Source organism: Phycisphaerae bacterium (assembly GCA_018003015.1).
Taxonomy (GTDB): Bacteria; Planctomycetota; Phycisphaerae; order UBA1845; family PWPN01; genus JAGNEZ01.
The window spans coordinates 57,672-115,342 of the sequence record JAGNEZ010000011.1 but is presented as its reverse complement, the minus strand read 5'-3'; the positions used below and the strand labels follow the sequence as shown (position 1 = coordinate 115,342).

The 57,671-nt window shown below is 64.0% G+C and carries 42 protein-coding genes and 1 tRNA gene (2 of these 43 cut by a window edge); 29 read left to right on the top strand and 14 right to left on the bottom strand.

The window, feature by feature from the left end:
• Positions 1-29, bottom strand: partial view of a response regulator gene (locus KA354_07380; GenBank protein MBP7934456.1) — the 5' portion only. Its footprint begins 1,057 nt before the window's first position; only the first 29 of its 1,086 coding nucleotides appear in the window; the start codon lies at positions 27-29; its stop codon lies beyond the left edge, outside the window.
• Between the two features lie 244 nt (positions 30-273).
• Between KA354_07380 and KA354_07375 the strand changes: the two genes are divergently transcribed.
• Positions 274-471 carry a hypothetical protein gene (locus tag KA354_07375; GenBank protein MBP7934455.1) on the top strand — a complete coding sequence of 66 codons (198 nt, stop codon included), beginning with the start codon at positions 274-276 and terminating at the stop codon, positions 469-471.
• A 336-nt stretch (positions 472-807) separates the two neighbouring features.
• Here the strand turns inward: KA354_07375 and KA354_07370 are convergent.
• Positions 808-881, bottom strand: a tRNA-Val gene (locus tag KA354_07370).
• 267 nt (positions 882-1,148) lie between these two features.
• On the opposite strand from KA354_07370, the gene KA354_07365 reads away from it, so the two are divergent.
• Positions 1,149-1,313, top strand: coding sequence for a hypothetical protein (locus KA354_07365; GenBank protein ID MBP7934454.1), 165 nt, complete (start codon positions 1,149-1,151; stop codon positions 1,311-1,313).
• A gap of 126 nt (positions 1,314-1,439) precedes the next feature.
• Here the strand turns inward: KA354_07365 and coaD are convergent, their stop codons facing one another.
• Positions 1,440-1,943: a pantetheine-phosphate adenylyltransferase gene (coaD, locus tag KA354_07360; GenBank protein MBP7934453.1), complete on the bottom strand. Its 504-nt coding sequence runs from the start codon at positions 1,941-1,943 to the stop codon at positions 1,440-1,442.
• A 177-nt stretch (positions 1,944-2,120) separates the two neighbouring features.
• Between coaD and cimA the strand changes: the two genes are divergently transcribed.
• Entirely contained in the window at positions 2,121-3,740 is a 1,620-nt protein-coding gene (gene cimA / locus KA354_07355; protein MBP7934452.1) for a citramalate synthase, read from the top strand.
• Positions 3,741-4,032: 292 nt separating this feature from the next.
• Positions 4,033-5,064 (top strand): inorganic phosphate transporter, encoded by a 1,032-nt coding sequence (locus KA354_07350; protein ID MBP7934451.1) that lies wholly within the window; start codon positions 4,033-4,035, stop codon positions 5,062-5,064.
• A 473-nt stretch (positions 5,065-5,537) separates the two neighbouring features.
• Here the strand turns inward: KA354_07350 and purD are convergent, their stop codons facing one another.
• Positions 5,538-6,809, bottom strand: a complete 1,272-nt coding sequence (purD, locus tag KA354_07345) for a phosphoribosylamine--glycine ligase (GenBank protein MBP7934450.1) — start codon at positions 6,807-6,809, stop codon at positions 5,538-5,540.
• Positions 6,810-7,230: 421 nt separating this feature from the next.
• Here purD and KA354_07340 point away from each other — a divergent pair, with 421 nt between their 5' ends.
• Positions 7,231-8,415, top strand: coding sequence for an aminotransferase class V-fold PLP-dependent enzyme (locus KA354_07340; GenBank protein MBP7934449.1), 1,185 nt, complete (start codon positions 7,231-7,233; stop codon positions 8,413-8,415).
• A gap of 174 nt (positions 8,416-8,589) precedes the next feature.
• Here the strand turns inward: KA354_07340 and KA354_07335 are convergent, their stop codons facing one another.
• Positions 8,590-10,701, bottom strand: coding sequence for a response regulator (locus tag KA354_07335; GenBank protein ID MBP7934448.1), 2,112 nt, complete (start codon positions 10,699-10,701; stop codon positions 8,590-8,592).
• Positions 10,702-11,036: 335 nt separating this feature from the next.
• Between KA354_07335 and KA354_07330 the strand changes: the two genes are divergently transcribed.
• Positions 11,037-12,083, top strand: a complete 1,047-nt coding sequence (locus KA354_07330; GenBank protein ID MBP7934447.1) for a hypothetical protein — start codon at positions 11,037-11,039, stop codon at positions 12,081-12,083.
• Between the two features lie 94 nt (positions 12,084-12,177).
• Positions 12,178-14,196 carry a TonB-dependent receptor gene (locus KA354_07325; protein MBP7934446.1) on the top strand — a complete coding sequence of 673 codons (2,019 nt, stop codon included), beginning with the start codon at positions 12,178-12,180 and terminating at the stop codon, positions 14,194-14,196.
• 217 nt (positions 14,197-14,413) lie between these two features.
• On the opposite strand, the gene KA354_07320 is transcribed toward KA354_07325, so the two are convergent.
• Entirely contained in the window at positions 14,414-16,105 is a 1,692-nt protein-coding gene (locus KA354_07320) for a DUF4091 domain-containing protein (protein ID MBP7934445.1), read from the bottom strand.
• 293 nt (positions 16,106-16,398) lie between these two features.
• Here KA354_07320 and KA354_07315 point away from each other — a divergent pair, with 293 nt between their 5' ends.
• The 7 genes from KA354_07315 to KA354_07285 all read left to right on the top strand — a co-directional run bounded on the left by KA354_07315 (position 16,399) and on the right by KA354_07285 (position 25,407).
• On the top strand, positions 16,399-17,364 hold the full coding sequence (locus KA354_07315; GenBank protein MBP7934444.1) for an ABC transporter permease: 966 nt from the start codon (positions 16,399-16,401) through the stop codon (positions 17,362-17,364).
• 112 nt (positions 17,365-17,476) lie between these two features.
• Positions 17,477-18,454 carry a substrate-binding domain-containing protein gene (locus KA354_07310; protein ID MBP7934443.1) on the top strand — a complete coding sequence of 326 codons (978 nt, stop codon included), beginning with the start codon at positions 17,477-17,479 and terminating at the stop codon, positions 18,452-18,454.
• Positions 18,455-18,726: 272 nt separating this feature from the next.
• Complete coding sequence (locus tag KA354_07305) at positions 18,727-20,844, top strand: hypothetical protein (protein MBP7934442.1); 2,118 nt, start codon at positions 18,727-18,729, stop codon at positions 20,842-20,844.
• 84 nt (positions 20,845-20,928) lie between these two features.
• A complete protein-coding gene (locus KA354_07300; GenBank protein MBP7934441.1) occupies positions 20,929-21,924 on the top strand; it encodes a substrate-binding domain-containing protein in 996 nt (331 codons plus the stop codon).
• 128 nt (positions 21,925-22,052) lie between these two features.
• Positions 22,053-23,396 (top strand): ABC transporter permease, encoded by a 1,344-nt coding sequence (locus KA354_07295; protein MBP7934440.1) that lies wholly within the window; start codon positions 22,053-22,055, stop codon positions 23,394-23,396.
• Positions 23,397-23,524: 128 nt separating this feature from the next.
• Positions 23,525-24,046, top strand: a complete 522-nt coding sequence (locus KA354_07290) for a MarR family transcriptional regulator (protein MBP7934439.1) — start codon at positions 23,525-23,527, stop codon at positions 24,044-24,046.
• On the top strand, positions 24,043-25,407 hold the full coding sequence (locus tag KA354_07285) for an esterase (GenBank protein MBP7934438.1): 1,365 nt from the start codon (positions 24,043-24,045) through the stop codon (positions 25,405-25,407). Before KA354_07290 ends, KA354_07285 begins: the two co-directional genes overlap by 4 nt.
• On the opposite strand, the gene KA354_07280 is transcribed toward KA354_07285, so the two are convergent.
• A complete protein-coding gene (locus KA354_07280) occupies positions 25,304-27,721 on the bottom strand; it encodes a CotH kinase family protein (GenBank protein ID MBP7934437.1) in 2,418 nt (805 codons plus the stop codon). The two genes, KA354_07285 and KA354_07280, sit on opposite strands and share 104 nt — an antisense overlap.
• Before the next feature lie 589 nt (positions 27,722-28,310).
• On the opposite strand from KA354_07280, the gene KA354_07275 reads away from it, so the two are divergent.
• Positions 28,311-31,265 (top strand): hypothetical protein, encoded by a 2,955-nt coding sequence (locus KA354_07275; GenBank protein ID MBP7934436.1) that lies wholly within the window; start codon positions 28,311-28,313, stop codon positions 31,263-31,265.
• Positions 31,266-31,458: 193 nt separating this feature from the next.
• Here the strand turns inward: KA354_07275 and KA354_07270 are convergent, their stop codons facing one another.
• Together KA354_07270 and KA354_07265 are read right to left on the bottom strand one after the other, a co-directional pair.
• Complete coding sequence (locus KA354_07270; GenBank protein ID MBP7934435.1) at positions 31,459-32,706, bottom strand: insulinase family protein; 1,248 nt, start codon at positions 32,704-32,706, stop codon at positions 31,459-31,461.
• Positions 32,706-34,373 carry a phosphomannomutase/phosphoglucomutase gene (locus KA354_07265; GenBank protein MBP7934434.1) on the bottom strand — a complete coding sequence of 556 codons (1,668 nt, stop codon included), beginning with the start codon at positions 34,371-34,373 and terminating at the stop codon, positions 32,706-32,708. The genes KA354_07270 and KA354_07265 overlap by 1 nt, the downstream gene beginning before the upstream one ends.
• Before the next feature lie 117 nt (positions 34,374-34,490).
• Between KA354_07265 and KA354_07260 the strand changes: the two genes are divergently transcribed.
• From KA354_07260 to KA354_07220, 9 genes are all read left to right on the top strand, one after another.
• Positions 34,491-36,398 (top strand): TolC family protein, encoded by a 1,908-nt coding sequence (locus KA354_07260; protein ID MBP7934433.1) that lies wholly within the window; start codon positions 34,491-34,493, stop codon positions 36,396-36,398.
• Positions 36,399-36,511: 113 nt separating this feature from the next.
• Positions 36,512-37,363, top strand: coding sequence for a radical SAM protein (locus KA354_07255; protein ID MBP7934432.1), 852 nt, complete (start codon positions 36,512-36,514; stop codon positions 37,361-37,363).
• A gap of 96 nt (positions 37,364-37,459) precedes the next feature.
• Positions 37,460-38,149, top strand: a complete 690-nt coding sequence (locus KA354_07250; GenBank protein MBP7934431.1) for an exopolysaccharide biosynthesis protein — start codon at positions 37,460-37,462, stop codon at positions 38,147-38,149.
• Between the two features lie 485 nt (positions 38,150-38,634).
• On the top strand, positions 38,635-38,817 hold the full coding sequence (locus KA354_07245; GenBank protein ID MBP7934430.1) for a hypothetical protein: 183 nt from the start codon (positions 38,635-38,637) through the stop codon (positions 38,815-38,817).
• A 257-nt stretch (positions 38,818-39,074) separates the two neighbouring features.
• Positions 39,075-39,620: an adenine phosphoribosyltransferase gene (locus KA354_07240; protein ID MBP7934429.1), complete on the top strand. Its 546-nt coding sequence runs from the start codon at positions 39,075-39,077 to the stop codon at positions 39,618-39,620.
• Positions 39,621-39,764: 144 nt separating this feature from the next.
• Positions 39,765-41,378, top strand: a complete 1,614-nt coding sequence (locus KA354_07235; protein ID MBP7934428.1) for an A24 family peptidase — start codon at positions 39,765-39,767, stop codon at positions 41,376-41,378.
• Between the two features lie 16 nt (positions 41,379-41,394).
• The gene (locus KA354_07230) at positions 41,395-41,778 is read left to right on the top strand and encodes a hypothetical protein (protein MBP7934427.1); all 384 of its coding nucleotides are present in this window, start codon (positions 41,395-41,397) and stop codon (positions 41,776-41,778) included.
• A gap of 20 nt (positions 41,779-41,798) precedes the next feature.
• Entirely contained in the window at positions 41,799-42,485 is a 687-nt protein-coding gene (locus KA354_07225) for an OmpA family protein (GenBank protein ID MBP7934426.1), read from the top strand.
• A gap of 135 nt (positions 42,486-42,620) precedes the next feature.
• Positions 42,621-43,424 (top strand): polyphosphate kinase 2 family protein, encoded by an 804-nt coding sequence (locus KA354_07220; GenBank protein MBP7934425.1) that lies wholly within the window; start codon positions 42,621-42,623, stop codon positions 43,422-43,424.
• A 3-nt stretch (positions 43,425-43,427) separates the two neighbouring features.
• On the opposite strand, the gene lpxA is transcribed toward KA354_07220, so the two are convergent.
• The 4 genes from lpxA to KA354_07200 form a co-directional block, all read right to left on the bottom strand.
• Positions 43,428-44,243 (bottom strand): acyl-ACP--UDP-N-acetylglucosamine O-acyltransferase, encoded by an 816-nt coding sequence (lpxA, locus tag KA354_07215; protein MBP7934424.1) that lies wholly within the window; start codon positions 44,241-44,243, stop codon positions 43,428-43,430.
• 384 nt (positions 44,244-44,627) lie between these two features.
• The gene (locus tag KA354_07210; protein ID MBP7934423.1) at positions 44,628-47,651 is read right to left on the bottom strand and encodes a hypothetical protein; all 3,024 of its coding nucleotides are present in this window, start codon (positions 47,649-47,651) and stop codon (positions 44,628-44,630) included.
• Positions 47,652-48,191: 540 nt separating this feature from the next.
• Positions 48,192-49,385, bottom strand: a complete 1,194-nt coding sequence (locus tag KA354_07205) for a glycoside hydrolase family 57 protein (protein ID MBP7934422.1) — start codon at positions 49,383-49,385, stop codon at positions 48,192-48,194.
• A gap of 151 nt (positions 49,386-49,536) precedes the next feature.
• Positions 49,537-50,685: an alpha/beta fold hydrolase gene (locus tag KA354_07200; protein ID MBP7934421.1), complete on the bottom strand. Its 1,149-nt coding sequence runs from the start codon at positions 50,683-50,685 to the stop codon at positions 49,537-49,539.
• A gap of 209 nt (positions 50,686-50,894) precedes the next feature.
• Between KA354_07200 and KA354_07195 the strand changes: the two genes are divergently transcribed.
• The 5 genes from KA354_07195 to KA354_07175 all read left to right on the top strand — a co-directional run bounded on the left by KA354_07195 (position 50,895) and on the right by KA354_07175 (position 56,774).
• Positions 50,895-51,740, top strand: coding sequence for a sugar phosphate isomerase/epimerase (locus KA354_07195; GenBank protein ID MBP7934420.1), 846 nt, complete (start codon positions 50,895-50,897; stop codon positions 51,738-51,740).
• Between the two features lie 86 nt (positions 51,741-51,826).
• Positions 51,827-53,110: a PmoA family protein gene (locus tag KA354_07190; GenBank protein ID MBP7934419.1), complete on the top strand. Its 1,284-nt coding sequence runs from the start codon at positions 51,827-51,829 to the stop codon at positions 53,108-53,110.
• Positions 53,111-53,120: 10 nt separating this feature from the next.
• A complete protein-coding gene (locus tag KA354_07185) occupies positions 53,121-53,729 on the top strand; it encodes a uracil-DNA glycosylase (protein ID MBP7934418.1) in 609 nt (202 codons plus the stop codon).
• Between the two features lie 494 nt (positions 53,730-54,223).
• Positions 54,224-56,272, top strand: a complete 2,049-nt coding sequence (locus KA354_07180; GenBank protein MBP7934417.1) for an alpha-galactosidase — start codon at positions 54,224-54,226, stop codon at positions 56,270-56,272.
• A gap of 154 nt (positions 56,273-56,426) precedes the next feature.
• Entirely contained in the window at positions 56,427-56,774 is a 348-nt protein-coding gene (locus tag KA354_07175; protein MBP7934416.1) for an STAS domain-containing protein, read from the top strand.
• A gap of 103 nt (positions 56,775-56,877) precedes the next feature.
• On the opposite strand, the gene KA354_07170 is transcribed toward KA354_07175, so the two are convergent.
• Positions 56,878-57,671, bottom strand: partial view of a sodium:solute symporter gene (locus tag KA354_07170; protein MBP7934415.1) — the 3' portion only. Its footprint extends 961 nt past the window's final position; 794 of the gene's 1,755 nt are visible here — the last part of the coding sequence; the start codon falls outside the window, past its right edge; it ends in the stop codon at positions 56,878-56,880.

Genomic DNA, 57,671 nt, shown 5'->3' with positions numbered 1-57,671 from the left:
TCGTCGTCAACCACGAGTATTCCGGCCATGGCCCTCCTCCTCTCGACCCGACAGAGGTAGCGGACAGACCCATCGATAACGCGGCCACACCGCGTGCACGCCGTCACCCGACACGGCGAAAATCCTGCGGCCGGGAAGGAACGCTCCAGCCCGCCCACCCCAGCAATCGGCCGGAGAATACACAACTTGACATCCCCATTCTATGCAAAGGGAAACCCCCGAACAAGAGGCTCAACCCGCGACCAGCGGTATCTGAATTGGGCGACACACGCCATGGACGTCATCTTGTCCTACACCGTTCTGTGGGACATCGACCTCCCCGCAGGGCGACTGCGCGATCACGGCCTGAAGACGCGCGGTTGGACGATCGTGTCCGCCCAAAACCAGCACCTCGATGTATTCGGAGTGGTACCCAAACCCGACCTCTGGCGGATAACCGCTCTTGACGTGGTAGGTTTCGATATGACGTAGGAACAAGAGCATCAGTTCAACGACCGTCACAGGTGAATTGGGAGGCGCTTCGAACCGGGGGCCGAGCGCGTTGGCTCGTCATTCCCGAACAAGCCTCTCATACTCATGCCAGCTCTTGTCGGTCCCGTACCGGCCTAGCTAGTGCGTCCGCCCGTTGAGGATCACGTGGGCTTGCCCCGTCGCCTTATGTAGCCCGTATCGAGGGGGAGACAGGTGCCGTCTGGGCATTGTGCGGCCTTCAGGCTCGGCAGTACTACCAAGTCTCTTGGAGTCCTGAACCGCACTGCCCACGCAGGCAGGTACGCTAAGTCAAGCGTTCGTCGTGTGTTAGATCACTGGGCGATACAGGACTCGAACCTGTGACCTCACGGGTGTGATCCGTGCGCTCTAACCAACTGAGCTAATCGCCCGATCCCGTCGAACGCGTGCATATTACCTCTCCAACTCGCCCCTGGCAAGTCCTCAGACCGTCGGCCGGTCGAGAGCAGCCCCACCCCACCATGGCCACCGCCCCACCCCAGCCCGGGCGACAACTCGCCAACCACACCCGGGCAGCGACAGCCGGGACCGGCTCGAGCCAAAACCAACTCCTTGTCTCCAGCCTGGGCTCCGATATACTATGGCATGACGCCGCAAGGACTAACGTCGCCTCGAACGCTCAGCGAAAGGAATCCAGGATGAGCAGAACGCGTCTCCTTATGGCCGGGCTGGTCGCCTTCCTCGTCGGCATGCCCTTGACAGAGAAAGTCGTCGCCTACGACTATGGCAGCACCGTCGACATTATCGGCGCGTCGGCCACCCTGGCCCTGTCTCTGGTCAACGCAAGCGCCGGCGGGAGCTGACCTCGCCCCGGCCCCACAGGCCGTACCCCCGCTCTCACGAGCCTCATCTCTCGGTAGGGGTATCGGTGTGCGCTCCCCTCCCGCCATCACACCGGTGACCCCCACCAATCTGCCGGCCAGACTCGTTCACTTGCCAAACTTGGCAATCAGTCGTTCAGCCACCGGGTGGGGCACCAGCCGGCTCAGACGGTCAATGTCGACCATGCCCAGCTCCACGATCTGCTTGATGTAGGTACTGCTGGTCATGGCAAACTGGTCGCGGGCCAACAGGAAGATGGTCTCAATACCCCCAATGGCCAGATTGATGTTGGCCTGTTGAAGCTCGTAGTGCAGATCCACGTTGTCGCGAATGCCGCGAATGATCACGTCGGACTTCACACTCCGTACAAACTCGGCGGTCAGACCTTGATAGGACTGGATTCGCACCCGCTCAAGGTCCTTGGTCAGCTCGCGGAGCATCTCCATGCGCTCGTCGGGCGTGAACAGGGCCTGCTTCTCCGGATTGTGCCCCACCGCGACGATCAGGTCGTCCACAAGGTTCAGACCTCGCTTGATGACGTCCAGGTGCCCGTTGGTGAGCGGATCAAACGTACCCGGAAAAACGCCTCTCTTACTCTTGTGTGCTGACATGATGAGCTCGCCAGAGGGATCATGGCCCGGCCGCCGGCCTGGGCACGGATAGGGCGGATTGTAGCCCGCCCCGACCATGGCCACAACCGCTTGTCAGCTAAGCCCCAAAATGCTAAAAGACCTGAATGACGGCACACCCCGGGCAGGCTTGCCCGGGGTTTTTTGAGAGCAGAACCCATGTCCCCCACAAACCGGCCACGCATCGAGCTGTACGACACCACCCTCCGCGACGGTACCCAGGCCCAGAGCGTCAATCTCAGCCTCCAAGATAAGCTCCTCATTGCAGCTAAGCTCGACGAAATCGGCATCGACTACATCGAGGGCGGCTACCCGCTGAGCAACGCCAAGGACGAGGCCTTCTTCAAGGAAATCCGGGCGGCCAAGCTCAAACACGCCAAGATCGTCGCCTTCGGCATGACTCGGCGAAAAGACTCCAAATCACCGCAGGATGAGGGCATGAAGGCCCTCCTGTCGGCCGAGACCCCCGTGGTCACCATCGTCGGCAAAACCTGGGATCTGCACGTGCGCGAGGTCCTCCAGGTCAGCGACAAGGAAAACCTGGCCATGATCGCCGACTCCATCCGCTACTGCGCCAAGATGGGGCGGAAGATTATCTACGACGCGGAACACTTCTTCGACGGCTACGCGGCCAACCCGGAGTACGCCCTCCAGACCCTCCTGGCCGCCCAGGATGCCGGCGCTGCCTGCATCTGCCTGTGTGACACCAACGGCGGTTCGCTCCCCGAGGGAATCGGCGGGGCCATCGACGCCATCAAACCCTATCTCTCAATTCAGATCGCCATCCATACCCACAACGACGGCGGCTTGGCAGTGGCCAACACCCTGGCGGCCATCCAGCATGGCGCAACCCAGGCCCAGGGTACGATCAACGGGATCGGCGAGCGATGCGGCAACGTCGACCTCACCACCGTGGCCGCCAACCTCGCCATCAAGCTCAACAAGGACGTCCTCGCCCCAGGGGGACTCCAGCGCCTCACCGAGGTGAGCCGCTACGTCTACGAGATCGCCAACCTGATCCCCGAGGACCGGCAACCCTACGTCGGCCACGCCGCCTTCGCCCACAAGGGCGGCATGCACGTCCATGCCATCCGCAGAGTAACCCAAAGCTATGAGCACACCGATCCCGAGCGGGTCGGCAACTCGCGCCGCGTCCTCATCAGCGAACTCAGCGGTTCCAGCGGCGTGGCCGAGAAGATCGGCCGCAAGCTGAACGTCGCTCAAGACAAGCCTTTGCAGCGCAAACTGCTCAAGCGATTGCAGGAATGCGAAGACCAAGGGTACGTCTACGAATCAGCCGAGGCGAGCTTCGAGCTGCTCTGCCGGCGCGAGTTGGGACTCTATCACCCATTCTGGGAACTGAACTACTGGCGAAGCGTAGCCCAGGATTCCGGCCAAGGCCCAACACCCAAAACCGAGGCCATCGTCCGGCTGGCCGTGGGGCAACACGACGAGCACCGCGTGGCCGATGGCAACGGCCCCGTCGACGCCATGGCTCATGCCCTGATCCGGGCACTCAAGCCACATTTCCCGAACGTCGAACACGTCCGGCTCATCGACTACAAGGTCCGGGTCATCAACCCCCGAGCGGCTACCGCGGCTAGGGTCCGCGTCACCATCGAGTTCATGGACGACCAGAGCCACGAAATCTTCGGCACCGTCGGCGTGAGCGAAAACGTCATCGCCGCCTCCTGGATCGCCCTCGCGGACGGCATCGAGTACAAGCTCATCTCCGACGAGGAGCGGCAGAAACCCAGAAAAAAGACCGCCAAGGCCTAGCCGGCCGAATAGACCCAACACCCGCATCCTCCACCCCCCCCGGATTGCCGTCCCCATCGGGCCAGGGTAGAATCCACCCTACGCTCCGTGACTCGCTGGAGCACATGTGGGAATTGGGATGGCAACACCGGGATAGCATCGGCTCTCGTTCTCGGAACAAGGCGTTGGGGTTCCGTGAATTCGGCTTGGACCATGTGACCGCCGGTATGTCGCGCCCCCAGCAATCGACCCGGCTGAGGCGTCGGTCGATCCAAAGTGTTCGTAAGTGGGGACCCGTAACCGGCTGACACCCATGTTGACGTTCATCATTGTCGTGATCGGTCTCGCCCTCTTCTTCAATTTCCTGAACGGCTTCCATGACGCGGCCAACTCCGTCGCCACCATCGTCTCCACCCGCGTGCTGTCTCCTCTCCAGGCCGTCGTCTGGGCCGCGTTCTTCAACTTCTTCGCCGTGTTCGTGTTCGGTACCCCCGTCGCTCACACCGTGGGAAAAGGCTTGGTCGACGTCAACACCATCGACCAATACGTCGTCTGCGCGGGCTTGATTGGCGCAATATTCTGGAACCTCCTGACCTGGTGGCTGGCCCTGCCAACCAGCTCATCCCACGCCCTGATCAGCGGGTATGCAGGAGCCGCTATCGCCAAGGCCGGTTTCGATACGCTCATCCTCAGCGGCTGGTGGCCGGTGCTCCTCTTCCTCATCCTGTCTCCGGTGATCGGCTTCATCCTCGGCATGTTCAACATGGTGGTCACCGCCCACCTGGTCAGACATGCCAAGCCGCGAAAAGTCGATCATCTCTTCCGTCGTCTGCAGCTCGTCTCCGCAGGATTGTACAGCCTCGGGCACGGAGCCAACGACGCTCAGAAAACCATGGGCATCATCGTCGCCCTCTTGGTCACCGCCGGTCAGGAAGCGTGGGCCACGGGCAAGTACCAACTCTTCGGGATTCACCACGAAATCGCCTGGTGGATCGTCTTCTCGTGCAATATCACCATCGCCCTGGGCACGCTTTTCGGCGGCTGGAGGATCATCAAAACCATGGGCGACAAAATCACCCGCCTGCAGCCCATCGGAGGATTCTGCGCGGAGACGTCCGGAGCCAGCACCCTGATCGGCACCGCCCTCTGGGGCATCCCGGTGTCCACAACCCACGCCATCACCGGCGCCATCCTCGGGGTCGGCAGCGCCCGGAACATCCGCTCGGTACGCTGGATCTGGGGACAGCGAATCGTGACCGCCTGGATCCTCACACTCCCTTGCTCAGCAGCTGTCGGCGCCTTGGCCTACTGGTTGGTTTGCCTCATCGTCAAACCCCTGCTCTGAGTCCCGGCGCCTGCAGACCAGAATGTGGGGCAGACGGTTCTGCAGTACTCCGCAGGTCCACCCGCCGGCTATCGCCCCACCACTCGGCGCCGCCCCCCGTCCCGTCCAACCATCACCCACCGGAACACCCAACACGATATCGATAGGGGAAACGCCCAGCCCCGCCCTCCCAGCTCTTTGACAACCGAAAAGACACCCCCCGCCTGCGACGCCCCACCCCAACTTTGGCTTCGTTTGGCGCCGGACATTTCACCCATGCACACCCCGAAACCGCCCCGGCGAGGTCACCAAGGCGGTTCACCCAGCCCGGCAATGGCTTCGTTTCGCCGCCGCAACCGCTGCCCAGCCAGGTCGGACAAGCGGCTCCGGCCCACTCGCCACGGGAAACATATCGCCCTGGCCGTGAGACACACCCGACGGCCGGCATAGACAACGTCCCCCGCAGCCGGACCGCTCGTGACACCCCCAGCCTGCTACTTGGCCAACGCCTTGTGGCCAATGTCACGACGATGGTAGGCCCCGTCAAATCGAATCATGTCTATGGCTCGATGGCAGCGGTCGCGTGCCTCTTGAAGCGTATCCCCCAGCGCGGTCACGCCCAGGACACGGCCCCCCGAAGTGACAATCTTGTCCCCACTCTTGCGCGTGCCGGCGTGGAAAACTACCGTATCGGGGAGCCGGCCGGCCTCCTCCAAGCCCAAGATCTCCTTGCCGGATTCGTAAGCCCCGGGATAACCGGCGGACGACATCACCACGCACACCGCCGGGCGAGGATCCCACTCCAACGATACCCCATCAAGCTTGTTGTCGATCACCGCCTCAAAGACACTGATGAGGTCGGTCTTGAGCCGCATCATCAGCGGCTGGGTCTCCGGATCGCCAAATCGGCAGTTGAACTCCAGCACCTTCGGTCCCCCGGGAGTCAACATCAGACCAGCATAGAGCAGCCCCCGGTAGGTGACACCTTCTCGCTTCAGCGCGTCGATCACCGGAACGAGGATCTCCGCTTCGATCTGTCGTAGAGTCTTGTCGTCCGGCAGCGGCGTCGGGCTGTAAGCCCCCATCCCTCCCGTGTTCGGACCGGTGTCCCCCTCTCCAACAGCTTTGTGGTCCTGCGTGTTCTCCATCAGGTAGATCGTGTGCTCGTCAACAAAGGCCAGAACGCTGATCTCCGTGCCAACCAGCTTCTCCTCGACCACGACGATGTCACCCGCCGCCCCGAACTCACGCCGGACCATGATCCGCTCGAGGGCTAGAATCGCGTCCGCCGGGTCATCGCAGACGATCACACCCTTGCCCTGTGCCAGGCCGGCCGCCTTGACCACGATTCCGGCATCCCGGGTCGCAACGTACGTCCGCGCGTCGCGGAACTGGGTGAAGACCCGGGCATCGGCCGTCGGCACCGAGGACTGCTGCATGATCTGCTTGCAGAACGCCTTGTCCGCCTCGATCTTGGCCGCCGCCTTCGTGGGACCAAACGCCCGGATGCCCGCCTCGCTCAGGGCATCGACCAGCCCCAGACAGAGCGGATCCTCCGGCCCAACCACCACCAGGTTGACCTTCTCCTTCCTGGCAAAGCTGACGATCGCCGGAACATCGTTGGCTTTGAGGTCCACGTTCTCGGCCAGGGCCAGCGTGCCCGCATTCCCCGGCGCACAGAACAGACGCTTCGCCCGCTTGGATTGCGCGACCTTCCAGACCAGGGCGTGCTCACGCCCGCCGCTCCCTACCACCAGAACCTTCATCACCAATTCCTTAGCGAGTCGCCGGAGGTGGCCACCCATCCGTCCAGCACCCTGCCGAATTGTGGCCCAACCCGGCCGGCAAGTAAAGAACCGGACGCGCCGGACGCGAAGACACCCCGAGGGAAACTCAACACCTCCATCCAGGTGATGCCAGATTGCCACTTCCACCAGCCCGGGTAGAATAGCTCCCACGCGAAACCCGAACGCCTCGCTGATGACCTGCCAGCCGCAGGTGTCCCGCAAAGCCTCGGGCCGCGTGCTTGATGGTCTTCCGTCGCACCGAGTACCCGCGATGTGAATGGTGAATACCGAGCCGTGACACGGGTCGCCCGGGTACTCGCGGGGCGGTAACGCGGATTCCTGCCAAAACGAGGACACCGCCGACCCCCCACGACCCGTTTTCCACCGCACCCCAACATCCATGACCAAGCCTACCTGGTTACTCGATCCGTCTATCGTCATGCTCAACCACGGCGCTTTCGGGGCTTGCCCCAGGCCAGTGCTGGAGTTGCAGGCCCGGCTGCGCAAACGCATGGAGGAGCGGCCGGTCCCCTTCCTGGTACGCGATATGTTCCCGCTCCTGGACGAGTCCCGGCGATGCCTGGCAAGCCTCGTGGGCGGCCGACCGGAAAACCTGGTCTTCGTCCACAACGCCACCGCGGCCGTCAACGCGGTCGTGCGATCACTTCGCTTCCGACCAGGCGACCAGCTGCTGGTGACCGATCACGGCTATAACGCCTGCTCCAACGTGGTTCGATATGTCGCCCGGCGCCAGGACGCCGAAGCGGTCGTCGCCAAAGTGCCCGTCCCGATCCAATCGCCCCAGGAGGTTCTGGATGCCGTTCTCGGCTGCGTGACCGACCGAACGCGGCTGGCCGTGCTCGACCACGTCACCAGCCCGACCGCGGCTGTCTTCCCGATCCAGGAACTGGTCCGGCGGCTGGCCGAACGCGGCGTCGATGTCCTCGTGGACGGGGCTCACGCCCCCGGGATGCTGCCGCTGGATCTCGATCAGCTCGGGGCAGCCTACTACACCGGCAACTGCCATAAGTGGCTATGCGCACCAAAAGGATCTGCATTCCTCTATGTCCGGCCCGACCGGCAGGAGGGCATCCAGCCGCCGATCATCAGCCACGGCTACAACCAGCCCCGGCTCGGCTACACCAGCTTCCAGGACGCTTTCGACTGGCAAGGTACGGACGATCCCACCGCCTGGCTCTGCGTGGGCCAGGCCATCCGGTTCGTGTCAACCCTGGTGCCCAGCGGCCTCGACGGACTGATGCGGCACAACCGCGAGACCGTCCTGGCCGCGCGGCGGATGCTCTGCCATCGACTCGGCACCCAGCCGGCGTGCTCGGAAGAGATGATCGGCTCAATTGCCGCCGTCAGGCTGCCGGACGTGCCCGCCGCCACCGAGCCCGCCGACCCGGCCGCACCCGTGCCCCTGCCCCGCCTGGGCCGGATCTTGGCCGATCGCTTCTCGATCGAGGTCCCCGTGTTCTACTGGCCGGCACCACGCCAGGCCATGCTGCGCGTCGCCGCCCAGGTGTACAACAACGCAGGGCAGTACGATCGCCTCGCCGATGCCCTGACGGAGCTGCTCTAAGCCAGTATCCGCTCAGCCGGCATGCCCCCGACGGGACAGGATCGCCTCCTCATCCAGCTGTCCGGGAAGATGCGAATCACCGAATCCCCTGCTGCAAAAGAGAAGCTGCAAGAAGACCATGAACCGCGCCCGGAACCCGCCGCGCGGGCGAGCCCCAGATCCAATCAATGCCCGTCAAACCGATGGGGTGGCCTGGGCCGTGGAGGCTGCGTTCCCAAGACACCGCCGGATGACATCGAGGAGCACCCTGCGATCAATCGGCTTCGTCGCGTAGTCCGTGCAACCGGCGGATAGACACTTGTCCTTGTCACCGGCCATGGCATGGGCAGTGAGGGCAATGATCGGCGCCGAACAACCCATCCTGCGAAGTTGACCGGTCGCACCGTAACCATCGAGAACCGGCATCTGCATGTCCATCAGCACCAGATCGAACGGCCGACCTTCCCGCTGGGCCGCTCGCACCATCTCGACCGCTACCTTCCCGTTCTCCGCCACGACAACGGCGGCACCGGCTTTCTTCAGCACGAAGGAAATCAGACGCTGGTTATCCGGCCCATCCTCGGCCAGGAGGATTCGAGCGCCCAGGTCCTTGGGCTCCGCTGGTGGCTCGGTCGTACGTTCGACCACCGACTCGGTGATGATCACGTCGTCGGGCTTCGCGATCCGGCGTACCCCTTCCAGCGGACCGGTGGCAAGAAGCAACGTGAACGTGCTTCCCCTGCCCAGCTCGCTTCGAACCGTGACCGTACCCCCCAGCCGCTGGGCGAGACGACGACTGATGGCCAGGCCGAGACCGGTACCGCCAAACCGGCGGGTCATGGAGGTGTCCCCCTGAGAAAACGGCTGGAACAGACGACCGATCTGCTCGCTGTCCATGCCGATCCCCGTGTCAATGACTTGGATCTCAAGGCAAGGATCCCCCGGCCTGATTCGGACCTGGGCGCCGGCTTCGCCCTCGCTGTCCAGCGTGACCGACACCTGCTCAACAATGTCCGGCCCGGCGGCTTCGACAAACCGCACCTGAAGCCGGACGCCGCCCGCTTCCGTGAACTTGATCGCGTTGCCGACCAGGTTGATCAGAATCTGGCGAACGCGGGTCGGATCGCTCTCAATGGTCTCCGGAATCTCACCCGCGTACTCGATGCGGAAGCTCAGACCTTTCGCCTCCACGCGTATCTGCATCAGCGACTTGATCTCGGCAATCAGACCGACCAACGGCATCGCAACACGCTCGATCTCCATCTTGCCGCATTCAATCTTGGACAGGTCGAGGATGTCGTTGATGATCTGCAGCAGATGCTGCCCATTGCGCTTGACAATCCCCAGCGGTTCCTGGGCCGCCCGGCTGTAGCTCTCCTCAATCAGAATGTCAGTGTAGCCCATGATGGCCGTGAGTGGAGTGCGTATCTCGTGACTCATGTTGGCCAGGAATTCACTCTTGGCCAGGGTCGCCGCCTCGGCCCGCCGGAGGGCATCGGTCAACTCGATGGTCCGCTCGTGAACCTGCTCCTCCAGGCTCTCAGTGTACTGGCGGATGGTCTCGGCCATGTGATTGAAGGACTCGGCGAGCGTCCCGATCTCTCCGATCGCATCCTCGCTGGCCCGCTTGGACAGATCGCCGTCGGCAATAGCCGCCGCCGTACGGGCCAGGTCTTCGACCGGAGTCAACACGTGGCGAACCACGCCGAACGTCACCAGCAGGCCGATCAGGATGACCCCACCCGATATCACCGCGCTGAGCATGAGGTGCCGCCACATCTCGGCACGGAGCGGAGCCATCGAGTAACTCAGGCACACATAGCCGATCGGGACGCCGACGCCGGTCTTGGGGTCCTCGCTCTCCTCCGCAGGAAGCGGGCCGAGGTCCAGATCGTTGGCCCGCCAGCATACGGGCACCCACACGATGACCTCCTCATTCTCGGAGGTCACCAGGAACGCATCCGGCTGTCTCGGGCGGACGCTGACCGGGGGAAGCTCAGGCTCGCCCCCAGGCGGAGATTGCCCGGACCGAGCCAGGATTTTGCCCTCCGGATCCGTAATCTGGCCAAGTCGGAACTGGCCAGCCTCCCCAGTCGCCTGCAGAAGCCGCTGAAGACCCTTCGCATCGTTCAACAGGATGTCCGGCTCGGCAGTTCGTCCAATGGACTTCGCCTGGATCATCGCTTGTTGGTGGACATTCCGGACGGCCGTGCGGTGATGCAGGTAGCTGAGCGACGTGCTCAGCGTGCCGACGGTGCCGGCCAGCAACAAAACACAGAAGATTAACGCCCGTCCCTTGAGACCCAAGTGTGGACTACTCCTCATCCGACCCAGCACGTCGGTCGTTCTTGTCCCCAGACCCCAGCCTGTCATTACATCGGCCTTTGAGACACCCGACATGTGTAGGTGCTGCCTGGCGGATTTCCATCACACGACAAGCTCAGATTGCCTGTTGGAGGATCGTCCCAATGACCGGAAACGGGAAGACCGACCACGCTTTACCTTCAGTAAGGGGCCAGGATGCCGATAATAAGCCTGCTTGCGGCCATCCGTGCTCTACGGTGGTCCAGGGATCAAGGGGTTTCGTGATCCGAAGCTGGATCCGCACCTCTGAGTCGGGGACATAAGTGCGGAATGCCCTGATGGCGACGAGCGGTCCACAAGTCCACATCCTGTCCCCGAGACAGTCTCGCCTCACCTGCGGGATCCTCTCCCTTGCGATGACCCTTGGGACGATCGCACTCGCCCAGGCCAAGGTCGAGGCGGCTTCCATCGCGATTCTGCTGGCCCCGCACGACGCCTACAAGTCTGCGGCCATCGCTGCGGAGAAGACCCTCGGGGACAAGGGGCATGAAGTCAAACTGTACGAATTGCCTCGTCAGGGCCCATCCGTCACCACCGGAACCGCGTCTCAACCCGGGGCTCCCCCGGCGGCCAGTTCCGACCTCTTCGATGTCCTCAAGCGGGTGGAAGGAGTCAGGCCGAGCGTGATTATCACGATTGGCGAGCAGGCTACCTCGGCGGCCCTGGAGAACATCAAGGCTGTTCCTGTGGTCTACGGCATGATCACCAACGCCTCTGATTTCCCCATGACCGAGAGGAGCAACACACACTACTCCCGGGTTGCGGGTGTGACCACGGACGTCCTGCCCAGAACCCAGCTCCAGTGGATCGGCAAGGTTCAGCCCCAAGTCCGGAGCGTGGGGGTCCTGTACAGTCTCCGGTCCAAGCGAACGGCGGAGGCCATCCATCGGGCCGGCACCGAGACCAGTCTCAGCATCGCCCTCATCGAGACCTCCAGAGACGAGTTCGCCAAGGGCATCGAGGAGCTCACTCGCAGGAACTGCGATGCACTGCTGATGATCGCGGACGCCCAGGTTTATACCAAGGATACCGTCAGACCCGCCTTGTTGTGGGGTTTGAGGCAGAAGAAGGCGGTCTGGGCGTTCTCCGAGAACTTCGTCAAGAGCGGCGCACTGGGCGGCTGCTACACCAGTTACGAGTCAATTGGTCAGCAGACGGCCCGTGTCGCGATGCGCGTCCTTGCTGGTGAGGCGCCGTCCAAGATCGGTCTGCAGTATCCCGACCAGATCCAGAAAGCCGTCAACGAGCGTACGGCCAGCATGATCGGCCTCACGATTCCTGGCCCGGTCCTGAACGAGACGACGATTCGCTATGGCAACGAGTAACCGCCATCCGAGCTGTTCAGGCAGCACACCGCCACGACGACCGCGCAAGCGGGTCCGGGTCGAGACGTTGACGGTGAGCCGTGGAGCATTCCCGATGCTGATGACACGCACAGCCTTCTTTCTTACCCTGATCTGCGGATCTGCCAGCCAAACGAGCGGAAACGAGACCTTGACGCACGGTTCCGCTGCCCCGGCGGCCAGTCAGCCGGCCAGCGCCCCCGGGAATGAGTTCACCACCGACGACATCGACCTGCTCACCCTGGAAGTCCCTATCGTCGTGACCGCATCGAGGCATGAACAGAAGATCAACACCCTCCCGTTTGCCGCGACGATCATTACCGCCGAGGACATCCGAGCCTCGGGGGCCCGAAACGTCCCGGACGCGCTGCGGCTGGCCGCCGGTGTCGATGTGGCCGACATCACCTACAACATCGCGGCCGTGTCACCCCGCGGAGGGCAAGGCGCTCTCGCCCGAAAGACGCTGGTACTGGTGGACGGTCGCCAGGTGTTTGACACGCTCTTCGGAGGAACGCTGTGGGGCAACTGGCCGTTCCAGCTTGAGGACATCGCTCGAATCGAGATCATCCGCGGCCCAGGCGGCGTGACCTGGGGAGCCAACGCGGTCTACGGGGTGATCAACATCATCACCAAGGATCCTGCCGAGCAGCAAGGGCTGACGGTGACCGGAGGCGGCGGTTCGCGCGGTGCTCAGAAGGAACACCTCGGGTACGGTTTCTCCGACCACAAGCTTCGGCTGCGCGTTTCCGGCGAATATGAAGGCAGCGATGGTTTCCGTCGCGGCGGCTCGCTCCTGGCCGGCCTGGAGGACGACCTCAAGATCGGACGTTCCGGGGTGCACGCGATCTACGACGCCGGGCCGGCCGACAAGATCACCCTTTCCGGCGGACACGGGCTGACGGACGGCGGCGTTTCGGTGGCGCCGCTGGCCAAGCTCTTCAGCTCCAAGAATCCCACGGCTCAGGCTTCCTTCATTCTCGGCAAGTGGGAACACCAGGTTGCCCCGGACAACCAATTCGCCCTGAACGCCTACGTCAACGACTACTACGCGTGCCACGGCACCCGCTCGGTGGACTACCGCTATCAGCAGATTGCCCTTCAATTCACTGACACGATCAAGAACCGGGACGGCCACACGCTCACCTGGGGGCTCGACACCCGAACGGACCTACTTGATGCCTCCAACTCGGACCCCTATCTGATGAGCAAGGATTTCGCCTCCACGGCGATCATCGGCTTGTACGTCAACGACGAATGGCAGTTTGCCCCCCGGTGGAGGCTCGATCTGGGCGCCAGGATCGACTACGAATTCTATGGCGGGTTCGAGCCCAGCGGGCGCGTGGCCCTGTCCCGCGAGCTCTCGGATACCTCCTTCGTCTACGCGGCGGTGGCCCGGGCCTTCCAGATGCCGCCGTTGGGCATCCGGTTCATGCAAATACCGATGCTCGGCGGGCTAGCTCACATGACGTCCGACCAGGACGTCGACGCCGAACAGGTCATCGCCTATGAACTGGGCTATCGAGGCGAGTTCTTCAAGCGGCTCCAGACCAACGCCAACCTGTTCTGCAATCAGACCGACAACATGTACATTGGTCATCTGCGCCCCGGCCCGCCCGGCCTGCTGCAGGAGTACTTCGAGAACGGTGTCCGAGGCTGGACCTATGGGGCCGAGCTGGATGCCCGGTACCCCGTCAACCCGCAGCTGACGCTGCTGGGCAACTACACCTTCGAGCGGTTCGACACCAACGGTTCATACCGCGGGGCTTACATCGACGAGATCAGTCAGCCCCGCCATAAGTTCATGGTCGGCACGCGATACAGCCCGCTCGATCGAGTGCACCTCTCCGCCCATCTCTACTACGTCGATTCGGTCTCAGCGGTAAGCCCGCTGTTTCCCCAGTTCCGCCAGAGTTTTGACTCCTACTTCCGGCTCGACTTGCGCGGGGAATACGAGTTCTGGAAAGACCGAGGCTCGGTGGCCGTGGGCGTGCGCAACCTGCTCGACCCCGACCACCCAGAGGGAAGCACGGCGTTCTCGAATCACGGGGAGGCCCCGCGCATGGTGTACGCGGAGGTACGGCTGGTCTTCAAGTAGAAGGGATGCCCCACGACCGAGCCTTGTGCCGAGAGAGAGTGCCAGACGATCGGCGGCAGCGAGTGTGAATTCTGAAAGAAGCAGGCCTCGATTGCGGTGGGCGTCCGCAATCTGCTCGACTCCCACCACTTCGAGGGAGGCTCGGCGTTCCTGAACGACGTCGAGGTTCCACGGATGGTTGACGCGGAAGTGTGATTCGTGTTCAAGTAGGGCCTTGTCAGCGGGCCTGGTCGAGCTGCTCGAGCAACGCGTGCCTCGTGGCCCGGAAGGTGGCCGCGTCACAATCGTAGCGATCGAAGGCCAGGACGTGCGTACCGACCAGCTTCTCCGCCGCTCCGGCGTCGCGCTCACCCAGCATGCTGAGCAACTCGTGGTCGGCGATGCCGTCGCGCATGGCCTCGAAGCGGAGGGAGTCCAGCGGGCCGTCGGCTCCCGGATAGACGATCCAGGCGTCGCCCGCCGGCAAGTACTCCGGTCCGCCGTGGGGACGAGTCGTCATCTTGAACGGATCCTGATCCGTCCACCAGTTGTAGCCCCAGTGCAGGTATCCCGTCGCGCCATAGCGGTAGTTGATCCAGTGCAGCAGTCGGGTCTTGATCAGCGGCTGCTCGATGAACCGGTTGGCGTATTCGCCTTGCGGGAAGACGCAGGTGTAGAACCAGACCTCATCGCCGGCCTTCTGCCGCTGGGTGTAGTGCTTGTAGTCCTGGTGATAGAAGTTGAGCTGGGGAACCCAGATGTCGATCGCTCCCACGAGGTCCTTGGTGTGGCAGGCTTCGATGGTCTTGAGCCTGGGGGCATGCTTGCGAACGAGGGCGGCCATGGCGCGGTAGCTCTCGATGTTGCCGGGAATGGGCTCGTCGGCCAGATGCTGAACGTACCGGTCCAGCCAGCCCTTCTCCTCCAGGTGCTTGAGCAAGGTCGGGAAGTACCATGCGTAGAACGTCTCGGCCTCCGGACTCTTGGGATCGACCGAGGCGGACGTCACCTTGCCGTCCTTCACCTGCCGGATCTGGACGACGAACTGTGAATCCCATCCGCCGACCCGACCGCCGATGTGCCCGCCCTCGATCCGGCCGATCACGCCCTCCTGGATGAAGATCTCCACCCAACGATCGAATGGGGTGAAGTCGGCCTCGAGCTTCCCATCCGCGCCGACCTTGTAGGCCGCCGATGACAACGGGGCGATCAGGGCCGCGTTCTGACGATGAGCGGCCATGTTGCGGGCATAGCGGCGCAGCAATTCCCAATAGGCCGGCGTATCGGTCCCGGGCTTGCTCTTCATGTGCGCCGAGGTCATCTGGAACCAGTTCGTCACCCACAACCGCGAACGCCCGACCGTCGCCTTGTGCACCATCACCGCCACCGGCGCGCTCGCGGACGCGCTCTGCCCGTCTGCGGATGCCGTGATTCTGAGCGTACCCCGATAGAGCCCCGGCTCCGTATCCATCTTGACCGGGATCGTCAACCAGATGGGTTGGGCCTGGCCTGCCTCGACGTCGATTTCCGCCCGCTCGAGAAGCGGATCCGGGTAGTCGGCCGGCGGCTTGCGCAGCTGGTCTTTGGAGGGTGTCTGCATCGGCCGGTCCACGGGCACGTAGCCGACGAAACGAATCGAGCCGATTGCCAATGAGCCGCCCTTGCCACCCTCCGGGGTGAGCGGATCGAGCATCGCACGCAAGCCTTGGAGGGCCTTCTCGCAGCGGGCCACGACCTGGAGGCTGGCGTATTCGCCCCGGGCGACCTCCGTCGTGGCTTCGCCGGGCTGAAGCGGACGCCCGTCGCGAAACACCTTCACCAGCGGGTCCACCGGCCAGACCTCCAGCTTGGGTGGCTCGGCCAGAGCGGCACCGGAAACGAAACCCATGACCACAAGGGCGACTCGGGTAAGGTACAACCGGCCTGGCATGACGTCACCTCTCGATAGGGCATTTGAACAGCACATAGAACGTGTCCCCATAAGTGTGGCACGGGCGTCTCGCCAGCAAGGACCGATGCGGGACACCTGGGTGTCGGGCCGAGGGGGATAGGCTCCTTGCCGCCGACATGCTACGCGGCCGCAAGCCGCCAGGCAAACCCCGACATTGCGGTATGCACCTCGGGAGTTATGCTATCCGCCAAGGAGGAGCGCGACAGATGATGACCAGCGGTCTCCGCCATTACCGCCACCTGCTTGTTGCCCTGTTGGGCGTTTATGCAGCCATGATCCTGCTGTCCGCCCTGGACACGCAGGGCCAGCCGCTGGACCCCACGAAGTGGCGGCTGGGCATACCCCAGTTCCTCGTGATCGAGCGTGACAACGCCTGGGTCTTCAATGACACCAACCAGATCAATATCCTCAAGCAGGCAGCCATCAACCTGACCCTCGGGGTGGGTATGACCTTCGTCATTCTGACTGGCGGGATCGACCTCTCCGTCGGCTCGGCGGTGGCCCTGTGCAACGTCGTCTTCGTGGCCGTGGTTCAATCATGCAGGCCTTCCGGGCCACCGACCTGGGGCATGGTGGCGATCGGACTGGCTGCTTCACTGGCGGTGGGACTGGCTTGCGGGGCGGGCAACGGGTGGCTTTCCGTGAGATTGCGAATTCCCTCCTTCATCGTGACCCTGGCCACGCTGCTGGTCATTCGCGGTCTGGCCTACTGGGTCAGCGGGGGAGAAACCGAGCTCCTGGCTTGCACACCGACCATGGCTTCGGTGATTCCGATCCTGGTGGCGATTGTGGCCGTCGCGGCCGGGGGCCTGTTCCTGGCGACCACCGTCGCCGGCCGGAGGGTGTACGCCGTAGGCGGCAACCTGCTGGCTTGCGAATACTCAGGCGTGCGGACCGGCCGGGTGCGGATCATGTGCTTTGCCTTCAGCGGACTCTGCGCCGGGCTGGCGGGCATGATCTACTGGTCGCGGGTGGCGACCGGCAGCTACACGGCAGGGGAGGGCTTTGAGCTGTACGCTATCGCCGCCGTCGTACTCGGCGGTACGCGGCTCGCCGGCGGAGAGGGATCGGTGGTCGGAACGCTCATCGGGGCGCTGATCATGGCCGTCCTGGCCAACGGGCTGAACACCGCGAACGTGCACGAGTCGACGCAGAAGATCATCGTCGGTTGCGTTCTGGTCGTGGCGGCGTACATTGACAGCCGGCGTAGCCAGGGAACGACTGCAGTGGCGATGTAAGCCCGACTGCTGCGGCCTGCTGTTTTCGGGAACTGGGAAGCGAGCGGTGAGAGTGAGACCGATTCATCACGTGGGTAGCCGCCGTCCGTGGCGGTTCGAGGAGTGACTTGACATGATGCGCAAGGCCATCATCGTGACGTCGTTCTGGGCAGTGACTTCCCTGTTCCTGGTCGGCTGCAAGCAGGAAGGGCAGTCATCGAGCACCACCAAGCCGTCGGGATCGGTCCTGCGGGTGACACTGCTGATGAAGGCCCGCACCAACCCGTTCTTCGAGAAGATGGCCGCCGGCGCGGAGCAGGCGGCCAAGGAACACGGCGTCCAGCTCGACGTCATGGCTGTGGACAAGGAAACCGACACCGCCGGGCAGGCCGCTCATGTCGAGACCGCGATCGGCAAGGGCTCGAAGGTGATCCTGGTCGCACCGGCCGACTCCAAGGCGATCATCGCCCCACTGCTGAACGCCCAGGCTCACGGCATCAAGATCATCAATCTCGACAACCGGATTGACGCGGCTGCGGCCAAGGACGCGGGCCTGAAGATCGAGACCTTCATCGGGCCGGACAACGCCGAGGGGGCCCGCAAGAGCACCGAAGCCCTGATCGCCAAGATCGGCGGCGAGGGCAAGCTGGCGATGCTCGAGGGCATTCGCGGCGTAGACAATGCCGAGAACCGCAAACGCGGCTTCGAGCAGGCGGTCAAGGCGACCGATGGCAAGGTCACGATCGCGGCCATGGACACCGCCGAGTGGGCAACCGAGCCGGCCCTGAAGAAGATGGAGAGCATCCTCAATACGAACCCGGGGCTCAAGGGCGTGTTTTGCGCCAACGACATGATGGCCCTGGGCGCGATCCAGGCCATCGCCTCGGCCGGCAAGACGGGCCAAGTCTACGTGGCCGGCTACGACAACCTCGCCGCCGCCCGTGAAGCGATCCGAGCGGGCACACTCCACGCCACCATCGAGCAGCATCCCGACAAGATGGGCAAGCTGGGCGTCGAAGCAGCCGTGGCCGTCGCCAAGGGTGCCACCCTGCCACCGGAGACACCGGTGCCCACCGATCTGGTGACTGCCAAGGATGTGCAGGGTCAGTGAGAGTCCGTCGCGTTCGGCACACCGAGCGCCCGGACTGCGATCGGCGACTCTGGGGAGATACTCCAGCTTCCGGCGTCCACTCGTGGTTCGAGGGAGCACCTGGTTGTCGGCGTCGGCCATCTGAGCCCCTCCACCGCGCGGCCGCTGAATCGAGGAGCGATCGTGCCGCGATATTGACCTCGTGATTGCCACCCGATACCCTCGCCGGGCAGCGAATCCGCACCTGTGTTTCGCCCGATGGCAAGCACTCTCCAGACCGGAGCCATCGACCCGTGAGTACAAACCACCATCCGAAGATCGTCTTTCTTCTCGCACTTGCCGCAGCAGCACAATCACTCCGGGCAGTCGGCCCGATGGATGATGCGGTCGCCATCTGGCATATGAACGACCTCAGCGACGCGTCCAGCCGAAACAGCGTTCTGACCATCGACGGGGATGTCGAGCTCGGGGTCCCCCTCGAGGGCGAGGACCGGGCGGCATCCCTGGCCCGCGGTGGCGATGGGAAAGCCGCTCTCTTCCGCGGCGGCTGGCTGAATGCAGGCCAGGGCGCCGACGGCGAGCTGCGGTTGAGCGGGAAGACCATGACCCTTCTGCTCCGCTATCGTGACCCTACGGGCGAGAACGACACCCCTCTTTTCTCGAAGCATGGTGGCCACAGCCGTCTCAGCTACAACCTCTTCGTCACCGACCTGGGAGCCGGCCCGGCCATGGGCTTCGAACTCGGCACCACCTGGAACGATCGCCCCCTGCAGCTCAGCGCGCCGCTGTCGCGAATCGGAGCTACGGCGTGGCATGATGTCATCGCCCGGTTCGACGATGCCCGTCTCGACCTGTCCATCGACGGCGTCCTGGTGGACGAGGAATGGCCCATCGGCTCACTGCGGACGGAGAATCCGGAACCGTGCCTCATCGGCGCGGAGTCCATCAACGGCCAGGTCAAATGCAGGTTTCGCGGCATGGTGGATCACGCCGCACTCTGGAACCGGGCCCTTGGCGATGCTGAGGTTGTCGCTCTCTCCGGAGGAAACGAAGCCGTCGCGGCGCGACAGACAGCGATCATCGGCCGGCCATCAATCAGCCCGGCTTACCAGCGTCCGCCCGGCTTGAATGTGCACGCGGGCGACTGCATGCCCTTCTTCCATGAGGGCACGTTCCACCTCTTCTATCTCTACGACCGGCGGCATCACCACAGCAAATGGGGCCTCGGTGCCCATCAGTGGGCTCACCTTTCCACCCGCGACCTGGTCCGCTGGCAACAGCAACCCATGGCCCTTCCCATCACCCGGCAGGAGGAAGGCTCCATCTGCACTGGGTCGGTCCTCTTTCACGACGGCACCTACCATGCCTTCTATGCCGTCCGGGCGCTCGACGACCGGCAGAGCATCTACCACGCGATCAGCACTGACGCCGTCCGTTTTGACAAGGGCGACGCCAAAGCCATCCTCCTCCCGCAACCCGGTTACGATCCGATGCACTATCGCGATCCGGAGGTCTTCCACGATCCAGGCACCCACCGCTTTCACATGCTGGTCACGGCCCGGTTCGTCGATGGACGCGACGGCTGCATCGCCCACCTCGAATCAACGGACCTCAAGGAATGGGCGCTGAAGGACCCCTTGCTCGTGCCTGGGCGGGTCACCGATTGCCCCAACTACTTTGCCTGGAATAACCGGCACTACCTCCTGGCGGAGCACGTGTATTGGATGTCCCGCAGCCCGTTCGGCCCCTGGACCGAACCGAAGCCAAACCGGCTGGATGTCCTCTACGTGCCCAAGACGGCACAGTTCACAGGTGGAAGAAGAATCTACGTCTCCTGGCTTTCGGACGTTGGATGGGGGGGCGACTTCATCTTCAGGGAACTCTTCCAGAACTCCGACGGGACACTGGGCACACGATTCGTGCCCGAACTGACCCCGGCGAGCGGCAAGCTCCTGAGGAACGTCTGGGAGGTTGAGAGTGGTGAGGTTGCCGCCGGCCGGGACTCGGTGAGCCTCGGGCCGTCCGGCCGCCCGACGGCGACGCTCCTCGCTCTGCCAGCGAACGCCCACGTCCGCTTCCGGGTTTCCGCCGGGGGCAGGCCCGGACAGACCGGCGGCTTCGGTGTCCGCCCCAGCGCCGGCGGGAAACCGGCCTGCGCGCTGAGAATCGAGCCGCAGGAACGAAAGGTCAGCCTGGGCAAGGAGGCGATCGCGCTTCAATCCCTGGAGGACCTGGATCGGCCGATCGCCGTCGACCTCATCCTCAAGAACGACATCGTGGATGCATGCCTCGATAACCGGAACACGCTCGTCGGGCGAAGCGTTTCCGGGGCACGAGACTGCCTGGTCTTCTTCACGGAAGGCATCCACGTCACCTTTAGTCAAATCGAGATCCGCCCGCTGGCAAAGTAGCTTGCGCACGTTTACCATCAGCTGCACCGGCGGAGGTGGCCGCGTTCGCCGGCCGCAGCAGGCCCGTGCTCACGGAGGATCGACATGACCACGCGAAAGAGCCTGGTTCTGGGAATGGCCCTGCTTCCATACGTTCTAACGGCGTGCAAGCAGAGCGGCGATCAGGGTTCGGCACAGCCGGAAACAGCCACCAGCAAGCCCGTCACGGCATCCAGGGGGACCATCGGCCTGTCGGTGCTCACCCTGACCAACCCGTTCTTCAAGGAGCTCGCCGACAGCTTCAGCGGCGAGGCTGCCGGCCACGGCTACGAGGCCATCGTTGTGAGCGGTGAACTCGATGCGGCCCGGCAAGGCAACCAGGTCAAGGATTTCATCGTGCGGAAGGTCGCCGCCATCGTCCTGACCCCATGCGATTCCAAGTCCATTGGGCCGATCATCCAGGAAGCCAACCAGGAGGGCATCCCGGTCTTCACCGCTGACATCGCCTGCCTCGACCCGGCGGCCAAGGTGGTCACCCACGTGGCCACCGACAATCACGGCGGCGGAATTGAAGCGGCCGTGGCCATGATCGAAGCCATCGGCGGCAAGGGCAAGGTGGCCATCGTGCATCATCCCGAAGTTGAGTCCGCCATGATGCGGGTCCAGGGCTTCGAGGAGAGAATTGCCCAGGAAAACGAGAAGGCCGGCGGCGGCATTCAGATCGTGGCCAGGCTGCCTGGCTACGGAGCCCGGGAACGGAGCTTCAGGGTCGCCCAAGACCTGCTGCAGGCCCACCCGGATCTGGCTGGCATCTTCGCGGTTAACGACCCCTCGGCACTGGGGGTGCGGGCGGCGCTCGAGAACGCCGGCAAGGCCGATCAGATCAAGATCATCGGCTTCGACGGCCAACCCGAAGGCAAGAAGGCGATCCGGGAAGGCAAGATCTACGCCGACCCGATCCAGTTTCCTGACCGGATTGGACGGGAGGTCGCTCAGACCATCGTGAAACACTTCGCCGGCGAGACCGTTCCACCCGAAATCCTGATCCCGACGGCCCTCTACCGCCAGAGAGATGCCCAGGCGGATCCGGCCATCCGGTAGGAGTGGAACCGGCATGGTGTGGGACCGGCATCTTGCCGGTCAGACGTGACCGGCTGGAAACCTGTCCGACAAGGCTCATTCAGATACCCTACAGGGCGCTTATGTTTACGACGGACCACAGCAGCGAGATGCGAACAGCGTTCTCGAGAGCCTTCTCCGATTACGGGATGGTCCTGGTACTCCTGTTGTTGTGCGGCTACTACAGCTGGGTCACGCTCGACGAGCAGCATCCCGTCGGCGAGGCAGGGGCCCGGGCCCTCACCCAGCAGATCCTCCAACGTTTCCAGAAGCCGGCCTCGGTACTGATCGTTGGCCGGGATATTCCCGAAGACGTCCTCTTCACCCATGCGCTCGAGGCGAGCCTTGGTAACGCGGGCTTCTCCGTAGAAGCCACGGTTCGCGGCCAGCCCGTGGACGCTCGGCGCGAACTCGAGCGGATCTCCAGGCAGGGCGTGAGGCTGGACATCATCGCCGGCAACCACGTCACGGCGAACTGGGCGGTCTTCGGCGACTTGAGGACCGCCTTTCCCATCCTCGCGGGCGCCGAGGTGATCATGCCCCAGAGCTACCGATGGCCCAATTTCCTCAAGGCGGACAACCTCCTCAACGTGGCCGACCAGATCGCAGTGATCGCCATCCTGGCCGTCGGCATGACCCTGGTCATCATCACCGGGGGCATTGATCTTTCCGTCGGCAGCCTGATCGCCCTCTCTGCAGTCGTGACTGCCCTGCTGATCCGCGACTTGGCCGGTGCCGAGCAAGCTTCGGTCGCGGGCATGATTCTCGGCTCGGCCGGCGGCATCCTGGTGTGCGGGCTGATGGGCCTGTTCTCCGGGCTCATGGTCACGGTCTTCGCCGTTCCTCCGTTCATTGCCACGCTGGGCATGATGCTCGTCGCCAGCGGCCTCGCGTACCTGCTCCCGCAGGGCCAGGCCGTTTATCAGATTCCGGCATCCTTCGTCTGGCTGGGGCGCGGGGCCAGTGTCCTCGGAATCCCCAACGCTGTCTTCCTCGCCCTCGTCCTTTACGTTCTGGCTCATTTGCTCATGAGCCGCACGACGCTGGGCCGGCGCATCTACGCCATCGGCGGCAACCGTGACGCGGCCAGGTTCTCCGGCGTGCCCGTGAAGCGTGTCCTGCTCATTGTCTACGCCGTCTGCGGAGCGATGGCCGGCCTGGGCGGCGTGGTCACGGCCTCCCAGCTCAGGTGCGGATCGCCTACCTACGGACGGCTCTACGAACTCTACGTCATCACCGCCGTCGTGGTCGGCGGAACCAGCCTCTCCGGCGGCGAAGGCCGCATCCTCGGCACCTTGGTCGGAGCCCTGATCATTGCGGTCATTCAGAACGGAATGAACCTCACCGGCGTGGAGAGCTATACCCAGAATGTCGTTCTCGGCCTGGTCATCCTCGGCGCGGTGCTGTTCGACAACCTGAAGCGCCGGGGTTTCCCCCTCTTGCGCCGCAAGTGACCTTCTCCATTCTCCTTTCGTCGTTCCGAGACGGTCTCCCTTCAGCGAGGTTGACACCGGTTCGCCGGTCGAATACGCTCCAGATCGCGTCTCATACGTATACGTCATATTTGCCCGGAACCTGCGGCATGCCCACCAGCCACAACATCGCGATGGCCTTACGGGCCGCATACTGGGCCATGCACCGGCAGGCGGACACCGTGTTGAGCCCGCACCAAGTGACCGCTAACCAGTTCGTGCTGCTCGCCCTTCTCGCGGAGCAGGACGGCATCACCCAGCAGGAACTCGTCCGCCGGGCCTCGTCCGACGCCAACACCATCCGAGCCATGCTCGTCCTGCTTGAGAACCAGGGTCTGGTCTCGCGGCGGTCGCATCCGACCGATGGCCGGGCCCGCAACGTCGCCCTGACCCCGAAGGGGCGGCGCCGGTACACCCATCTCTGGCACAAGAGCCAAGACTTCCGCCGGCGGCTCATCCATCTCTTCACCCCCGGCGAAACAGATCTCCTGGTCGAGTACCTGCAGCGGATTGCCGAGGGAACGCATCCGATGGTCGGCACCCGTCCGCGCAACAAGCGAACCATCACGACCGCCGGCCGCGGTCGCGGTCTAATCGTCCGGAAAACGTCTTTGAGGAGGACTGAACCATGACCCGCTGCCCGTCGTTCCGCATTGCCGCCGCAATTCTTGTCGGCTTGACCTGCATCTCGCTCCAGCAATCGCTCGGCCAAGCCTCACGGCCGGGGCGGGCCGCCGGTTTTCAGGGCCGCGGCCCCAATGTCCCTTCTCCTGAAATCCTGGCCGACCACAAGGTGACGTTCAGAATCCTCGCCCCAAAGGCGTCGGAAGTCAGCGTTGGGGGGGACTGGACCGGCGGCGGACCCGGCGAGAAGCTCACCAAGGATGACCAGGGCCTGTGGTCCGTCACCGTCGGGCCGCTCGTACCTGATCTGTACAGCTACGCCTTCACCGTGGATGGCGTCAAGACCATCGACCCCCGCAACCCTCTGGTCAAGCAAGGCATCATCGGGCTGGACAGCATGTTCTATCTGGCCGGCGACGAGACCGCCTTCCAGGACAACAAGCCCGTCCCCCATGGCCAGATCCGCCAGGTCTGGTACCACTCCAAGACGCTCGATACCCAGCGGAGAATGCACGTTTACACACCGCCCGGCTACGACGACAGCCAGGAGAAGTACCCCGTCCTCTACCTGCTCCACGGTGCCGGCGACGAGGACTCCGGCTGGAGTACGATCGGCCGGGCCGGATTCATCGCCGACAACCTGATCGCCGCGGGCAAGGCCAAGCGACTGATTATCGTCATGCCCAACGGCAGCCTGCCCCCACCGACGAACATCCCAGGCTTCTCCCCAGGCACGCCACCGTCACCTGAAGTGATGACTGCCCTTCAGGACCGCTTCACCAACGAACTGATGAAGGAAATCGTCCCCTGCGTGGAGAAGCAGTTCCGAGTCCTGGCCGACCGCGAGCACCGGGCCCTCGCCGGCCTCTCCATGGGCGGGGGCCAGACGCTGCGAGTCCTCATCGTCCACCCCGATCAGTTCGCCTACGTCGCGATCTTCAGTGCCGGTATCTGGCGCGACGCCGAGACCTGGGAGAACCAGAACGCCGACTTCCTGAAGAAGGCTGAGCAGGTCAATCGGTCAGTGAAGCTCCTTTGGATCCGCGTCGGCGAGAAGGACTTCGCCCTGAACGGCGCCAAGGCCCTGGCTGACACCCTTGCTCGCCACGGCTTCAAGCTCGACATGGCCACCTCCGGCGGCGGCCATACCTGGATCAACTGGCGGCAGTACCTGAACGGCCTGCTTCCTCAACTCTTCACGACGACTCTGCAGGTCACCCCCGGCGTCGGCGGGCGACCGGGGCAGTCCCAACGGGCGATATTCGTCAACGAGCCGAGGGGTCACTTGCCCCCGCCGCCGGTGCGGATGCGGTCCCTTCCCTCGGCAGACGCAACTCGTCTTGCTCCAGCAGGAACTGCCGGCGCTTGACCACGTGGGCGCGGAGCATCTGGACGTTCTGTGTCAGCCGCTGCTCGGCAGCCTCGGGAGCGTCGCCCGTGGCCGTCGCACGCAACCTGACATCCTGCTTGAGCTGATCGGCCATCGCGTCAATGAGTGGAAAGTACGTCTCCTGAGTGTAGATCGTGTCCAGGATATCGCGGATACGCGCCAGGAAGAGTTTGCGGAACCGAGGGTTGGCCAGCAACGGCCTGGAGAAGTAGCCGCCCGGTCTCCACCATTGCATGCCTCTTTGGGGAGGTCCGCCGCCGAATGGACCAAAGCCCGGCGGACCGCCGCCAAATGGCCCTCCGCCAAACGGGCCGAAACCGCCGGCGGGGCCGGACTGTTCGCGACTTTCCGGTGGTCGGGCACCCTCCATGCCGAAGGTCAGCGGCATGTCGAAGAACACCTGGTCCGGCGGGATTCCGTCGTAGTAACCCCAGGTCTTGTCCTGGTCCCAGGGATACATTTCCCACTTCTTAGTTCCTTCGGTGTCGTGGTAGACGAAATGATTATTGAAGAAGCCGTCCCAGTGGGAGAGGACCATGTTGACGGCAAAGTAGGTTGCGACCTGATCGACATTGAAATGCTGCTGAATTAACTGCCACTGCTCGTCGCCCTTTGTTTTCTCGAGCTGCTCGACGAGAGCGACAAGATCGTCGTGGCCGCTTCGGGTGTTCGTCTTTTTCTCGTGCTGCTCGACCACGCCTCGACCCAGCCAAGTCAACTTGTAGAGGTTGCCAGCGTCGTCGACCTTGTTCCGCCGCAGGAAAGAGCGGTTGGGCCGCTCGACCATCAGATGATAGCCGACCATGCGACCATCGACCCACAGGCGCACGAACTCGGTCAGGCAGGCCGCGTTGCCCGCCCTCCGGTACACGTCGTAGGCCAGAGCCTCGGCCAGAAGGAATCGCTCGCTACCCTCATAGACGACATTGACGGCACTCATGCCGTTGAGCGTGCGGTCTTTGTGAAAGAAAACCTTGTACCCGCGGTCATCTCCTCCTCGTGGACCGAATCCGCCTTCGCGCTGGATGACATTGATGTGGTCGAAGAGCGTCGTCTTGCCGGTCTGGTGGTCCACATAGACGAAGGCGGACGTTCCTCGCGGCGGCCGGGGCGTCTCGGCCTCCCTGCGGCCAAAGCCTGGCGGTCCACCGAAGAATCCGCCCGGGCCACCCGGCCCTCCGAATCCACCCGGCCCCCCAAATCCGGCCGGCCCGCCGGGACGACGTTCTCGTGATGCGGGAGCGGCCGGGACTCTGGCTTGCCCACCGCCCACGTGGAGGATGAAGCCGAAAGGAATCCTGGCTGATTCCCACTTCTCATGAACGTAGACGGACAGGGTCGGACGCAGGTCGCCTTCGGCCGGGCACACGCGTAGGGCCCCGCTTTCGGCCACGGCCTTGACCCGGTACCTGAGCAAGGTGCCCGGTTTCTGGCCAGGAATCGAACCCTGGTAGCGCCCGCCGGCCGCGTCCTTGACCATCGGAACCGCCGATTCCTGCCCTTCCACTCCTTCGGTCACAACCCGATACAGGAGGTTGACCTCGCGCAGTCGGTCGCCTCTGACCTCCGCTTCGACACGCAGAGGCTGGTCCGGCTGGAGATCGTCCGGCCGGTCACCGACGATGCGGATCACCGGAGGAAGCGTGGCCGAGAAGCTCGCGTTTTGCTTTCCGGGCGTACCGCTCGGCTTCGGGGTCTCTGCCGGCAGAGGTGACGCCGCCCAGTTCTCCGCATCTTCACCCGATGCTGTCGGGCAGATTCGCTCCAGCGACGAGGAGTAGGCATCCGGACTCACCGGCCACGGATCACGATCCTTGTACCGGACCTTGTCAATCCGCTTCTCTTTCGCGTCGGTGAGTTCGAGCTTCTCACTACCCCGCTTCAGTGGCCGCTTCAACGGGCCCAGCGCGGGCATGCCGTAGCTCTCCTGGAACGCGGTGGGATTCAGCGCAACCACAAGATATCCGTTCGCCTGGATCGTGGCCCCATCAGGGAAGACATAAACCTCGCCCTTGTCCAGCATCCACGAGCTCAGATCGATGGTCTGGCTTCCGGTGTTGTGGAGTTCGACCCATTGCACATCGTCCTGATCTTCCGGGGCGTTGTAGAAGATCTCATTGATCACCACGCTGGCTCTGAAATCCGACGGCGAGGTTGACGTCTTCACATCATCGTCACCTCCGCGGTCGCCATCTCCAGAACCCCAACCCATGCCCGGTCCGGCGAAGAAGGCCGCGATCCCGACAATCGCTGTGAGAGCCGCGATGGCGATGCTCTTGCGCATGAAAGACATGACGCCCGTCCTCTCTGTCTCGTTGCCTCCAAGCCGGCGACACCACCTCATCACCGGACGGTCGAGCCCTCGGTCGCGCGATCAGCCACGGAACGACGAGGGTCGTGCTCCCGTAGTGCTCGCGCAAGAAACGCTAATTATCCCTTTGTCAACCTTAAGGCAACATGAAGATGACGCCCCTGCCGGAGCGCACGCACAGCATCGTTGCGTCGGTGTAACTCCCGTGATCCGAGGACAGGCAAGGCGAACCGATCGTGCGACCCGCCACCCGAATCGAGCGAATCGGCACGCCGACGAAACCCGCCCCACGGCGGGGAGTGGGACGGGCGGCGTGAAGTCGTCTACGCGGGGCCACCGCTGGTGCGTTCCGCGACCCGAGCCCTCGACATCATAAAAGGCAAAGGACTCATAATCGCACCCATGGCATACCCGGTGGGGGGGCTTGAAACCGAAGGACCGAAAGGGATCGCAAACCGGGATTGGCGCGGCGGTGCAATCACGTTACAATGGGGGAACAACCCGGTAACGTAGCCGGGCAGGCCTGTCTGCGAAGCCTTGCTTTTTCATTGTTGCTCGGAGGACGAAGGAAATGTGCACCTTATCGAAGCGCCCATCCCCGGAACACCGTGGCAGTCAGACCCAGCCGACAGCCGGTTGGGGACGATTGATTCGCCACCCGCTTGGAGTCTCCAGCCGTGCGCCATCCGGCGCTCTGACCCTGCAGGCCATGGTTGTCAGCCTGGCCGTCGTGCTGATCTGCGTACCCGGCCTCCGCGCCGAGGACGCCCTTCTCACCCTGGGTGACTTCATCATCGCCATCGACACCGACCTCGTCTCCGAGAGCAGTTACCCGACGGGGGGCAACGACGAGCGCCCGGCGATGATCCTCGACGGGGCTGTTGACACGAAGTATCTGAACTTTGGCGAGGAATACTCGGGCTTCATCGTCATACCGGCACACGGTTCCTCGACCGTGCAGAGTATGATGCTCACCACGGCCAACGACGCCGAGGAACGCGATCCGGCGACGTACGAGATCTACGGCACGAATGAGCCGATCGTCAGTGCCAACAACAGCGACGGCAGGGGTGAGACTTGGACGCTCATCGCCTCGGGCTCGCTCGCGCTCCCCGTGGAGCGACAGACGGCCGCCCCGGTCGTGGGATTCACCAATACGACCGCCTATACCGCATACAAAGTGCTCTTCCCCACGGTCAAGAACGCCGCGGCCGCCAACTCGATGCAGGTCGCCGAAGTGGCTCTGTACGAGACGACTGACGGCACCAGCCCCAACATTCTCAGCGAAGGCGGCGTCGTCCTGGCCGTCGATGACAACTCGGCCAGTTCGTACCCGGTTCCCTCTGAGAACCCCGCCAACATCCTCGACGGCATGCCGAGTTCGAAGTACCTTAACTTTGGCCGAGACAAGTCGGGCTTCATCGTCACGCCGGCGCGCGGCGCCACCGCCGTGCAGAGCATGGCGATTTGCACCGCCAATGACGTCCTGGACTACGCGGAGCGCAACCCAGCCTCCTACGAGATCTACGGCACGAACGACCCTATCACCAGCACGGACAACAGCGCGGGCTCTGCAGAGAACTGGACGTTGATTGCGGCAGCCGAGCTCTCGCTGCCGTTAACCAACTTCACGTGGGGACCGGTGGTCAGCTTCACCAACGCGACTGCCTACACCTCGTACAAGGTGCTTTTCCCGACCGTCAGGGACATGGATGTCAACGGGGTTGCGGTCACGGCGAACTCGATGCAGATCTCGGAAGTCGCGATGTACGAGTCGACTGACGGAACCGGATCCAATGTCCTGGCCAGTGGCGGCGTCGTTCTGGCCGTCGATCCCGACTTGAGGTCCGAATCGGCCTACGCGGCCGCCGTCGCGCCGCCGCAAGCCATCGATGGCAGCACACTCACCCAGTACACGAATACCGGCGGCGTCAATTCGGGCTTTATCGCAACGCCCTCCGCCGGGCTGAGCATTGCGACCTCGTTCAAGATCACCACCGCCGACACCGCCCCGGAGAACGACCCCGCCGAATGGACGCTCTACGGAACGGTCGAACCGATCGTCAGTGCCGATAACAGCGCCGGCGACCAAGAGAGCTGGACGGCCATCGCTTCCGGAACTGTGGACCTTCCGGCCGAGCGCTTGACCGAAGGCCCGGTCGTCGCCTTCACCAACACGACGGCATACACGTCCTATCGCATGCTGTTCACGAATCTCCGCGATGCCTCGACCGCGATCTCCATGCAGATGGCCGAAGTCCAGCTCTTTGGCACCATCATCAGCCAGATGCCGGATCAGCTGCTGAGCCCGGGCGACTTCATCATCGCGCTTGACCTCGATCCTGACAGCAGTGGCAGCAACTATCCTGCCAATGAGGATCCTCCCAAGGCCTTTGACAACAATACCGGCACGAAGTACCTGAACTTCGCCATGAGCAACTCCGGCCTCATCGTCACACCCAGTGGCGGGCCGTCGGCAGTTCGGAGCCTGGTGCTCACCACGGCCAACGACTGGGCCCAGCGCGATCCCGCCTCGTTCGCGCTGTATGGAACGAACGACGCGATCGTCAGTACGAACAACAGCCTCGGTAACGCCGAGAACTGGACCCTGATCGCAGAGGGCCCGCTGGCTCTTCCAGACACCCGGTTCACCGCCGGAGCGCCCGTCAGCTTTGACAATGCGGCCAGCTACGCGTCGTACAAACTGCTCTTCCCAACGCTCAAGGACGCGGCGGCAACCAATTCCATGCAGATCGCCGAGGTGGCCCTGTTCACCCAGCCGGACGGAGCCGGCACCAACGTGCTCGTCGCCGGCAGCCCGGTCCTGGCCATCGACGCCGATGTCGTACCGTCCAGCTCCTACCCGGCGGCCGAAAGCCCCGCAAACGCCATCGATCGGACGACCCCGGCCAAGTACCTCAATTTCGGCGAGAACAACTCCGGGTTCATCGTCCAGCCGTCCGTCGGATCCACCGTCGTGACCTCGTTCAAGTTCATCACCGCCAATGACGCCCCGGAGCGGGACCCCGCCGGCTGGGCACTCTACGGCACCAACGACACGATCGTCTCCGCCGACAACGGCCACGGGGACCTCGAGAACTGGACGCTGATCTCCTCGGGCACCATGACGCTGCCGACCGCGCGGCAGTCCGCCGGGTCGATCGTCGAGTTCGAAAACACGGCGGATTACAAGGCTTACCGCATGGTGTTCACCAGCGTGAGAGATGCCGTGGCAGCCAACTCGATGCAGTTTGGCGAGGTCCAGTTCTATGGGACCATCGGCGTGGCCTGCAACAAACCGTTCGCCGACAACGACGGCGACGGCGACGTGGACCAGATTGACTTCGCCACGTTCCAGCTCTGTTTCACCGGCCAGGGTGGTGTGGCCACGAGCCACGAGTGCAGATGTGTGGACCGCGACAAGGATACCGACGTCGATACGCTGGATTTCGCGGCGTTCCTGTACTGTGTGACCGGACCCGCGATCCCATGGACTCAGGAGTCGAAGCCCAACTGCGTGCCCTGATCGGCACCCGTTGACGACGAGATCCGCGCCACGAGGCCCGACCCCCACAGGCCGCAGCCTCATGGTGCAGCGATGAGGAAGGCAGCCTCTCGGCCACCCCCCAAGGGGGCCATAGGCTGCCTTCTTCATTTCATGGCGGCTTCCTCACCTCATGACTGGGCTGCGTCGGGCTCGCCTTGATGTGACTCCGTTTCTACCCAGCCAGTTCCCTCGGCCCCAGCGTGACCACGCTCAGGCGATCACGCGGATGGCGAGCGAGAAAACCGCGAATATCCGATACGGTCACTGCCTGGATGCGGGCGAGCTTCTCGGTGATGGGGATGGGGCGACCATGGAAGAAGAGGTCGTCGGACAGGCGGCTGGCTCGTGAGCGGGTCACGTCCCCGCGGGTGCGCACCTGGGCCACCAGGCCGGTGATGGCTCGCTGGACCTCCTCTTCGGTCAGGTCCTCGCTGAGCCGATTGATCTCGCGAAGCAACGTGGCGTAAGTCTGGTCCAGACGTTCGGGCGTCGTGGAGGCGCCGACGTGGAGCATGCCGCCGGTCCGGGGGTGATCGGACCACGCACCGACCCAGTACACCAGGCCCTGCTTCTCCCGAACCTCGGTGAACAGCCGCCCGCTCATGCCTCCGGACAGTACGCCGACCAGCACCAGCTCCACCGGAAAATCGGCATCGGTGACCGCCGGGCCCGGGAAGCAGATGGCCACGTGCTCCTGCTCGAGTTCCTTGTGGTGGTGCGATCGGCCGGGATTGAACCGCAGCGAGGGCGACGCCGCCTCGCCCTCTCCCTCGACCGGGCTGAATCCCGTGAACTCGCGCTCGAAGAGGTCGGCCACGCGCTCGGAGTCAACCGCACCGGCCACCGCGACCTGCATCCGCCGGGAGGAGAACAGCCGGCGCCAGTGGGCGACGATCTGCTGGCGACCGATTCGCCCCAGGCTCTCCTCATCGCCCAGCGCATGACGCCCCAGCGGTTCGCCGTAGGCCTGCCGGCAGATCAACTTGCGGACCAGTTCGTCCGGGTCGTCCTTGAGGGCGGCCAGCGACTGGCGGGCGAGATTCACGGCCACCGTGCAAGCTTCCTCCGGAAACGTCGGCGTGCGCAGGATTTCGGCGTACAGGGTGATCACCTGCTCGACGAACTCCGGCAGGCAGAGACTGGCGAAGCCCACCGTCTCCCGGCCGGCATACGAATCGTGGCTTGCCCCGATGGCATCGAAGGCGTCGTTGACCCCGCGGGCGTCGCGCTTGGCCGTGCCCTTGGTAATAGCCTCGTTCAGCACATGGGCGACGCCGAGATACTCGGTCCGCTCGAAGGCGAAACCCGCAGGCAGGCGGATCTCCAAGGCCGCGACCGGGCGCCCGGGCAGCGGCTGCACGACCAGATCGATGCCGCACGTGAGGCGACGGTGACGGGTGATGTCGTCGAAGGTGGACATTAGCTCAATCTCGCGTTGCCCGCTTCCTCCATCTTCCGACAGACCTCTTCGATTCGCGCATCCAGGGCTTTCTGGCCGAAAGTCTCCACGCTCACGCGGACCACGGGTTCGTCCAGGGTAATGGTCTGGCGCACGTTGAACCACCAGTCCTCATACTGAACGGTGATGCCGTCGAGGTAGTCGATCTCGGCGTCGGCATATTCGCGCGCCAGGTGCTTGAAGGTGGCTTTTGGATCCTGACAGCGGAAGGTGATCTGCCCGGAGCTGGCGTAACGACGAAGCGGAGCGATCAGTTCGCCGAGCGGTTGCCCGGTCAGGTTCAGCAGGTTCAGAACCTCGGCGAACGCGATCATCGCCGAATCGCAGAAGAAGTTCTCTCGGAAATAGTAGTGCCCGCTCAGCTCGCCGGCGAACGCACCTCGGGTGTCGGCCAGGGTCTTCTTCACGAAGGCGTGGCCGCAGCGTTCGCGCCGCGGCTGTCCCCCGCCTTTGCGGATCTCCTCGGGCACCACCCGCGAGGAGCGCACATCGTACACCACCGTCGAGTTGGGAAACTCGCGAAGGAAATACGGGGCCAGGAGGGCGGTCACCAGGTCGCCGCGCACCGGGTTGCCCTGGCCGTCCACCAGGATGCAGCGGTCGGCGTCACCGTCGAAACAGATGCCCAGATCGGCCTTGGAGCGAACCATGCGATCCCGAAGCTGGGCCAGGTTGGCTTCATCGATCGGGTCGGGCTCGTGCACGAACTCGCCGTTATGCTCGAAGTTCAGCGGAACGACCTCCAGCCAGTCGATATCGCCGAACAGAACCGGAAACCAGCGGCCGGCCATGCCATTGGAGGCATCAACCACGACCTGGAACGGCCGGTCACCATTCACCAGGTGACCCTCCTCTTTCAGAAACGCCCGCACGAAAGCCTTGTAGTCAGAGGTGAGGTCGCGCGCCTCCCGGCCGGCCTGGGCGGTGCCGGAGTGGCGCAGTGTATTCTTGGCGATCTTGCCGATTTTGCTCAGACCGGTGTCGGCGCTGACCGGCCGAGCCTTCTGCCCGCAAATCTTGAAACCATTGTAGTTGCCGGGGTTATGACTCGCCGTAACCTGGACCCCGCCGCAGCAGACCAGCCGGTTGACGGCAAAGTAGAGCTGCGGGGTGTCAACCATGCCAATATCGATCACCGCCGCCCCACCCGCCTGCAGGCCACCGATGAGGGCCTCGGCCAAGTCCGGAGAGCTCCTGCGCATGTCCCGGCCGACGATGACCGTGGATTTGTCCGGCCGCCCGCGATCATAGCCTCGAAGCTCGGAACGAAGGAACTGGGCGATGGCCATGCCGATCCGCCAGGCCGACTCGGCACTGAGCGGATCGGGATAGACCCCGCGGATGTCATTGGCTTTGAACAGCGTCTCGATCTGGTCGCGTTTCGGAGAGGCCGGACGAGCGGTCGGAGCGGCGGCAGCTGAGGGGGGCGGCGACGGAAGTGCGGCAGCACCCGTCGCAGCTGTCGACGCCCGCGGACCGCCGACACGTTCATCCTCGTTGAACTGACAGCCCTTGCACTTGGGATAGTGGCCCCGGCGACGACCACGACAGACCGCGTCGGAGAGCTTGAAACGCTCTTCGCCCGGGCAGAAGCGATAGTAGCCTTCCTGACCTTGGCGTTCAGGCACGGGGTAGCCTCACCTCACAAGGATCCCTCAAAGTCCAGCCTATGTTACCCGGATTTGCGTCCGAGGCCAGCCTTCCGATGGTTTGACACCGGCCACCACCCAACTAGAATGCCGGGCATGGCATGGCAGCATTCTCGGCACACCGGATGGCTTGCCGCCGCGGTTCTCGTTGCGGCGCTGGCTTGTGATTCCACTCCCCAAATGGGCAGCGGCGTCTCCCAGGTCGGAGCGGGCCGCCGCTACGCAAACCTTCACCGGGGCGATGGCACCACCTCCGCCCAACTGGCCCAGGACACCGGCCCGGCGGCTCAGCCGCAAGACCTCCCCTCTCGCCCGGTCAAGCCCGCCGACACCCGGCCCGCCAAGGCCGGGGCCGAAATCAGCTTCCAGATCCCTGATCCGACCGCCATCGAGACCGTCCTCAACCAGGAGAAGGACAAGGAGCTCGGTCTGCTCGCTCAGCGTGTGCTCAGTGCTGAGGACCGCCAGCGCGAGGAACGGGAAATCAACACCCTCTACGCCCGGTTCCACGACAACATCCTGGCCAAGTCCGGGGTGATCCGCCGGCCCAAGCAGGTCGAGCTCCGCTTGGCGGACGTCATCCGCCGGACCCTGCAGAGCAACTACGCCATCCAAGTTCGGGCCTATGACCCGGCCATCGAGACGACCAAGATCGTCGAGGCCGAAGCTCAGTTCGACGCGGTCTACTTCGGCAAGACCAACTACAGCCGCCTCGACCGGCCGACCAGTTCCGCTCTGGTGAGCAGCCAGAGCGACCAGCGCGATTTCGAGACCGGTGTCAAGAAACTGCTGTCTACCGGCACGCAGATTCAGGTCAGCTATGCCCTGTCGCGAACCTGGACCAACCTGACCTACCAGACACTCAACCCGTCTTACGCCGACGATTTCGCGGTCGAGTTTCGCCAGCCGTTCCTCAAGGGCTTCGGACTGGACGTGAACCGGTCGCAGATCGAAATCCGCAAGCTGGACCGGGCGATCAGCATCGAGAAGCTCCGGAAGGACATCATCGACGCGATTCACAACACCGAGCAGGCCTACTGGACACTGGCCCAGGCCCGCCGGCGAGTCGCCATCTCCGCCCGGCTCCTGACCAACCTGGAGCTGATTCTGCAGCGGCTCGAACAGCGCAAGGCGGCAGGCTACGACGTCTACGGCGTTCAACTCAACCTCACCACCAGCCGCATCGAGCAGCGACGGGCTGACTTCATTCGCCGCTGCAACGACGTCAAGAACGCCGAGACCGCATTGCTCGCCCTGATGAATGATCCGGAGATGAACCTCGCCGAAGACTACGAAGTGATCCCGGTCGATACCATGTCACTCGAGCCGATCGTGGTTGACGAACTCGGCGAGGTGGCCGCGGCGCTGACCTACCGGTCGGAACTGCACCAGGCCAAGCACGCCATCGAGCAAGCTCAGCTGGCCATCGGCGTCGCCAAGAACCAGGCCTTGCCCAAGCTGGACGTCATCTTCCGCTACTTGATCGACGGTATGGGCTCGGATGCCCATGGGGCGTTCAGCCAGATGTGGGACAACCGCTTCAACGAGTACGTGGTCGGCCTGGAGTTTGAGTATCCGATCGGCGACCGTGGCCCGGAGGCGGCTTTGCGCCGGGCGCGGCTCCAGCAGGCTCAGGCCATCACCAGCCACCGGGCCCAGATCGAGAACGCCATCCGCGAGGTCCGACAGGCAGTCCGCGACCTGAACACCGGCTACGAGCAGATCGGGCCAAGCCTGCGGGCGGCCGAGGCGTCCCTCGACCAGCTGAGAGCCACCCGAGCCCGGCAGGAGAAGCTCGACCCCCCCTCCTTGCAGGTCGAACTCGACGCCCATGAGACCTTGGCCAGTACCCGCGATAGCCTGCTCCAGGTTCTGGCAAACTACAACATCGCCCTCAGTAACCTGGAGAAACAGAAGGGCACGCTGCTCCAGTACAACAACGTCGTGATCCGCGGCGTGGACGACAAGAGCTACGAGAAACCCTATCAGCCGACCTCACGCTGAACGGACGACGAGACTCGATCAAAGCCCCAGATGACGCGGGTGATCCGGGCGATGGGTGGCCGGGGATCGGAAGTGAGAAGCAAGAAGTGAGCCCGGATCAGCCCCCGACGTCGCTGAACCATCTGTTCGCCGATCACTCCCGCCACTGGAGTGCCAACCTGTACGTCTACCCGGTGATCAGTCGCCGAAGCGGCGGGCTGTCCATCGGGATCAACCTCAACCCAGACAAGGCCTGCAACTTCGACTGCGTCTACTGCCAGGTGGACCGATCCGTTCCCCCGGCCGTTCGCAAGGTGGACCTCGACCGGTTGAGCCAGGAACTCGATCAGATGATCCAATCGGCCGTCGGCGGCGAGCTTTTCTCAGGCGGCCCCCTGGCAACTACGCCCAACTCGCACCGGTCGATTCGGGACATCGCTTTCTCCGGCGACGGCGAGCCGACCGCCTCGCCGGTGTTCCTCGAAGCGTTGGAACTCGCCGCCGGCCTTCGCGGACGTCACGGCCTCGATGACGTCAAGTTGCGGGTCATTACGGACGCGGCTTATCTCAACAAACCGCGGGTCAGGGAAGCCCTGGCGATCCTCGACGCCAACAACGGCGAAATCTGGGCCAAGCTCGACGCCGGAACCGACGAACGCTTCCGATTGATCAACCGGGCCAGCGTGCCGCTGCAGACCATTCTGGACAATATCCGCGACGCCGCCCGCGCTCGCCCCGTGGTGATCCAGTCGCTGTGGATGAGGATCCACGGCCAAGCCCCGCCCGCAACTGAAATCGAGGCCTTCGCCGACCGGCTAAAAACCATCCTCGACCAGGGCGGTCGCTTCTCGCTCATTCAGATCTACACCGTCGCCCGCCAGACCGCCGAGCCGTACGTCAGCCCCCTGCCCGATGCGGAGTTGAACACCATCGCCGACCGAGTGCGAGCACGCATCAGCGCGCCCGTCGCGGTTTTCGGGGGATGAGGGTCTCTCGCCCCGGCCGCCTGCCGTACCGCACCCGCACTGCCCTTGATCCGCGTACCTTCCCACGCAGCCGTCCCACGACTACACTCGCTCGTCATGGCCAGCCAACTGCGTTTGTCCTCAATCCTCACCTCCCTGTGTCAGCAGGCCCATCCCCTGGCGGATCCACCGGGGGCGCCCCAACTCAACGCGGACCCGCCCCCTCCCGCTGGCCAGCCCAAGACCCGCTCGAACTTGACCCTCGGCGATATCATCGATCGAACCGCCCACGCCGGCTTCGGCTTCCTGACCGCGTTCCTGGCTCTGGTAGCCATCCCATTCACCGGCCTGTCTCTCCCCTTCGGCCTGGCCATTGCGTTCCTGGGCATCCAGATGGTGGCCGGCAAGGACCGGCCTTGGCTGCCACGACGGCTCCGCCGACGGGTGGTCGCCATGTCAACCATCGATTGGATCGGCCGCAAGGTGACCCGCTGGACCCACGGCCTGGAGCGACTCATCCGGCCCCGACTGGTCTGGTTCGCGCGCGGGCCGTTCTGGACGCTGGTAGGCATCGGACTGATCCTGCAGGGCATCGGTCTGGCCTTCCCGATACCGATCCCGGCATCCAACTGGGCGTTCATCGTGCCCATCCTGATCTATGGCATCGGACTGTTGGAGGACGACGGGGCTCTCATCCTGGCCGGGCACATCATCACGGCCGGAATGATCGCCCTCGGCGCCGTGTTCTGGGAATTGGTCCACCAGCGTATCGCGGAAGGGCTGACCTGGGTTGCCAGGCTCTGGTAGGGCAGTCAACGAAATCGAAAGCACCTAGCCGTCAGACCCACCCCGCCGCACCAGCTCGTGTACCCTATTGCCGAAGGGCTCGGCGCCGCTCCTTTCCGGCTCCTGAGCACCGAAGTGTGTCATTATCGGACGCATCCCCTTGACGTAAGGCGGCGGCTTTCGCAACCGATTGTCGTTCCTGAGCTTGGCGGAATTCCAGCATCTGCAGCCCGGGCGGCGACAACCTCATTCAACATAAGTACTTGCAGAAAAACGTTTTACAGTCGATCAAGGGCTGTCGGCGAAATCGGACGGAGGACTGCAACCTCGGCTGCCGGTCGGTGTCAAATGGGATGTAGGCTCCGAGAGCGAGCCCGCCTGAGCGACCCGCTGGCCGCAGCGGGGGCGACCGAGTGGAAGACCGGTGTCGTGAGCGGGTTCTGAGCGAGGAAGGTAGGATTCTTGTGCCTCTGTATATTCAATGTCCACATTGTGAGCATCCTCGGGTGATCACAGCCAGCCGGCGCGGAAAGGTGTTGTACTGCAGGCAGTGCGGCGAGGTCTACAAGACGTTCCGGTCAGTCGATGTCGTCCGGCCCGCCCTATCGTCGTCCTTCAATGACAGCCGCGTCAGCCGGCTCAGCGGGAGCGACATCTCCGACGGCAACGCCGTCCTGGTCGAGGTTTGAGTTTACTCGCCGGGGCGGTGTGCCCTGGCCGCCACCCCGGCCGCTTTCCCCCAGATCCCCTCCAAGAAGAACAAGGTTCTCATCAAGCCCCGGCCGGCCGATCCCCGCGCCGGGGCGAACCTGCGCCTTCAGGAGCATTCCGGGAGCGCACCTCTTGGCTTCCGGCGAACCGCCTTGCGGATGCCGTGGGCATGATCTAAGATCGCCCCCTCACGCGTGGCGCCTGGTGGCGCAACGAACCCTGTTGGAGAGGACCAATGGCCGCGCATACCACCACGCCGGGCAGCCTTGAGCTGTGCCGATTCATTCGCGATATCCCCGACTTCCCCAAGCCGGGCATTCTGTTCCGCGACATCACGCCCCTTCTCCGTAATCCGGGAGCCTTGTCCCTGGCCGTCGAGTTCATGACCCAGCCGTTCCGGGACAAGCATGTCGATATCGTGGTCGGGGCAGAGTCGCGAGGGTTCATCTTCGGGACAGCCGTAGCCCGCAACCTGTCGGCCGGATTCGTCCCCATCCGCAAGCCGGGCAAGCTACCCGCGGCCAAGCGGAGCATGAGTTACGACCTGGAGTACGGCCAGGACAAACTCGAGATCCACGCCGATGCCGTCGAGCGAGGTCAGCGGGTTCTGCTGATGGACGACCTGTTGGCCACCGGCGGAACGATGAGAGCCTGCTGCGACCTGGTCGAACAACTCGGCGGCGATATCGTCGGCGTCGCAGTGCTGATCGAGCTGGCGGACCTGGCGGGGCGCAAGAAACTGGCCAAGTGGCCCTTGCACTGCGTGCTCTCGTACGACTGATTCCGGCGTCGCGGCCCTCAGGACCGAGGACGACCACGATCCACGGATTCAGGTTCTGTGGGGAACCGCCGGGTTGCGCATGGCTGTGCACACCGGCAGGCTCCGCGACCCTGGAGGTTCAGACGGCGATCCTGGTGTCTGGCAATGGATTTCACCCTGTACTGTTCGGTGCTCGTCCTCTCCGTCGGTGGATGCATCGGCAGCTTTCTGAATGTGGTCATCTACCGTTGGCCGAGAGGCATCTCCACACGCCACCCATCCCGCTCATTCTGCCCCAGCTGTGAGCACCCGATTCGCTGGCGGGACAACATCCCGGTCCTCAGCTACATACTCCTTCGCAGCCGTTGCCGGCACTGCCATCGCCCCATCTCACTGCAGTATCCACTGGTCGAATTGGCCACCGCCCTGGCATTCCTGATCATCTACGACGCCTTCTTTGTCACCAGCTTGCGCGAGGGCGTGGGTGAAGTCAGCGCCGACTGGCCGTTGCTCATCGCTCACCTGGTACTCGCGGCAGGGCTCATCGCTCTGTCCGTGATGGACCTCGAAAGCTACATCGTGGACATCAACCTGACCTGGCTGGTCTCGCTCGTCGGCATTCTCGGCCACGCCTTCTGGACGCCTCGAGCCAGCCAGCCGTATCCCGGGGCTACGGACTTCGATCTGGGCGGCCAAGGAGGATGGATACGACCGGAGACCAGCCAGGCGGCCATGGCCCTCGCGGTCGCGGTCGGACTGGCGATCGGCTGGTTCATCTACCTTCGTGGAAGACACTTGGATGTCGCGGAGGAACACGTGGACGCCACCCAGGCGGAGCCACCGACTCCCCTCCGGGACATCCCCTCGGACCTCGCCGGGCCCCCTCTTGAGAAGGGTGTATTGGAGGAGAGCCAGCCTCAAGGCCAGGATCAGGCGCCGTTGCCGGTGCAGGATGTGCCGCCGCGTCCCGCCCAGGGTACGGCCCAGCCTCTCCCCACGTCCGGCAACTACCGGTGGCTCGGGCTGATTCCGTTGACCGGCCTCCTGGTGGCCTACGTCGTCTTGATGCTCATGGAGCCCTCCACAGCGTTCAAGACCAGGCTGGCCCAGATGGGCGACTGGCCCTGGATCGGGCGTCTGCTCCAGCCCATGCTTCAAGCGAGCGTGCTCCACCTAGTCCTCGGGGTGCTGGCGTGCTTTGTCGGCCTGAGCTTGGCCGCCAGCCACCCGCAGCCAGAGGCCGACTCCGAGATCGTGGACGCCATTTGGGGCGAGGCCCCGAGCGCCCGGGCCATGGCCATCGACGAATTGCGCCTGCTCGGACCGGCCATCCTCCTGGGACTGCTGGCCCTCACGGCAACCTGGTTCTCCGGCGGCCGCGATTCGCAATCCCGAGTTTTCCAGTTGCTCCACTGGCAACCGATCGGGCAGTGGCAACCGCTGTGGGGCCTGGCGACCGGCCTGGTGGGATGGGTGATCGGCGGGGCGATCGGCTGGCTGTCGCGGATCTTCTTCACCCTGGCCTTCGGCAAGGAAGCCCTGGGGATGGGCGACGTTCATATCATGGCCGCCGCGGGCGCCGTCGCCGGATGGCCAGTGGTCTTCCTCGGCTTCTTCCTGGCCGCCCCGCTGGCGTTGCTGGCCCTGGTGGTCATCGCCATCCGCCGTCAGGCCCGGGCCCTGCCATACGGCCCGTGGCTGGCCCTGGGCTTCTTCATCGCCTTGATCTTCCAGGATACCCTCCTCAAGCACCTGCGAATCCGCTGGCTGTTCGAGTGAAACCGGCCGTGTTATCATGTTCGCCATGACCCTTGCCCTCCAACGTGTCAAGGTCTACGTTAAATTCGGCGCGACGGCCATCAGCGTCCTGCTGATTGCCCTGGTGGTCTTCAAGAACCTGGGGCTGACGGCCAATGTGTGGTTCTTCCACGAGTACAAAGACGTCGGCGTCCTGTGGCTCATCCTGATCACCGCAGTGTGCGCGATCATCGGCTGGTGGGGCGTCGGCAAGCTGTACACCGTATGGCGCGACTTCAAGGAACTGAAGCAGGCCCAGCAAGCCCAGCGTCATGCCCAAGATCAACAACGTATGGCCGCCGAGTTGGCCGAACGCGAGAAACGTATCGACGAGAAGATCCGCCGCTCCATTTCCGACGACGCACCGGGGGAGCAGGCGTGATCAGCCAAAGGAGGATCATCATGTTTCGCAAGATGGAGTGCCAGCTGTTGGCTGGTACCCTCGGCCTGCTCATCGCGGGCGCGGGCTGCAATGACCCAAAGGCGAAGACCGAGCCCGTCGTTGACCAGCATGCGGCCGCCGCCGCTGAGCGCATCGCTCAATTACAGAAAGACCTGGCCGAAGTCCGGAACGGTTGGGCTGCGGACCGCAACCGGCTCAATCAGATGCAGGCCGAGATCGATCGGCTCAACCAGGAACTGAGCAAGGGAACCAAGGTAGCGGAGGGTTGGACCCCCGTGCCGGGCGGAGCCATGATCTCGATTGAAGGCACGGTCCTGTTCGACTCCGGCAAAGCGATCCTGAAGCCGGGCGGCAAGACCACGCTCAACGCGGTCGCTGCCACGATCAAGAGCCAGTATCCCGGGGCCGAAATCTATGTCTTCGGCCACACGGACAGCGAACCAATCCGCAAGAGCAGCTGGACCGACAACTACGAGCTGAGTTGCGAGCGATCCCTGAGCGTGGTCCGCTATCTCCGCGCCCAGGGAGACGCGAACTACATGGCGGCTTGCGGCTGGGGCGAGCATCGCCCAGTGGCGGCCAACTCCAGCGCCGCCTCCCGCCAACAGAACCGCCGCGTCCAGATCTTCGCGATGACCCCGACGACCAAGGGCGAGCCGGCCGTCCGCGGCACCGCAACTCAGTGACTCGCGTCCGCCCTGTGACCATCTCCGGGATCGGTCCGAGATCAGCCCAGCGGCCGCCGGTGCTTGGGCCACACCCGGCACCGGATCAGGTCAGCGGTGCACCAAGTGGCGGCTTCGTTACCGGGGAGCAGCAGGATGAATCGCTACCGCGTCAAACCGGGAGAGCACATCAAACTGAAGGAGTGGGACGCGAACCAGACCCACGATTGTGACGGAGGCAAGGCCGAAGGCCGGCAACGGCTGGCCGACCTGGGTACCGAACTGGCCCACCTTCAGGAGTTGCTTTACGCCGAGCACAAGCACAAGCTGCTCATCATCCTGCAGGCCATGGACACCGGCGGCAAGGACGGCACCATACGCGACGTCTTCCACGGCGTCAACCCGCAAGGTGTCAAGGTCGCGAGCTTCAAGGGCCCGACGCCTTTCGAACTCGACCGCGACTACCTCTGGCGCGTCCACCTGAAAGTGCCGGCCAAGGGCGAGATGACCATCTTCAACCGCAGCCACTACGAGGACGTGCTCATCGCCCGGGTGCACAAGCTCGTGCCCAAGGAGGTCTGGTCGCGGCGCTTCGAGCACATCAACGCCTTCGAGCAAATGCTGGCCGACGAGGGCACGGTGATCCGCAAGTTCTATCTGCACATCGACCTTGAGGAGCAGAAGGCCCGGATCCAGTCGCGGCTCGACGACTCCCGGAAGAATTGGAAATTCAACGCCGCGGACCTCGAGGAGCGCAAACTCTGGTCCGACTACATGAAGGCCTATGAGGACGTACTGGAGAAAACCAGCACCGAGTGGGCCCCGTGGTACGTCGTACCCGCGAACCGCAAGTGGTACCGCAACCTGGTCGTGGCCGAGGTGCTGGTCAAGACCCTCAAGAACCTGGATATGGCTTTCCCGAAACCGGCGTTTGACCCGTTGGCATACCGCGTGGATTGACTCTCAAGCCACGACCGGCGGCGCTTCCCCGCGGCGGCGGTGACCCGAGCCGGCGGCACAGTAGCCCCGGGCGCTGTCCACCCGGATGAACTCCAGAAGGGCTCGCCCGGCGTCGGTCTTGACCATCCCCGCCAGCCGATCGACGGCCTTGCGCCGGGGCAGGCCCGCCCGGTAGAGAACGCGGAAAGCGTCGTGAATCTCGTCAATCGCCGCCTTGTCGTAGCCGGCCCTCCTCATCCCGATCACGTTGTACTGGACAATGGTGCTCATCCCAAATGCGGTCATGAAGGGCGGCACATCACAGGTGATCCGCGCACCCCCGGCGACGAAAGCCAGTTTGCCCACCCGGGTGAACTGATGAACCATGGACGACGCGGAAAAGATGACCCGCTCGTCCGCCTCAACATGCCCCGCCAGGAGAGTCAGGTTGTACACCTTGGTGCCCGTGCCCAGAACGCAGTTGTGGCCGACATGGGAGTAGGCCATCAGAAAGCACTCGTCACCGATGATCGTGGCCGACTCCGGCTGCGTGCCGCGATGCACGGTGACCCCTTCACGAATCACCACCCGCCGACCCACTCGGCAGTAGCTGCGCTGCCCTTCATAGTGAAAGTCCTGCGGCAGATGCCCGACCACAGCGAACGGATGAACTTCGGTCCCTTCGCCAAGTTCCGTCCAGCCGGAAAGGAAGGCATGAGCCTTGACCTGGCAGTGCGGCCCGATCCTGACCGGCCCCTCGATGGAAACGTACGGGCCGATGTCCGCGGTGCGGTCAATCTCCGCTTTCGGATCAATGACGGCGGTCGGGTGAATGGCCATGAGCGTGCCGATCCCCAGTAGACTCAGAGAGACAACCCAAGTCCTGCAGCGAGGCATGTTATGCGACCGAGCCGGTGGCTTCAACTTCTGCCCGAGGCCCAGACCTCGTATACCACCAGGAAGCACCGAGGAGACGCTGACGACGCAATCGCCCGGTCGCCACCATGCCACTCACGGCCGGCGCCCCGGCCGCCCAGATCCCCGAGAAGGCGTGGTTCTTGAGACTTGAGTGATGCCGGGTACCGGCCACGCCGTGTGTCGAGCCGGCGACCTCATCCCCGTCAAACCAAAGAGAGAGCCCGGTGGGAGTTATCCCGCCGGGCTCTCTGATCCAACCAGGCCCTGTGCCGAAGGGACACAGGTCAGGTCAACTTTGCCGCTTCATCAGTCAACATAATCGAAGTTGTCGTTGCTGAAGTCGCCGGTGGCAATCGAGGTCTTGCCGACAATCTTCGCAACATTAACCACCGTCAGATCGGTGGCATCGAACACCGTGTCGTCGGTGGTTTCAGCAGCGGCGTAGGCGACCGCAACGTAGGTGTCGGTCCCGTCGCTGTAGACGACGACGAAGGCGTTGTTGGCATTGCCACCCGCGGCAGCAATGGTCAACTCGCGATCACCGCCATCCTCGAGGGCGGTCTCGACCGCGCCCGTGTTGGCGAAGGTCGCTCCGACCAGCACGATAACATTGGCATTCGCGGCAACCGCAGTCCCGCCGCTAGCACTGATCTCCTGGATGCTGGTGGCATCCGCAGCCGCCACCGCCGAGCCGTCCTGCAACTCGACGAAGTTGATCACACCACCGCCTCTGACCGCACCAGCGGTCTCGAGAGCGCTCAGGTCGAGGTCGAACTGATCGCCAAAGTCGGCAGCGTCGCCGGTCACAAAATCGGTGACGCTATCGGCGTTTGCGGAGGAGGCCGCGACGGTCGTCAATACGACGGTGTCGACGGCGTCGCCGGTGCCGAGGTAGATCTCATCCGCGCCCGCAGTGACGGTACCGTCTACGGTGCCATCGCCCCGGATCGTGTCGGCACCCGCGCCACCGGTGAGGATATCACCGACGCTGGCGGTGGCAGACCCGATGAGCACATCATCGCCCTCACCACCGGTGATCGTCGCACCGAGCGGCGCGACCGTGGTGACACTCATGGTCAGGTTGCCGGTGAGCGCCGAGGCATTGATCGCATTGGCGGTCACGGCGGCAGCAAAAGTGAGGTCATTATCACCGACGACCGTCACGTTGCGGGTGTTGCCGGCGGTGTTCACCGTCACGGCACCGGTGAAGGTGCCCGCGGCGGTGTTCGTGTCGATCGTGACGTTCTCAATCTTGGAGAAGTCGGTGGTGCTCGCCATGGCGTTAGCCCCGGCGAATGCGAAGGTCACGGCGTCAGTGGTCGCCGTTCCTGCCACCTGGATGACCGCAGCACCCGTACTGGTCGAGTTTTCATTCACGTTGACCGTGGTGCCGGTGGCAACGGTCAGCGTGTTGCCGCCGTCGATGCCCTCGGGCACATTGACGGTCGCAATGGTGCCGAAGAAGGTGGCGGTGATGTCACCCGTCATCGCATTGCTGATCGTCAGGGCCTCAATGCCGGTCACGTTGGTGAGTGCCGCGGCGGCGGCATCGGCATCGCCGCTCGACAACGACAGCGTATCGGTGCCTTCGCCACCGGCGACGGTGTCAAGAGTGGCACCGGCGGTAATCACGAACTGGCCGTCAGCGAAGATCGCGGTGTCGTCGCCAGCCCCGAGCGTCAGGGTGGCCGCGGTGTTGCCCACCGTGACCGTATCATCGCCGGAGCCGGTGGTCACCGAGATTGCGGTCGGTGCACCGGTGGTGAGGGTGATAGCCCCGGTCGCAGTTCCGGCGGCGACTCCCTCCACGGTGTTGCCGAGAGCAGCGGTGATGGTCAGATCCTGGTCTCCGGTGATATTGAGGGTTTCCAGCGCCGCAGCGGTCAGGGCCGCCATGGTGTTGGCGGCGCCACTTGAAGTCACACTGATCGTCTCGACACCCGGAATGGTGTACGTGCCGCCGGTGACAGCGCTGAGGGCGAGGGTCAGAGCGTCAGCCGTGCCCTGAACCGTGGTGGCCTGGAAGCCCAGGGTGACGTCTTGAGCGGTGCTGGTCACATTGACCGCCGGAATCGAGCCCAGGTTGTTGACCGTCTCGGCGCCGGCCGGAGCCAGGAAGTTCAACGTGGTCAAGCCGGTAATGTTGGCCGCATTCAGGATCGAGCCGCCGGCGGTGTCCGTGATACTGATGGTTTCGAGATTGGACAGCGTTGGAGCCGGTGCGGCCAGAGCAGCCGTGAGGCTGATCATCAGGGTATCGGTGCCGTCGCCGCCATCGGCCTTATCGCTGCCCTGCAGCTGGCCGTCGCTTGCGGTGAAGGTGTCGTTGCCGGTCGAGCCAACCAGGTTATCCAGCGGCGAGGTCGTGAAGGCCAGGCTGGTGCTGGTCACGTTGGCGGTCACGGTGGCGCTGGTCACCGTCTGAACCGGTGAACCACTATCCTGCACGGTCACGGTGAAGGTGTACGCGCCCACACTGTTGAGGAGCGGGAAGGTGACCACGGTGTTCTGAGCACCAGCGTTCCCCAGCGTGGCGGGCGAACCGCTCGTCTGCAGCCAGCTGAAGGTGTATGGCGGAGTACCTTCCGTCGGGGTGGCGGTCAGCGTCGCGGTCGCCGGGTAGGCCAACTCGTCGGGTACCGCGTCGGCGGCCACGGCCAGGGCCGCCGGAGTGACGGTCACGACTACGTCGTCGGTCGTGGTGACGGCCGGGGTGGCCGAATCAGTGACCGTAATGCGGTAGGTGGTTTGGCCCAGAGCGGTGGTCGGCACGGTCGTGCTGGCGGCGGCCGGGGTGTCCGGATCGCCGTTCACGCCGCTGACCTTGGTCCAGGCGTAGGTCAGGGCACCGGTCCCGCCGGTGCCGGTGGCGGTCAGGGTGACGGCCGTGGTCCGGGTGACGCTCTGGTCAACGCCGGCGTTGGCCACGAGTGGCGGCACCGAGGCGGTTGCGGTCACCGTCGTGTTGGCGGTCCCGCCCGCCGAGTCGGTCACCAGGATGGTGAACGTGTAGGTCCCGGCGGTGGTAATGGCCGCGCTCGCCGTGGCCGCCGTGGCGTTGGTGATGGTCACGTCCGGTGCCACCGTCCAGGCATAGGTGTAAGGCGTAGTCCCGCCGGTCGCGGTGGCAGCCAGGGTCACGGTGTACGAACCGGCTACGCCGGTCGCCGGGACCGCGGTCGCACTGACCGAGAGAGGCGTAGGAATCGGGAAGAACGGGCAGCCCGACTGCATCAGCACGCCACCCACGCCCAGCATCCCCACCCACGCAACAGCCGCAGGCAATGCCGCAGCGCGGATGAAACGTCTCTGTCTGCTAGTCCTACTCATTCTGGGGCCTCCATAAAAGAGCAACACAAACTGGCGTCTTCGACTCCCGATACCTCGGTCAGACGTGATCGCCCGGGGGCCGCCCCCGGCTGAGCCTCGCGAATCGACCGAGGCCGCTGCATCGCGTCCCTGCGAAGAAGACTATTCCTAAAAAAGAAACGCAGAACACGCCGGCTCCGGCCGACATGTCCAACCCGGCAACATGCTCAAGATTGCCGCAATTCCCACATCATCATAGGCTTCGCGCCAGAAACGCCCACGGTTCTGCGCCTTGAACCGCCGGTCGGCACGATGGCTTCAAACCTCCAACCGCTTCCATCCCCATCCTTCGAGGTGACGCGGCCAGGTTCTCCACAGATCCTTAACCCGCGCCAATCTTACGACTTACCACCGTCTTGTCAAGCGCCCTTTTCGCTATTTTTCCGCACGACTTGGCAGCGTCGTCCGAGAATACACCTTTGGACATTTATCGCCCGAAAGCCCGCCTCACAATAGAAAAAGCCGCCAAAATCAGCCCTGATGACGCCTGACGAAAAAACGTCACCGCCCCCGCCCCGATCGACCGGTGGCTCGACTACGCAAATTGTCCAACACGTTCATGAAGTTAATATAGGAATCATACGGCGACTCGTAAGGGTTGAAGTGCTCGTGCACGGCGCCGTCGGCCAGGTATTTCGTGCACATATAGTAGAAATGGTCTGAGGTCTGAAGCTTACGCCAGTCTTGGAGAATCTTAGGGTCGCCGCAATTCCGAACCTCCCCCTCCATCCGGTACAGCTCGTGCAAGGCGTTCGACTGCATCGCGTTGCCCAGCCATGCGGACAGGTCCCGCTCGCTGTCCGCCCAACTGATCATGTGCGGGACATCGTACTCGCCCGACACCGGGTAAGCCTGAAGCAGATCCGACGGGGTCATGAAGTCGTTGTCCGGGTTGGCCAGGATCAGGTCCGGCAGTTCGGCGAGGAATTCGAAGATCCCCGACTGGGCCCACTGGTGTTCTCCCAGGGTCTCGTAATCCATGAACAGATTGACCGTGTATCCGTTGCCGTTGACCTGGTCCACCCAGCGGGCGAACTTCTCCGCGGTCAGCGGGTACTCGTTCCACCCGCGGTTGGAGAACCGGAAGGCAATGTCGTCGCTCAACCGGTAGTTCTTCAGCAGCACAACAATTCGGGGAGCGTTCGGCGGCTTGTACAGGTAGCTCGGCGAGCGATAGCCCAGGATCCGGTCCACGCCTTCGGTGATGATCCCGCGGAAACCCATGCTCTCCACATAATGAGCCACGTCGTTGTTGTAGATCAGCTCGGTGTTGCGAAAGACCGCGGCCTTGTAGTCGAACAGGCCCTCGATGGCCTCCTGCTGCATCCGGACCTGTTCCGCAAACTCGCGGCGCGAGTAAAGGAAACTCAGCGAATGGTAGTAGGTCTCGGCCAGAAACTCGACGCAGCCGGTGCGGGCGAGTTCGCGGAAGGAGTCGATGACCTCCGGGGAGTGCTTCTCCAGTTGGGCGATGGCCGTACCGGTCAGCGAGAAGGCCAGCCGGACCTTGCCGGCGTGCTTGTTGATCAGTTCAAGGAGAAGCCGGTTGGCCGGCAGATACGCCTTCCGGGCCACTTTGTGGCACACTTCGGCGTTGCGGGCCTCGTCGAAGTAGTTCGTCCCGGTGTCGAAAACGCTGTAACGCCGCAAGCGATAGGGCTGATGGACCTGAAAGTAGAAGCACACCGAGGCCATGTCTCACCTGCTGGCGTAACACGCGTTGCCGCGCGGCTTCCGCAGACGCAACCACGGTATCCGGACGCCCTGGCCTTGATCCCGGGTTCGCACCGCCCGCCCCGATTCGAGACACTATACGATCGGGAAGGATGCGTCCATAGTCGAGGGGTCATCCGTTGGCGCTGATCGGCGAGGGTGTCGGGCAGGAGGGCGAGGCGGCATCCCCGGCCGGCTGAGTTTGAGCCGGATCTGCGGTGAAGGCCGTGACCGCGGGCTGCGACGACACCGGCGCCAGATGCTCATCGAAAAAGGCCGTCGTTCGCACCGCGTAGTACTCCGGGCAGATCACCACGGACTGGTTGTGCTTGGCCTTGGGCACCACCCAGAGCCATTTCGGTGGCGGAGCGGAATCATAGAGGAGCTGGGACTGCTCAACCGGGATATAGCTGTCCTTCTCGCCGTGGATGAACAGGATCGGCAGTCCCGGTCGCATTCGTCGGAGGGCCTTCAAGACCGAGGGAAAGTTGCAGTGCAGCTTCCGCCTGCATTCGCGGAAGAGCAGCCAGCGAAGGAACCGCCAGAACTGCGGAGGGTGGTTCTCATAGACGAACCGTACCTTGGCGAAGATGTACGCCCACCGTTTCATGAAATGTTCCAGCGTGGTGTCCGAGCTGAACGCCCCGTCGGTAATGATGGCCTTGATGGCTGGATTGTGCCGCGCCGCCAGGATGGCCGCCCCGGCCCCGCGAGAGATGCCGAACAGACCGATTGCCGCCGGGCGGTGGTGCTCCTCCAGCCAGTCCTCGACGAAGGCGATCGCCCCGAGCATGTCGTCCACTTCTCGATCGGTGGGCCACTGGCGCGGCTGGTATCCGGGCTCGCAGCTCGACTCGCCATGACCGCTGAAGTCGAAGGTAAAGATATCGTATCCCGTCTTCAGCAGCGGTCGGCAATACCGGGCACAGCTGTACATGTCGCTGGAGAACTCGTGGGCGAAGATGATCATGCCCTTGGGCCGCCCGCCGTGGTGGCCCTGAAGGAACATGCCGCACAGATTCAGGTTGTCGAAGGCCCGGAAGGTCGCCGGCTTGCCGTCAATCCGCTCGAAATCACGCGGGCCCATGGCCAGGGGAGGCGGCGTGTCCCGGATGATGTTGAGCATGATCTTAACGTACTTGCGCAGCACCAGCCAGGCGATGACGATGAGAACAACTACCGTGGCGGCAAAGGAGAACAAGGCCCAGTTGCGGACCATGTACTGCCACCAGCTGCCCAAGACCCAGTCGGCCAGACAAAAGTGAAGGTAGCTTCCTGCCAAGGAACCAGACGCCCTCGTGCCCGTTTTGTCCCAGAATGATCGCGCCAGGCCGCTATTATGACCGCACCGGCTCCGCGTTCAAGTGGGTGCGGTCAGGATAGGACCCCGCGGCCGGGAATCGAACGGACCGATCGACCAGCTACCGACCGGCTCGATCCAGCGGTATGATGCGCGGTGGTCAGGTTGGCCCTTGCCGGAAGGAGCGTCGGATGAGACTTGCGACCTGCAGCGAACCGTGGCGTGATTCGGCGATCGAAGACGTTTTCGCCACCGCGGCCGAGATCGGTTTCGACGGCGTCGAGTTGGCCCCGTTCACCATGGCCGACCATGTGGCCGAGATTCCGCCCAGCCGGCGAAAGCAGATCGTGAAGGCGGCCGGCGACGCCGGGGTCGAGATCGTCGGCCTGCACTGGCTGTTCGTCTCGCCCAAGGGGCTGCACCTGACGACGCCCGACGCGTCCGTTCGCCAGCGGTCCGCGGACTACCTGAAAGCCCTGGTCGACTTCTGCGGAGACGTCGGCGGGACGGTGATGGTCTTCGGTTCGCCCAAGCAGCGGAGCATTGAGCCGCCGGTGACCTTCGAGGAGGGCTGGAAGCGGGCCAAGGAGGTGTGGGCTTCGGCCGGCGACACGCTGGCGGCCCGAGGGGTGACCTTGTGCCTCGAGGCTCTGGCTCCGGCCGAAACCAACTTCATTAACACGATCGAACAAGCGGCGCGAATGGCCGACGAGATCGGACACCCCAACATCGACATCATGCTGGACTGCAAGGCCATGTCCTCGATGCCCGAGGGGGTGATCGGCACCATCCGGCGGTTCGGCAGACGAGCCAAGCATTTTCACGCCAACGAAGCGGCCGGCAAAGGCGTGGGAATGCCCATCGGCGAGGGCGAACCGGCCGGCCTCGATTTCAAGGCCGTCATGAAGACCCTGGTCGAGTCCGGCTTTGACCGCTGGGTCTCGGTGGAGCCGTTCGACTACAAGCCCGATCCGACAACCGTGGCCCGGACCGCGATCCGAACGCTGAGAGAGGCGTTGGCGGCCGTCGGGAAGTGATGCCCGTGGGTGCCGGGTCGACAGCGCGGAGCGGAGACGGAGTGACGCAGGCCTGAGGCCTCATTGCACTATATGAGGAGAAAATCGTGCGTTTGACGACACCTGTCCAGCGGATCCGGGAGATGCCCTTGTGCGCAGCTCTGTTCCTGATCTCGGCAGCCGGGGCATCTGGCGCCGACAACGGGCTCGAGGTCCGGTTGAGTGGCGGGGACAAGGGTCTGCCCGCCGGCTTCGTCCACTGCCGGCTGGCCGGAGCGAGCGAGGCCGGGGCAGTCTACGCGCTCACAGACACGGTCGGCCGGGAATGCCCCGGGCAGGTCGATCAGCAGGGGCGGCTGTGGTGGTACACCCCGGCGATCGAGGCCGGCAAGACCGCCACTTGGCAGGCCAGGCTGCGGGGCGCGATCAAGGATCGCCCCGACCTGGCCGTCGTCCAAGTCAAGCAGACCAGTGCGGATGCGTACGAAGTCACCCTGGACGGCAAGCCCTTCACCACGTTCAACCTGGCCCCGAAAGAAGCCAAACCCTACCTCTGGCCGGTGATCGGGCCGACCGGCGACCCGGTCACCCGGGCGTATCCGATGAAGGACCAGTCCGGCGAGCGCAAGGACCACATTCACCATCGCTCGATCTGGGCGGCATGGGGCGAGATCCGCTCCGAGAAGACCGGCAGGATCACCAACTACTGGGCCCAGGCCAAGACGCTCGACAAGCAGGATCGCCAGATCGTCCGCAAGGTGACCGCGGCGGTGAGCGGGCCGGTCTTCGGCCGGATCGTGGCCGAGATCGATTGGACGGCGGCCGGCGGCATCCGGGAGTTCAGCGAGACCCGGACCTACACCTTCTTCAGGGGCGATGACCACACCCGGGTAATCGACGTGGGCAACGTGTTCCACTTCGACGACGGCGACGTGACCTTCGAGGACACCAAGGAAGCCGGTATACTCTCTTTGCGGGTTGCAACCTCTATGGACGAGCAGGCCCTGGAAGGCAAGAAGCCCGGCAAGGGCCACATGACCAACTCCGCAGGCAAGGTCGGAGCCAAGGAATGCTGGGGCCAGCCGGCCGAGTGGTGTGACTACGTCGGACCGGTCAACGACCGGACGGTCGGTATCGCCGTGTTCGACGCCCCGACGAATATGAGGCATCCGCCGCGCTGGCACATCCGCGAGTATGGGCTGTACGCGGTCAACCCCTTCGCCCTCAAGGACTTCACCGGCGACAAGAGCAAGAACGGTTCGCAGACCTTCAGAAAAGGCGAGAAGGCGGAGTTCAACTACCGGATCCTGATTCACAAAGGCGATACCCAGGAGGCCCGCGTGGCCGACCAGTACCGGCTGTACAGCGAGCAGCCCAAGACCGTCCAGTGAGGGGCACGTCGTGCCGCGTTCTCGAAGTCGGCTCTTCCAACAGCTCTGCAACGACGCCGCCCGATGCCGGGCCTGCCAGCGAATGGCCTCCCGGCGAGCGGTGCTGGGGCCGCTCAACGGCACCCTCACGCCCAAGGTTCTCTTCATCGGCGAAGCGCCCGGGCGGCTGGGGGCCGATCGCAGCCGGCGGCCGTTCAACGGCGATGCCTCCGGCCGCAACTTCGAGACCCTGCTGGCATCCGTGCGGCTGTCCCGCGAAGAGGTGTTCATCACCAACGCGGTGCTCTGCTGCCCGGCCGATGATCAGCGCAACAACCCCCCGATCGCTGCCGAGATCCGCAGTTGCCTGCCGTTCCTGCAACGAACGATCGAGTTGCTCCGCCCGCCAATCGTGGTCACGATCGGCACGGTGGCCATGCGAGCCGTGACCCGACTGGCCAGCCGAGCCCTCCACCCGGCGCTCGGGGCACGGTTGTCCGACGTGGCCGGCCGGACCATCGATTGCGGCACGTTCCGGTGGCTTCCCCTATACCACCCCAGCCCTCGAGTACTCCACACCGTCCGCACCCTGGCTCAACAGCGAGCCGACTTCGACATCCTGAGCGATCTGGTTGATTGACCCTCACCCATCGCCGGAGATGCGGCCCCCGTTTGGCCGGCAGGACCCACGATCGCAGTCCCCGAACGGGCCTCCTCGGTCTCTGCAGAACCTGCGTGCACTTGGGCTTGCCGTCAGGGCCGCCCGAAATCCCGACAAGTGCGTGCGTAGACCCTGCGTGCACTTGGGCTTGCCCCCAGGAGAGGCTCCACCGGAAGGGGAAATCACGACCGCGTGCCGATCGTCGCGGCGTTGGGCTTGACCACTCGGCCGTCGCGGCTCATGCTCAGCGAGCCGAAGCAGTCCAGCACCGGGAGGATCCGGCTTCGAGGTCGGAGGATCAAGGCATTGGCCTCCGATCACTCCAATCTGGACCCCCGGGAGCGCCTACCCCCTGGTGAGTTCTGCTGCGGCTTTTTTGTCCCGACCGAGTGGGGACGGAGCCCCAGGCCGCCCCCCTCGCTCCAGGGCGGGCATGTCCGCCCGCCAGTGCCCCCAGAACCTGAGGAGGTTCCATGAACCCGAGATGTTCCGTGAACCCGAGATCACGTTACCTGCCGGCCCTTCCATGGGCTCTGCTCTTCGCGGCCGCCGCTCACGGCATGGTCGCTTCGGAGCGGGAAAAAGCCGCCACCCGTTCTTGGGTGGACACACACCTGCTCGCCGCAGACGCCGAGCCTCCGTTCACCCTGACCTGCGGCGGGAAGCCCTTCAACGCCGTCCGCAGACACTGGGCCCTGAGACGTGAAGATCGCGCCCTGGCCGACGGACGGGCGGAACATACGCTCACCTGGAGCGATCCGCAGACAAATCTGGAGGTACGCTGCGTGGCCATCGTGTGGGCAGACCACTCCGCCGTCGAGTGGATACTCCATCTGCGGAACGACGGCAGCGCCCCGAGCCCAATCCTCGAGGGAATCCGACCCCTCGATGCCGTCATGATGCCCGCCACCGCGCCCTGCACGCTGCATTACACCCTCGGCGACAGCAACTCGGCCGACAGCTTCGCCCCCCAGGAGAAGGCCTTCGCAACCGGGGACACGACTCCCTTCACACTCGCCCCGCAGGGAGGCCGGTCCTCAGATGCCTTCCTGCCGTTCTTCAACCTCGCAGGAACAGAGGGCGGCACGGCCATCGCCGTCGGCTGGTCAGGACAATGGGAGGCTCGGTTCGAACGATCCGCCGACGGCCTCCACGCCCGGGCCGGCCAGCAACTCACTCACCTGTCACTCCAGCCCGGCGAAACCGTCCGGACACCCCGCATCCTCCTGGTCTTCTGGAAAGGCACACAAACGCTCCGCGGCAACAATCTGCTCCGGTCCGTCCTGATCGACCACTACCTCCCCCGGCGTGACGGGAAACCGGTCTGGCCGCCAATCTGTGCAAGCGTGAACTGGACCGCACCCGACGGCACCTACGAAGGGCCGCACATCGAGGTCCTGCCGCCGCTGGCCGAGCGTGGCATCGAAGTCCTCTGGTCGGACATGGATCCTCAGCAGTGGTATCCCGGCGGCTTTCCCGAGGGTACCGGCACTTGGGAGGTGGACCCCGCCAAATACCCGCGAGGCCTGAAGCCCATCGGCGATGCAGTGGCAAAAGCGGGCATGCAGTATCTGCTGTGGTTCGAGCCGGAACGCGTCCACCCGGGCACGAAGATCGACCGCGAGCACGGCGAATGGGTGATCAAGCCGCAGGGCGAATGGAGCCAGCTCTTCCGCCTGCACGATCCGCAGGCCCGCCGCTGGATCACCGACCTGGTCGATCGGCACGTCCAGGAGGCCGGCCTGTCCTGGATCCGCTGGGATTTCAATATCGATCCACTCGGTTTCTGGCGGCGGAACGACCCCCCCGATCGACAAGGCATGACCGAGATTCGCCACGTCGAGGGTCTCTACGCCATGTGGGACGACCTGCGAGCCCGGCGCCCCAGCCTCGTGATTGACAACTGCGCCAGCGGCGGACGGCGAATCGACCTGGAAACCTGCATCCGGGGCATCCCGCTGTGGCACAGCGACTCGCAGTGCAGCGGGAAACCCGATCCGGTGACCGACCAGCTCCAGAACGCCGGTCTATATCGCTGGATCCCCATGCACGGCTGCGGGAACTTCGCCTACGAACCGACCTACGAGTTCCGCAGTGCCATGACCGCCGGCAACATCCTGGTTCACGGCAACACCAGGGGCCGGCTCGATGCCGCCGACCCCGATACCGCCCAGCCCGTCACCCGTACCGTCGCCATCTACCGGAAGCTGCGACCCTACACGCTCGGCGATTTCTACCCCTTGTTCCCGCACCTCAAGAACCAGGACGTCTGGTTCGGTTACCAGTTCCACCGAGCCGACCAACAAGCCGGAGTGGCGATCGTCTACCGCCGGGCAGCCTGTGATACGCCCTCCGCCGTGCTTCAGCTCAACGACGTCGACAGGTCCGGTCGATATGAAGTGATCTACGAAGACAAGCCGGGAAGATCCGTCGTCAACGGCAGCGACCTGGTGGCATGGAACGTCAGGATCGAGGATCGGCCAGGCTCGGCCATTCTCTACTATCGCAAGGTGAACCATTGATCTACCCAGCGGGGCGGTGGCGGAGTACGGAGTACGCTGCGAGACCGGGCACAAGGCGGCCTGCCTCCACGGGAGTCCCGAGAACGATACCCGCGCCAGCCGGGAGGCAACGGACAGCCGGTTCTGCTATAATCACTGACAGGACGAGGGTGCCATGTTCGATTCAGCAACCGAGATCTGTCCCCACGAGCACGTGCTCTTGATCGCTGTTCTGAGCCATTCGCTCGACGAAGCAACCATGACCAAGCTCTCCGTCGACGTCATGACCGCCGCGGGCAAAAGGCCGCAAGTGCCCGTCGTGCTCGATGTCAGTCGGGTGCGTTTCGCCCCCAGCGTCGCCCTCGGACTGCTTGTGCAGCTGAGCCGAGGCCTGAAACTGGAAGGACGCCGACTCGCCCTGGTCGGTGTTCAGCCCCGCCTGCTCGCCACCATTCGCGTCACCCGCCTGGATTCCCAGATGGAAATCTACGACCACGCCGATCAGGTCGTGGGCTCGTCCTGACCGTCCAATTCACACCCCATCCGGCACGCCCCGGTCCTTTTCCACCTCTCTCCGGGTTCTCCCTCGGCGCCGCAATATGCAACCCCGGAACCACCCTCAGCCCCTATCCCCGGAAGTACAGATACGCCCCCAGGATAGCCGCCAGGATAAGGCAGGAGGTCAGGACATCGTTCCGGTTCCAGCTTGCCCGGGTGCGAGCTCGGTCCTCATCGGTAGCCGTGCCGAAGGTGAGACTCCTGATCTGGCTTTCGTTCGGGGCCCTGGTCACGTAGCTCACCGCAACCATCACCGCAGCCGAGACGGCCGTGATGATGATGCTGAAGTACTGGAAGTTGATGTTGTTGATGATCCATAGGAAAGAACCCGGCGTATAGCCATCCTCAAAACCGCTCAGCTTCATCGTTACCGGCGTGTCGACGGCCATGCGGAAAACGCCGAGGGCAAAGCCGACCACCATGGCCGCGAGGCAACCCTGGGCGTTCAGCCGCTTCCAGAACACGCCGAAGAAGAACACGACAAAGATCGGTGGAGCGAGGTAACCCTGCACCGCCTGCAGGTATTCATACAGGCTGTGGGCACCCTGGACCACGGGAATCCACATCAGGGCGATGAGCACCATGACCGCGGTGGCGATACGCCCGGTGCGGACCAGCTGGTGCTGCGAGGCCGCCGGTTTCCACTTCGCATAGAGGTCAACAGTGAACAGGGTGGAGCAGGCGTTGAACACGCCGGCCAGCGAGCCCATCAGAGCAGAGAGCAGCCCCGCGACCACCAGTCCGCGTAAGCCCGGCGGCAGCAGGTACTTCACCATCAGCGGGAACGCACCCTGGGCATCGAAGTGCTTGGTCAGCTCAGGCACGGTGTTGGCCTTGACCAGAGCATAGCAGATCAGCCCGG

Excerpts from the sequence above, each read along its gene's own strand:
- KA354_07270 (MBP7934435.1), bottom strand. The coding sequence starts at position 32,706 with ATGTCCACCTTCGACGACATCACCCGTCACCGTCGCCTCACGTGCGGC.
- KA354_07175 (MBP7934416.1), top strand. The coding sequence starts at position 56,427 with ATGTTCGATTCAGCAACCGAGATCTGTCCCCACGAGCACGTGCTCTTG.
- KA354_07180 (MBP7934417.1), top strand. The coding sequence starts at position 54,224 with ATGAACCCGAGATGTTCCGTGAACCCGAGATCACGTTACCTGCCGGCC.
- KA354_07220 (MBP7934425.1), top strand. The coding sequence starts at position 42,621 with ATGAATCGCTACCGCGTCAAACCGGGAGAGCACATCAAACTGAAGGAG.
- KA354_07250 (MBP7934431.1), top strand. The coding sequence starts at position 37,460 with ATGGCCAGCCAACTGCGTTTGTCCTCAATCCTCACCTCCCTGTGTCAG.
- KA354_07365 (MBP7934454.1), top strand. The coding sequence starts at position 1,149 with ATGAGCAGAACGCGTCTCCTTATGGCCGGGCTGGTCGCCTTCCTCGTC.
- cimA (MBP7934452.1), top strand. The coding sequence starts at position 2,121 with ATGTCCCCCACAAACCGGCCACGCATCGAGCTGTACGACACCACCCTC.
- KA354_07285 (MBP7934438.1), top strand. The coding sequence starts at position 24,043 with ATGACCCGCTGCCCGTCGTTCCGCATTGCCGCCGCAATTCTTGTCGGC.
- KA354_07210 (MBP7934423.1), bottom strand. The coding sequence starts at position 47,651 with ATGAGTAGGACTAGCAGACAGAGACGTTTCATCCGCGCTGCGGCATTG.
- KA354_07300 (MBP7934441.1), top strand. The coding sequence starts at position 20,929 with ATGACCACGCGAAAGAGCCTGGTTCTGGGAATGGCCCTGCTTCCATAC.
- KA354_07375 (MBP7934455.1), top strand. The coding sequence starts at position 274 with ATGGACGTCATCTTGTCCTACACCGTTCTGTGGGACATCGACCTCCCC.
- KA354_07230 (MBP7934427.1), top strand. The coding sequence starts at position 41,395 with ATGTTCGCCATGACCCTTGCCCTCCAACGTGTCAAGGTCTACGTTAAA.
- KA354_07295 (MBP7934440.1), top strand. The coding sequence starts at position 22,053 with ATGCGAACAGCGTTCTCGAGAGCCTTCTCCGATTACGGGATGGTCCTG.
- KA354_07280 (MBP7934437.1), bottom strand. The coding sequence starts at position 27,721 with ATGTCTTTCATGCGCAAGAGCATCGCCATCGCGGCTCTCACAGCGATT.
- KA354_07205 (MBP7934422.1), bottom strand. The coding sequence starts at position 49,385 with ATGGCCTCGGTGTGCTTCTACTTTCAGGTCCATCAGCCCTATCGCTTG.
- KA354_07325 (MBP7934446.1), top strand. The coding sequence starts at position 12,178 with ATGCTGATGACACGCACAGCCTTCTTTCTTACCCTGATCTGCGGATCT.
- KA354_07350 (MBP7934451.1), top strand. The coding sequence starts at position 4,033 with ATGTTGACGTTCATCATTGTCGTGATCGGTCTCGCCCTCTTCTTCAAT.
- coaD (MBP7934453.1), bottom strand. The coding sequence starts at position 1,943 with ATGTCAGCACACAAGAGTAAGAGAGGCGTTTTTCCGGGTACGTTTGAT.
- KA354_07260 (MBP7934433.1), top strand. The coding sequence starts at position 34,491 with ATGGCATGGCAGCATTCTCGGCACACCGGATGGCTTGCCGCCGCGGTT.
- KA354_07275 (MBP7934436.1), top strand. The coding sequence starts at position 28,311 with ATGTGCACCTTATCGAAGCGCCCATCCCCGGAACACCGTGGCAGTCAG.
- lpxA (MBP7934424.1), bottom strand. The coding sequence starts at position 44,243 with ATGGCCATTCACCCGACCGCCGTCATTGATCCGAAAGCGGAGATTGAC.
- KA354_07340 (MBP7934449.1), top strand. The coding sequence starts at position 7,231 with ATGACCAAGCCTACCTGGTTACTCGATCCGTCTATCGTCATGCTCAAC.
- KA354_07240 (MBP7934429.1), top strand. The coding sequence starts at position 39,075 with ATGGCCGCGCATACCACCACGCCGGGCAGCCTTGAGCTGTGCCGATTC.
- KA354_07195 (MBP7934420.1), top strand. The coding sequence starts at position 50,895 with ATGAGACTTGCGACCTGCAGCGAACCGTGGCGTGATTCGGCGATCGAA.
- KA354_07320 (MBP7934445.1), bottom strand. The coding sequence starts at position 16,105 with ATGCCAGGCCGGTTGTACCTTACCCGAGTCGCCCTTGTGGTCATGGGT.
- KA354_07225 (MBP7934426.1), top strand. The coding sequence starts at position 41,799 with ATGTTTCGCAAGATGGAGTGCCAGCTGTTGGCTGGTACCCTCGGCCTG.
- purD (MBP7934450.1), bottom strand. The coding sequence starts at position 6,809 with ATGAAGGTTCTGGTGGTAGGGAGCGGCGGGCGTGAGCACGCCCTGGTC.
- KA354_07330 (MBP7934447.1), top strand. The coding sequence starts at position 11,037 with ATGGCGACGAGCGGTCCACAAGTCCACATCCTGTCCCCGAGACAGTCT.
- KA354_07235 (MBP7934428.1), top strand. The coding sequence starts at position 39,765 with ATGGATTTCACCCTGTACTGTTCGGTGCTCGTCCTCTCCGTCGGTGGA.
- KA354_07315 (MBP7934444.1), top strand. The coding sequence starts at position 16,399 with ATGATCCTGCTGTCCGCCCTGGACACGCAGGGCCAGCCGCTGGACCCC.
- KA354_07310 (MBP7934443.1), top strand. The coding sequence starts at position 17,477 with ATGATGCGCAAGGCCATCATCGTGACGTCGTTCTGGGCAGTGACTTCC.
- KA354_07290 (MBP7934439.1), top strand. The coding sequence starts at position 23,525 with ATGCCCACCAGCCACAACATCGCGATGGCCTTACGGGCCGCATACTGG.